Raw genomic sequence first — 57,671 nt, 5'->3', positions numbered from 1 at the left:
TGATCCCACCGCTGGTCGTCACCGCGGTCATTACCTCTGTGGCAAACCTGCGGAAAGTGACTAACGCGGCGCGGCTCGCGATCAGCACGCTCGTGTGGTTCGCCATCACCGCGTTCTTCTCCGTCCTCGCGGGAATCATTGTCGCGCTGGTTATGAAACCTGGTGAAGGTACCAGCGTCGACGCCTCCACGGCTGCGGACCCATCGCATACCGGCAGCTGGCTGGCCTTCATCGAGGGAATCGTCCCATCGAATATCTTGGGGCTGGGTGCATCAACCGCATCAAGTGGCGATGGCATTGACCTGTCCTTCAATGTGCTCCAGCTGCTGGTTATTTCGCTGGCCATCGGCATTGCAGCCGTGAAAACTGGGCACGCGGCGGAACCGTTCCTGCGGTTTAACGAATCCGTCCTCAAGATCGTGCAAACCGTGCTGTGGTGGATTATTCGCCTAGCACCGATTGGCACGGCCGCGCTGATCGGGCATGCCGTGTCGAACTACGGGTGGGACGCGCTCGGTTCGCTCGGCAAATTTGTGCTTGCTATTTACGTTGGCTTGGCCATTGTGCTGGGCATTATCTATCCCACGGTGCTCGCCACCAATGGTCTTTCCGTGTCGGGTTTCTACCGCCGCGTCTGGCCTGTGACCAGCTTGGGCTTCGTCACGCGCTCGTCGATGGGAGTTATGCCTGTCACCCAGCGCGTCACCGAGCAGCGCATGGGTGTGCCATCGGAGTATGCGTCCTTCGCTATCCCGCTGGGTGCGACCACCAAAATGGACGGGTGCGCATCGGTCTACCCCGCGGTCGCCGCGATTTTCGTCGCCCAGTTCTATGGCACTCCCCTAAACTTCACTGATTACCTACTCATTATCTTCGTTTCGGTTATTGGTTCCGCGGCGACGGCTGGCACGACCGGTGCAACGGTCATGTTGACATTGACATTATCGACGCTGGGCCTCCCGCTATCCGGTGTCGGCTTGCTGCTGGCTATCGAGCCAATTATCGACATGGGACGCACGGCTGTAAACGTGACTGGGCAGTCCCTGGCCACAACGGTGGTGGCGAAGCGCGCCGGGATTTTGGACATGCCCACGTGGGACGCTGGCGACCATGACTGGGAGGATGTCCAGAAATCCGAAACGGGCGAGGAAGCCCTCGCCGGTTCACACGCCGTATAATTCACCGTGACGTGAAGCAACATGGGGCTGCTTCGGGTTACTACGGCTTCGGGCGATTTTCGGGTGGAGGGAGGTGCCTGTGACTCAAGCGTTTGTTGTGGGCAGTGGCCCGAACGGACTCGCGGCGGCCGTCACTCTCGCGCTCGCTGGATGTGACGTCACTGTCATTGAGGCTCAAAGCACCATCGGCGGAGGTGCCCGTTCCACCGAACTGACCCTGCCCGGACTCATCCACGATCACTGCGCGGCGATTCACCCAATCGCGCTAGAGAATCCGCTCCTGCAGTCTTTAACCAGTGACGATAATGCGAGCCTGGAGTGGTTATGGCCGGCAGTGCAATGCGCGCATCCGCTCATCCAAACCGCACGGGGTGGAGCCGCGCCCGGCTCCGGCGGTGCTGCCGCTGCTTCCGCTGGCGCCGCGCTCTATCGCGATGTCCACGCCACGGCCCAACAGTTTCCCACTGCACACGATCGGTTCTGGTGGGAGCGACTATTCCGCCCTCTGTCCAGCAACTTTGCAAAACTCGCGCCAGATATTCTTCAGCCGCCCTTACGACTAGCCCGGCGTCGGGCACGGCATACAGATCAGACAGTCGGACGCCGATGGGGAAATCTTCTCCGCTTCAGCGTTCCCGCAGCACTCCCCGCTGTGGCTACTTCCCACTTATGGCAATCCCCAGAGGCCCGCGCGCTCTTCGCCGGCGTCGCTGCGCACGGGTTTCGGCCGTTGACAGGCCCCGGCTCGTCCGCCATCGGGATGATGCTCACCACCGCCGCCCATGCACGCGGCTGGCCCGTCGCCAAGGGTGGTTCGCAGGCCATCACCGATGCTTTTGTTCACGCTCTGCAGCGATCCGGCGGACACGTCACAACCGGCAGCGCTATCAGGTCTCTTGACGACCTTCCTGCCGGCGCTAACGACATCGTCATGCTGGACACGACACCGCAAGCCGCCCTAAACATCATCGCCGCTAGCCGACGTCCTCCGCAGGTGCCCGCTCATGTGCGCGCGGCTCTGTCGCGGTACAGGTACGGTCCGGGCGTTGCCGTCGTGAATTTCGCCATCGACGGAGATATTCCGTGGACGTACCAGCCGGCCCGGCGCGCGGGAACTGTGCATCTGGGTGGTTCAGTGCGCGATATTCACGCCGCTGAGCGGGAGATCAACCGTGGTCGCCTACCGGAGCGACCTTTCGTGTTGGTGACCCAACAGTACGTTGCCGATCCGTCGCGGAGCAGCGAAGGCCTCCACCCCATCGACGCCTACGCGCACGTTCCGGCGGGATACACAGGGAATTGCTCCGAGCAGTACGAGGCGTCCGCACTGTGCGCCTCCATCGAGAGACAAATTGAGCAGTACGCGCCGGGATTTCGCGAGAGAATCGTCGCTAAGAAAATCAGGACTCCCGCGGATGTTGAGCGCGACAATGCCAATTCTGTGGGTGGCAACATTACAACCGGGGCGAACACACTCGGCGGGTTACTGGGCAGGCCGCGATTATCGACGAACCCGTACACGATCGCCGCTCATGGCGATGGACCGCGTGTGTACTCGTGTTCGGCGGCGACTCCTCCGGGCGCGGGGGCGCACGGGTTGTGCGGCCTTTACGCTGCTCAGGCTGCACTGTCACGCTAGCGACTGGACTGTCACGCTAGCCGACAAGCACAGCGCGGTGTGAACCGCGGGCTCCTACTACGCTATTTCGATCCGACGTCCGCGAAGTCCACGCTCGACCACGCCTCACGCATGTCGTGGCGCGGATCGTTCACGGTCGTTTCGCCGTCGTCGCCAAAGATGTGCGTTGATCGGTCGTCGGAGTAGGGGGGTGAAACCGGGGTGTCCGTCGTGAATGAAGTCCCGCCACCGGCGTTGCATCGCTGCCGTCGTTGCTTTGATGCGGTCCAGGCCGCCGAAAGTAAACGCTTTCGAAGCAATCCCTGAGTCATACCGGCCGAAAAGGAGCGGGAGATCCCAAGTATGCGTCGCCCCCAGTCCTAATGCTTTAAAGAAAGGTGTGGAGGCGTCGAGGCGGTACATCCACACGTTGCTGGGCGACCACCGTTCTGCCAGTGCGATCGACGGAGCCCAGAACAGGCAATCACCAAAGAGGTCAGCGCACTCTGTGCGTGATTGGCCATTGCGGTACATCTGTCGGAACACGTCAGCGGCGTCTGGTCCAATGGATTCGGCAAAACGCTGGGCCCGGTGACGTTGCGTTGCCGTCGTGACTCTCCTGAGCCGCATGAAGTAGTATTCGTGGCTCACTGTTCCGATCAGCAGCGGAACTTTGCCGCCAACCCCGGGGGCAGTTGGCGTGATCTCCAGCGGGTGACGCGGAAGGAGGTCACCGTCGATGACGGGGGCAAAAGGTCCACCGAACTCCACGTTTTTCACGTTTTCCTGAAGCAGCGCTCCACTTAGCGCCCCTATTGTCCGCGAATCCACCGTCAACGGATTGTCGCATCTGTCAAACAGGCGGTTGGCCCACAGTGCGGCTAGGTCCGGGTGGTGCACCATCGCCAGTGGCGGCGAGAGCATGATGACACCGGCTATTACCTTTTCCAGCTGGGGCACGGCGGTTAGGGATGCAACCAGCCCACCTCCCGACGATTGCCCCATCGCGATAATCCGATGTGGATCCCCACCAAATACTTCCGCGTTGTCACGGATCCACGTCACGGCCATCACGGCGTCGGAGAGCTGCGTGTTGGTATCGAAACGGTCAGCGGGGAGGTCGGGCTGCGGTGTTCCATAGCTCAGCGACAGTCCTCCTGCCACCCCGATACGGTAATTCACAGCGACGACGACGGCGTCGAGTGCCGTCGCCAAGTACTGGGCGGAATATAGCCTTTTGGCGGCGGATCCGAATGCGTTTGATCCACCGTGGAAAAAGACCACGACAGGCCGACGGGCTGTCGGATCGACAGCTGATCGTGATGACGGGTCACGAGGAACGACGACGTCGAGCCACAAGCAGTTTTCTGAGCCGATGACACCGTGGTCAGCGTTGCGGATTTGTATGCAGGGGCTTCCGGACTGGGTTGCTAAAAGGGGTGTTGCCCAGTGCTCTTTGGGGCGGGCACGACGAAAGCGTAGATCACCGGTGGGTGGTTCGGCATAGGGGATGCCCCGAAACGCGGCCACGCCCGTTTCTGCGTGGCCAACGACCGGGCCGGTGGTGGTTTTTACGGTCCAGTTATCGCGAAATGCCCACTTATGTGGTGAAGCTCGATGAGAAGAATCATTAACAGGAATTGACACATTTATAATTGTAGTAAATACAGCGAAATAAATATTCCTTATTTGACGAAATTAATTCGTCAGATCGACGTCTGACCAGGCCCGACGCAGGTCACCAGACGGATCTTCTGCTGTACGCTCGCCCGCATTAAAAATCTGGGTCGCAAAGCCGTCACTGAGTGGCGGGAACCCTGGATTGCCAGAATGAATAAAATTCTTCCACCGAAGTTGCATCACGGCACTGGTAGCCCGCATCTGATCGTGGCCACCCAAATACAGCGCGTCGGGGCCTTTTCCGGAATCATAGCGTTCAAATAAGAGCGGCAAATCTAGAGCGTGCGTCGCGCCCAACCCGGACAGCCGAAGCGAGGGTGTCACCATATCGAGTCGATACATCCAGGCTTTCCCTTGTGGCCACCGGGACGCTAATTGCAGTGATGACGCTAAGAACAAGGCATCGCCGGCAAATCTCCCACACTCCGCACGGGAGCGACCCCCGCGATAAAACTCTGCCAAGATTTCCGGGGCACTCCCACCAATGGATTGAGCCAACCGACGAACGCGCGCGCGTTGGGCGCGAGTCGACATGCGTTCCCACCGCATAACCAGGTATTCATCGGCGTTCGTCCCAATCAGAAGCGGGATGTCCATGCCCGGGGTGCCGTCGTCAACAGGTACTTCTTGGCGTTCATCCCGTGATTTTTTGTGCGGTTCGTCATGCGGAGACGATGAGCGAATAGCCAGGGGATGCCGAGTCATAAGGTCCCCGTCGACAGTCGGTGCGAAAGGGCCGGAAAACTCGAGGTAGTCGTCGTTAATGACGTTCAAGCGTTCGGTGAGGTGCGCGAGTTGCATGGCAGAGATGCCGTTGAGGTCTGGATTTTCGGCTCGCGCACGGTCTGCCCACCGGCCTGCGGCTGCGGGTGAATGAACCATCGCGACGGGTGGGGATTGCGCGATAGCTCCAGCGATGATTCCGCGGAGCTCCGGTACGGCGGTGAGGGCAGTCACCATTGCGCCACCCGAGGATTCACCCATGATCGTGATGCGGGCGGGGTCTCCGCCGAATGCCTCAGCATTATCATGAACCCACCGCACGGCCGTGACGAGATCCGATAGACCCGGGTTGGAGTCTGCCCTGGTGACGGACTCTGTGACGACGTCCTTTGAGCGGTTGGCCTTCAGTGCGTGGGGTGATTCATGCGCTGAGTAATTTAACGACAGCTGCCCCAGGATTCCCACACGATAGTTGACCGCCACGACCACCGCATCCATGGCTTGAGCGAAGTACTGCCCGGTGAGCAGCGGTTCGTTGGCGGAGCCATGGACGTTCGACCCACCATGAAAGTACACGACGATGGGACGGCGAGCATCCCGATCAATCATATGGCGCTGGCGTGCGGTCGAGCCCCCGTTGTCCGGGCGTCGTCCACCCGAGCGAGTGGCCGTTAAGGGAACGACTACATTGAGCCACAAACAGTCTTCCGACCCCACCCACCCCACGGACTTATTGCGATACTGGGCGCAATAGTCGCCGGGATGGTCCGCGATCAGCGGTTCTGTCCATGGTTCCACTGGTTGGGCACGCCGGAATCGCAAGTCGCCTCGGGGCGGTCGCGCGTACGGTATGCCACGAAAAGCGACGACACCTGTTTCGGCATGCCCTTTGATAGGGCCAGTGGTGGTGTCAACAATCCAGGCGCCGCGGAAGCTGTGATTGCGTCGCGACGATGTACGGGCGTGTGTGTCAGCGTTCATGGCTCCGGTCATGGTGTGGGCCAGTGTAGAGGAATTGTGGTCAGTGATGTCGAGGGCACGTGCCGACGTCGGGGGTCCGACGATTACTTGCCGACGTCGCTACCCACGCGGGATACCAAGAGCGCTTGCCGCTGCCGCATCAGTTTCCTGCAACATCAGCGGGTCAGTACCTGGCATTGGCGAAATGGTGGTATCCGCCCGCATCTCTTGGAGCGGAATTCCCAACATGTGGATGCGCGGATCGGTTGCGCCGTCGGAATGGATAATCCGACATGTCTTCATGTCGACTTCGGGTGCTCGGGTTGGGATGAGGTGCCGTTTGGAACTCTCACCGTCACGTGTTGCGCTGTCCTCATGTGGTGTATGCAGTGCAAATGGCCTCATTCTTCCCGACGCCACCAGCGCTCGTGTTAGCGGATCCGCACTCCTTGTAACGTTCGGTTTGTGTTGCCACGCATCGATCAGCGTCGTGGAATACACGGGGTGCGCGCCCGTGGTGGGCGAGGTCAGCACGAACTGTGGTTCGTCGTCGTGGTCGATGGTCACGCCGACGATCGGATCGGCGCCTGCAAAAACGACCAGTCCAGCGTCGATAAGAGCGATCAGCTCCGCGGTGCGGAACGCGGGCGGCCCGGAGCCGACGTTGGCACCGATCCGGACGAATTCGGCATAGTCGCGCCTGCGTGACTCGGGCGTGAATTGTCCTGGTTCATCAGCAATGGCGACGGTTTTGCGCGCGGCTCCGATGACCTGCAATCCCGCCTTGACCGCTGATTCCCGGCCTCGGCGCGCTTCGGCCAAGTCTTTCTTCAACGCTTCTTTGACCGCCTTGGTGAGGGCGCGGATGGCGGATTCGGTGTCTGGCACATCGGAATCTGTCGCCTCCGGTAGCTCGGCCGCGATCCTGGACATCGGATCGGCGTAATAGGGCAGGTCAAAGCGGTCCGGGGGAACAACCAGACCATCGAGCCGTGGATCATTGTGAAGCGACCAGGGGTCTGTGGTTGGGTCGTCGATAATGCGGAGAATCTGGCTGAGTGCCTCGTCGGAGCCGCGAAGGAGCACGCGATAGTAGGCAGCTTGTGCGTCGCGCAGGATCGCCGGCCACAGGGTGGTGGAGAAATCGATACTGCCTGCAGGTGAATCACTGGGTAGCGCCTGGATCGCGGACTTCAGCCGCGGCATCGGTGCCGCCGGCGGGAGCGAGCCAAACACGGGTTTCGGCTGGTAAGGGTACCCGTGGTGGGATGTCACGATGAGCCGCGGTTCCCGGCCGGAAGGCTTATAGCTCAGGTCAAACGGGGAGGACGATGTGCGTTGGTACTCTCCGCCACGATCGATTGTCAGCCTTGCCATGAGGTCAAAGAAACCCATGCCCAGGCCCCGCACGATGACGTCGGGCCGGTGTGCTTGTGAATCGTTTGGTGCCGCATTCTTACTAGTGCCGTGCCCGTCGGCAACGGAGTCAAGATCCTGATCAGCCGGGTGGCCGGGGTGGATCCAGGTCAGGTTCGGGTGCGCGGCGACACTCGCGCCCAGTACCGATTCAGCGGTGTTCGCGGTGGTGTCGGTCCAGCCGAGCGCCAATATGGTGGCGTCTGCGTCGACGGATGTTCCGTCGGACAGCGTGACGGTGTCCCGAGAACTCGTCTGTGCAGCGCGTGTTTTTTGCTTGCCGACGGGACCATCATCGCCTCCATGTACACCCGTGCCCACGTCGCCATCAGCCCCTTCATCGCTTAGGCGGATATTGACGGCCCTGGCCTTATGAATCTGCACAGTCACGCCAGGAATTATCCGAAGTCGGTCCACAGCGATGCCGAATACCCACCGCAGGTAATGCCCATACAATGCGCGCGAAGGGTGCGATTCAGGACGTGCTTGGCGGATCTCTGCCTCGTAATCCACTGGCATGGTGGGAGGGAATTCACGAAACAGGTCCGTTTTCATGCGTGCGCGAGAGGAATCAGTGTCAGTTGGCCGAGGATGCACAGCATCGCCGCGGAGCAATTGAAACCACTCGTACAGGGTTGGGCCTTCCAGGACGGGGCCGCGCACGGTCGATCCCGGCTCAGTGAAGAGCGTCACTGCGTCTGCCAGAGTGTTCATGCACAGTGTGGGTGATTGGTCAGTCCTCCACACGCGGCCCGCGCCGGGTTCGACGTCGTCAATAAGGTGAATAGTAACCCCGACAGAGAACGACATAGCGTTGCCGTCGGCCGCAGCCTGATCTGACGAGTCCTGCAGTAAACTTCCGAGCCGCTCCAAGACTGAGATCCCGCGTGGTCCGCCACCAACAATCGCTATCGTTCGCATAATGCCACGGTAGCGCCCGCCCCTCGGCAAGAAAAGACAGGGCTGTCTATTCCTCGTTACGAGGGAATAAAGCGCGGGCACATGACGACCTAACGATTTCCCTCCGCTGCTTTACGCCCGTCTCTACAACTTAGCTCATGGTCCACGTCACTGCGATGGCAATTGAGCCCACATTTTGAAACGCTTATTCAACGCCAGCTCGCTTCCACAGCCTTCGCACCACCGGAATAAATGTTGGCAGCACGGATAGCTCCATAAACTGGTAACGTGGCCACACGTGAACACAGGAAAACACTGCTAAGGGAGCATTCAGAAACGGAATAGATCACTTCTTCGGTAAATAAAAGCCTAAGCGGTCCCGCAAACATCAACCTACAGACGAAACTATGGACACGTACACTTTTGAAACTAACACGCTGACTCTTCCTGAAATCAAGAGTAAATTAGCTTCTCTCGAAGGTTTTTCGATTGTTTCCGAATCAGATCACTCCTTCAAAGCCAAGCTTGGAAATAGTCTTAAGTATCGCCTGCTAGGTAGTCTTATCTGGAGGAATTATCTAGCTCCAATGAAGGTATTCGTAACTCAAGAAGAGGGGCATTCACGAGTGAACTTAGCCCAACCCGGCGGTTACCTTTTTCATCTCGGAGGGGACAACGAAAAGTTTTACCAAGACTCTTTCTCAAAGGTGAAACAACAGCTCGAGGGATGAACGAGACCGGGAGGTGAAGGGCACAACTTAGAAACCCCGTCACCTCCCGTTTTACGTGGTAATCAAACCACATAGACAAACCCGAAGCTGTCTAGTCCCCCTCCATATAGTCAGTGACAATATGGGCAGCGTCATCAAAGTCATTAACCAACACACCGTGGCTGTAACCCGAGTACGTGTGGAGTTCCCCGCCCATCGCATCACGCATCTCGGGTGCTCCCGTTCCGGTGACCGCGGTGTCATTGTCGTAACTGAGGTGCAGCGGCTTAACTTTCAGCTTGTCCCCGGACACCTTCTTGAACGGTTTGTTCGTAGGCCAACCATCGCAATATGCGCCACTGGCCAGCATGTCCTCGTTCAAATCTATGGCATCCCCCGGGACAATAACGGACGCGTAATAGGGGATTAGCTTGGACCGGTCCGGAGGCGTCGCATTCTCATTACACGTAACGACGTTGCTCTGAATGGCCATCGCCTGCGCAAGTTTTTGCTGGATTTCCTGCTGTTGCTGTTCCTCCGGCGTCGGCTCGACGCCGTTATCATCCTCATCCGACGACTTCCCTGAGTTGGTGCTTGGATCCTCCGGGTGAGTCTTCATCGTACTCAAGTGTTCCGCCAGTTTAGGCCACGACTTTTGGCTATACAGCGCCCCCATCACCATTGAGTTCGGCGTCGTGTATTGAACCGGCGAAATCGCGTCGGTATAGAGCTTGACCGCATCGACCACCCTGCCAGTGCGCCACGCAACAAGGTCGGCCGCGTTCACGAGGGCTACTGCTGCCTCGGCGTAATCGTCGGGAATTGCCGCGACATCGCGACGGTCCGCCGATTGCGGGCGGACAGGAGCTGACACCCCATATTCGTCATGAATCACTGCGGCGAAGGATTGATACACCTCACGCGGGGTCGTCCCTAAGTGGTACTCGCTATCGCGCTCAGCCACCCAGGAGAAGAATTCATGTATAGCTTCATGGCGGATAGCTTGTCGTTTTTCTGCGAGACGGAAAACAAGATCATTGGGTGAAGCGCTTGAATCAAAAATCGCTTTATTCGTATGCTCCGGAAATAAGGTTGCATATGTCCCCATAAGCGGCCCTCCATAGGAAAGCCCATAAAGATTGAGCTGCTTTTCGCCCAAGAGTTTTCGAGCTTCTTCTAAATCGCGGGCCGTATTTTCTGTATTGACTGTTTTTGTATACCCAGGATTATGCGATTCGCAGGCATCATAAAGCATTCCTGCCGTCATATGCGGCGTGGTGATCTCTGGTTGGCAATTCAGCGGCGTTCCCCACGTTAGCCCGCGGGGCTCCACCGCAATGAGGTCGTAATTCTTGCCGACGCTCTCAGGCAGATGAACCGGCTGCGCTCCTTCGCCTGTATCACTGGGGTCGCTAAACATGCCCAGCGCGTCGCCACCTGGACCGCCCGGATTACCCGCAATAACGCCTTTCTTCTCCCCGCTAGCAGGGATTTTGCTCATGGTGAGTTCGATAGTCCCCGCCGAAGGATCCTCATAGTCTTTCGGAACCATAAAAGTTGCGCAGGTCGCCCGGTCGGCTACTCCCGACCCTTCTGGGCACGGCCCCCATTTCAGTTGAGATGACGGTTGTTGCGCATCCCCGGCATGTGCTGGAACCGCGGCGGAAAAGATCAACAATGTACTGGCTAGAAAAGCTGCGCCGTGTTTTTTCATGATTCAACTCTCTTCGGTGGAATTGAGGGGCTTCGTCGGCTTCAGTGGTGCCGGGGGTCATGGGGGGCATCGGTCGATTAACGAAATCGATGAAAACCAAAGGGATGACACCGATTAAGGGGTACCGTCCATGTATATCAATAGATAGAGCGCACGCATATCAATAACACGCGTGGACAGGACATCATAGAGGACGCTCGACAGGCTTTTTCGCTGCTCATCTACCCATTTCACCTTCTATAGAAAATGTGTTTTACTTTCATTGAATGTTTTTCTGGAGGTTCACCGAACCGCTCCCTGCTATCGATCACCCCTGTATAGATTTCGCCAAGGAATCACGTGAATAACGGTTGTAAATCGTCACCACCCCGCATGCCGTCGCGGCGACGGACCAGCGGGGTTTCCTTTGGGCGTCGCTCCCGCCGGGACCAGTCCGGATCCAAGTTCCGCCGGGCTCCGTCCGAGCGAACGTCTCATCGGGCTCCGCTCTGGGTATTCATGCTTATCGGAATGTCTGCACTGGTCATCAGCCTTATTGCGTCGACGACGTTTGGTTCAGCTCAGTACGGCGTCAGCCAAGTGTGGTCTGTCATCCGTGCGCATCTCGAAGGCACGGCCGCACCGGACGCATCGTTGGATTCCGTGGTGTGGGATTTACGCGCTCCCCGGGGGGTATTAGCCGCCATCGTCGGCGCCGGCCTGGCGCTGGCGGGGGTCGCTATCCAAACGCTGGTCCGCAACCCGCTGGCTGACCCGTATTTGTTGGGTATTTCGTCGGGTGCCAGTGTGGGGGCAACGTCGGTCATCACCTTGGGGTGGTTTTCGTCGTTCGGACTTTTCGCGCTCACCGGCGGGGCTTTGGCCGGGGCGATAGCCGCTACCCTCACGGTGTACTTCGTAGCTATGGGGCAAGGTGGGCTAACGCCATTGCGCCTTGTTCTCTCCGGAGTGGTGATCAGCGCCGCGTTCAGCGCGATCGCCAACTTCATGATTTTTAAGTCGCCCTATGGGCAGGCGGCGCAGGGCGTCATGTTTTGGATGCTGGGTTCCGTTGCGGGCGCTACGTGGTCCAAGCTGTGGATCCCGTCGGCTATTGTGGCTGTGACTTTTGTGCTCCTCATGGCGGTATCGTCGCAGTTAGACGCGTTATCTGCTGGCCCAGATACTGCTGCCGCGCTGGGAATTAATGTTGCTGTTCTCCGTCAGTGCTTGTTCTTTCTCCAAGCAATTCTGGTGGGCGCGTTGGTGGCGGTGTCGGGCGGAATTGGTTTTGTGGGTCTGGTGATTCCTCACATTGCTCGGCTCCTTGTTGGCCCTCGGCATCGCCGGCTGGTTCCGGCAGCCATGCTCTGCGGCGCTATTTTCCTGGTGTGGGTGGATGTTCTGGCACGTGTAGCTGCCATCCCGCAGGAGATCCCGCTGGGTGTGGTGACCGGCATCATCGGCGCCCCCGTGTTCCTGATCCTCATGGGGCGCTCGCATTACAGGTTCGGGGGTCAAGAGTGATGTTTGGGGGCAGCCGATGACCACACTGGAGGCACGCAACGTCTCATGCTCAATTGCCCATTCGGGCAGGGTTATCCTCCAGGACGTGTCGTTTACCGTTCCGTCTGGCAGCATGACGGCCATCGTCGGCATTAATGGCGTTGGTAAATCAACTCTCCTTCGTGTTCTCGCTGGTATTCACCGGCCGCATTCTGGTTCTGTTCTTATCGACGACGGTACCGACCTCCACTCTCTTCGCCCGCGTGACCGGGCCCAGCGCATTGCGTTCATCGGCCAAGAGGAAGCGCCACCGGATGATCTCCTGCTCGGCGAAATGGTGGCCTTGGGGCGGATTCCGCATCTGAAGCCGTGGCAAACCGGTGGGAAGAAGGAACGCGACGTTGTGACGGCATCGCTGGAGGTCGTTGGCCTCGCGGACAAAATCGATCACCGTTGCGACCAGCTCTCCGGCGGGGAGCGTCGTCGAGCCATGTTGGCCCGCGGATTGGCCCAGGATACGGACCTTGTTCTGTTGGACGAACCCACCAACCACCTGGATGTTCGGTATCAGCTTCTGCTTCTCGACGTGATGCGAGCGTCGGGGCGCACGATCTGCGCCACCATTCACGATCTGGATTTAGCGTTTACGCACTTCGACCACGTCATAGTGCTTGGCGATGGTGGTGTTCTTGCGGCCGGTCCGCCTGAAGAAACGTTGACGGAGAGCACCGTTGCGCACGGCTTTTCCGTGAATTCCACCCATATTTCTACCGCGAACAGTTCTCTCCATCTCGTGGTGGAAAGCTTACGAAAGGATACTGCACCGTGAAGCAGAACACTGTGGACGGCACTACCGTGCACCACATTCAGGGGTTAAAACTCAACGGCTGGGGCCGGCGTCGTCATTCTGCGGGGACCATGGCGACCTCTGCGCTCATGGCCAGCCTGATTATGATTCCGCTGGCAGCGTGCTCCAGCTCGGACAATTCCACCAGCGCTACAGGAGGAAATGGGGGCGGCAACTCGGGGTCGGTCACAGTCAAGAATTGCGGCAAGGACGCCACCTACCCGTCGACGGCAAAACACATGTACGTCAACGACGGGAACATGATTGCCACCACGCTGGCTGTGGGCGCAGCGGACAATATCGCGAATGTCAGCAGCCTGCAGGATGACAAGGCAATCCTTGAGGCCAAATATGGCAAGGATGTCGTCGACAAGCTGAAGGTGGATGCGCCGGAATCTCCGTCGCTAGAGCGAATTATCGCGACCAAGCCGGACCTTGTGTTCGCGGGGTGGAACTACGGGTTTTCTGAATCCAAGAACTTGACGCCGGATGCCCTGAAGGATCACGGGATTGAGTCCTATATTCTTTCCGAGTCCTGCCGGCAGGGCGGGTCCGACAAGCGCGGGACGATGGATCCGTGGGATGCTGCTAAAGCGGACCTCACCAATATTGGGAAGCTGACAGGCCACGAGGATAAGGCGAAGGACGTGGTCAACGATGTGGATAAACGCCTGGACGCGTTGAAGCAGGCTCCCGCGGCTAAGGGTGCGGATAACGCTGAGGGTTCCGGTAAGCCACCGGTGACGTTCGTCTTCGACTCCGCGAAGGACACAATTTTTACGTCCGGCAAGTTCGGTGGACCCCAGGCGATTATCGAGGCAGCCGGCGGGAAGAACGCCACCGATGACGTCGATGACACGTGGACGACGGTGGGGTGGGAGAAAATCGCCTCTGCCCAGCCGGATGTGATCGCTTTCGTGGATTACCCGTCACAAACTTTCGAGGAGAAAGTGAAAATCCTGGAATCCAACCCGGCGACGAAGAACTTAGAGGCGGTGAAACAGAAGCGTTTTGTTAACCTTCCGTACGCCATGTGGACGTCCGGTCCCCTGAATATCGACGCGGCCGAGTACATGCGGAAAGCGTATGAGAAGTTTGGGTTGGTGGCGAAGAGCGATGTCCAGACCGACGTTCAACTTCCGGATTCTCTGGCCGGACGGGAATACTTCGTGGAGAAGTAACCGAATAACCGGACGCAGGCGGGCACCGGTTACCGCGGTTTGCGTGACGTGGTTTAGGACGTGTGCCGGTGCGCCAGGTTCATCTGACGCATGCGTTCCATGAGTTCGGGATCCATGCGCACCATTTGCACGAGCTGGCAGTCGGCCGGCCCGCTGGTTCCGGGTTGGCACGCAGTGCAGGGTTCGCCGAACCGTATTGGGCAGCGCGCATCGGGGTGGCTCTTTTTTCGCCGACGCGGGTTGCGTTTAAGTCGCGGGCGTTTCCGCTGTTCATCACGTGCAGATCCCCTGCCCAGCGTCGCTGAGCGGAGTCCCGCGTGGGAGCGGGGGATTCCCTGGGCGCGGGGGTGTCTCTGTGGAGGGGCATCTTCCTGAGTGTCCTGCCGGGACGCGGCAGGCCCGCCTCAGAGGTTGATCATGTGGCCCAGTGTGCCCTCTGCTGCTTCCTTAATGGCCTCAGACAGTGTCGGGTGGGTGTGAACGTTGCGCCCGATTTCCTCAGCGGTCAGGTCGTAACGGGCCGCGAGGGTCAATTCCGGCAGCATCTCGGAGACGTTGGAGCCAACCATGTGGGCGCCGAGAATCTCCCCATATTCGCCGTCGGTCACGATCTTGACGAAGCCAGCGGGTTCGCCGAGGCCTTGTGCTTTACCGTTCGCGGTGAAGGGGAAGCTGGCCACCTTAATGTCGCGGTCGGAGAACTTCTCTTTCGCGGCGGCTTCCGTGTAGCCCATCGACGCAACTTGTGGGTTACAGAACGTCGCACGGGGCATCATCATGTAGTCGCCCAGGGTTTCGGTCTCTGCGCCGGCGATGGTTTCGGCGGCCACGACGCCTTGTGCTTCGGCCACGTGCGCGAGCTGCAGCTTCGCGGTGACGTCGCCAATGGCGTAGATCCCGTCGACGTTGGTGCGCATGAAGTCATCGATAGCAATAGCGCCACGGTCGGTGAGCTCGACGCCGGTCTTGTCCAGGCCGTAGCCCTCGACGCGAGGGGCGAACCCGACCGAGACGAGAACGCGGTCCACGGTCAGCGTCTGCTGCTTCGACCCGTCCTTCTTCTCAATGTCAACCTCCACAGAGTCGCCCTTGTCGCGCACTGCCGTGGTCTTGTGCCCGGTCAGGACGGTCACGCCCAGCTTCTTGTACTGCTTGGCGATCTCCTTGGAGACGTCCTTATCCTCATTGGGCAGGACGGAGTCCATGAACTCGACGATGGTGACGTCCACACCGTAGTTGGCCAGGACGTAGGCGAACTCCATGCCGATCGCGCCCGCGCCGACGATAACCATGGACTCGGGGAGTTCGTCGTTAAGGATTTGTTCCTCATAAGAGACGACGTTGCTGCTGAGCTCGATACCCGGGAGCGTCTTCACGACGGAACCCGTCGCAATGATGCAGTTATCGAATGTGAGGGTTTTTCCGGCGTCGTCCCCGTCGGACACCTCGATGGTGTGGGCGTCGGTGAAGGTGCCCTGACCGTGGACTTCGGTGATTTTGTTCTTCTTCATCAGGAAGTGGACGCCCTTCACGATGTTGGAGGACACCTTCCTGGAGCGCTTGTGAGCAGCACCGAAGTCGAACGACACGTCGCCTGAGATGCCGAATGTCTTCGCGTCGTGCGTGAATGTGTGCGCTAATTCAGCGTTACGAAGGAGCGCTTTGGATGGGATGCAGCCCACATTCAGGCACACACCGCCCCAATACTTCTTCTCTACAATCGCAACTTTTTTGCCCAACTGAGCGGCGCGAATAGCCGCCACATATCCGCCGGGACCTGCACCAAGGATAACTACGTCATAATGTTCAGCCACGGTTTTTAGGATACGACGCTGCCTCCGAGATTTCAGGTAATGGGGGCAATAGCCGTGGGGGGAATCGCTCAGACGGCTTTTAGCCCGCGTGTGGTTCCCTCCCCCACCTTCTTGTTCAGGCACAGAAGCGGATTGGTGCGGGGATGCTGAAAGCGCAGATTGCTCAACGTTTGAGTATTAGTCACACCACGCTCTGTTCATGAAGGCATGATTCGCACAAATGGGGATGTGCTCTCGACTGAATGAGTGACCCTGCTTAGATCAGCGACGATTATCGCATCGTCTTTTGTAACGTGAAGTGGACTTCTTCTTAAGAGAAGCCCACAAATTATCACAAGGGGTCGCTAGCGGATTTAAGCCAATTCTGATAACTCGGAACAGCTATGAATGCGCCAAGCATACATGCTGGGAAAAGAAGCGTCGCTAAAGGTAGTCCGCTGACCAAGACCGCTATTACGTAAATAGCTGTGAAACTCAATATGGATACGCGATTGAACTTCACAGGGGAGCGTTTACGTTGAAACATAGCTACCAAAATTATGGAAACGACGGCGACTGAGACCAATAGGAGGCTATTGATAATAACCTTCGCAGTGTTCTCATTAATATTCTCAACAAGCTGAGAGCCTGCAGTCATTGCGGTGCATATTGCATAAAAAACTGCCAATAAAAAGGTGAAAGCGTATTTCTTATTCATAAGCATCCATCAGTGTGTTCAGCTGACGAAGTGGCGGTAGATCCTGCGGTAACGCCTATGTAGGAATACAGCGTGCGCTGTAGGAGAGAGAACCGTTCCCGCGCTTATTGACAGATCGAGAGATCTCCGACTTCTATGAAAAATTGAACTTCTTCCTATAGAGAGGTGAGTTAGGCAAACCTCAGTTTAGCAAACCAGGACCTTCTAAGGATTTTCAGCTGTTTTATACCGGATTCGATACGCCCGAAAGTGGGTATCAAGACATCCTCAAGAAGCCTATAGGGGTCACTCAGTGAGCTTCTGGATCGCGCGCGGTTTCTTCCCCCGCCTTATGTTTCGTTCATTTCGGCTATTTCCTTTATTTCGCTTATTCGATAAGTTGTCTCCATTGCGATCAACAACGCGCAGCAAAAACACGACGCCACTGCCGAGCAATCGGAGGTACTGTCTCACGCGACGCACTTCGCAAGCTCAACCACGTGCTAGATAACTCTCCTCAACAATTTATCGACGTCGCTCTTGAACCATCGGGAGAAAGCATCACTTTGCCCCGCCCTGTCGCTCTAGCCCTGCGCGAGGTGCTCGAGAATGCGGCCACTGGCCAATCGATCTCCATTGTTCCTGAGCATACGGAAATAACGACGCAACAAGTCGCCGATATCCTCAATGTTTCCCGCCCGTATGTCGTAAAACTTATCGACGAAGGGGCGCTTCCCGGGCACAAAGTGGGCGCTCACCGACGCGTCTAAGCGAGCGACGTGGAAGAATACACGCGCGCACGAGAAATCACTACGCGGAAGGCTGCCGACGAGTTAACAGCACTCACGGAAGAAATGGGCTTGTACTCCTCCGAACAATCGACGACGTCTTAGACGCTCTTTGTGGTTGTGGAGCGCCGGCTGCGCTAGAACTACTCCATCGGTAAATGCGTCCGGTAAATACGTCGGTAATTGAGCAGCGGGTAGCGTATCAGCGTGTGACATTCACTATGTTCGCCTACATCGGGGCCGTGTGCGCCGCGATTGCTTACGGCGGGGCCACGATTGTGCAGGCTATCGCGGTGGGACGGCTCGCCGCACTTCCGGCCGGCTCTTCGTGGAGTCACCGTATTCGCGCCGGATGGTTGTACGGTCTCGGCTTGGTGTGCGACTTCCTCGGCTTCCTCATGTCGGCACTGGCGCTGCACTCGTTGCCTCTGTTTCTTGTCGAGTCGACGGTGGCGTCATCGGTCGCGGTGACCGCTGTGCTGGCGGTGGTAGTGCTGCATCAGCGCCTCACCGTGCATGAGGTCATAGCCGTTGGCGTGCTGGTGGCGGGCCTGATTGTGCTGGGGGTAACGGCCGAGGAAGGCCCGGCGCGGACTGTTGCATGGTGGGTTGGTTGGGGGTTGTGTGCTCTAGCGATTCCCCTCGCTGCTATGGCGGCGGCGTGCGTCGTCGCGTCTCAGCCCCGGTGGACAATGGCAACCGGGATCGTTCTGTCGGTCATCTCAGGCCTGGGCTTCGGTTTCGTCGGCGTCGCTGCCCGCTTGGTGATGGTGCATTCGTCGATACTCGGCTGGCTCAGCGACGCGTTCGTCTGGGCGATGGTGCTGATGGGCGGTCTTGCAGTGGTTGCTTATGGCTATGCGTTAGATAGATTGCCGACGACGACGGTGGCGGCACTGTCTTTTGCGTGCGAGACCATTGTCCCGTCGGCGATCGGGTTGGTCTGGCTGGGTGATGAAGTTCGGCCAGGGTTGATGTGGTTGGCGGGGGCCGGCTTCGTGGCGGTGCTGGGGGCATGCGTGCAGCTCTCCAGTAAGGCGGAAGTGGAGGCGTAAAGGCCGTATCTGCCTCGGTCCGGGCCGATGGCGTGCTGCCGTCAGGCTGTTTATTTCCCCGCAGCGACCGCATTTGTCTCACCTTATTTGTGGTGGCGGCTCAGGAAGTTCCACACCACGTCGGTGGTCTGGAGCGTGTGGTTATACGGGCCTTCCCCACTCTCCTTCAGATACGGCGATCCAGGCCAATTGTGCCCACCATCAGCCACGGCAAGATGCTCGACATCGACTCCCGGGTGGCACCCTCCCCATGTCATGCGGGTGACGTTGGCCGCCGACGTCGGCGATGTGGTGAATTCCGATGTGCATCCCTCTAGCTGCGCGAATGTGCCTGCCAATTCGGGTGCTGCCACGTAGTGTTCGCCGTGGCTTGAGCCTCCGTCGTAATGCATGGTTCCGTCCTTGACGCCGTGTATTTCCATGACGGACACGTTGCTGTTCGGCCTCGACCCGGTGGCGCATGATGTGTGCGTCGCGGGATAGTAGGCACCGGCGACGGGCGCCACGGCGGCGAAAGTCTCCGGCATCGTGCAGGCGAGTTTGGCGGCGAACCCCCCGCCGTTGGATTTGCCCGTCGCGTAAATCCGGGTGTGGTCGATACGGTATTTCCGGTCGAGTTGGGCGAGGATATCGCGAACGAGTTGTGAGTCTTTGTCCCCGTCGTTAGTGGTGGCATAGGGGGCGGATTCCCATGCCCGCTGGGTGCCGCTTGTGTCTTTTTCTCCTTGAGGGTAGACGACGAGCGCTGGGAGCCGGTCGAGATCGGTGTATTTCTCCATGAGCGCGGCATTTTGGCTGTGCCCATGGAAAGCGAAGATCACCGGGAGCGCCGTGGCGGTGGCATCGGTACTAGGTACGGATAAGCGATATGAACGGGTGAGTCCACCCGACTTGATAGTGATGGCCGAGGACGATGGTCCGTTGAGTTCTTCCTCTTCGCTGGGCGACGATGATCGTCTCCGGGTCACAATGACGGTGAAGAGGGCTGCGACAATAAGGCTGATAAGAACCGCGGTAGCGATGGCTCGGCGGCGTGGTGAGTGAATCACCACGCCAACAGTATGCTTCCCTAAATGTCACGGTCAAGGGCTAAAGGACAAGGGTTAGAGAACAAGGGACGGCACACACGAGCCGGCAGCCACCTACCCCTCAGCCGTCACGTCGTCCAGGTTTTTGCGCGACACCATAAACAAGAGAATCAGGGTCAGCGTTGCCTCGATGGCGCCGAAAGCGAGCATATCGACGTAATCAAAGTTCCCGGAGAGCTTGGTCAAAATCATGGGGAAAAAGAACCCGACGTACGTCAGCACATAGAACGCCGAGGTCAAACCGGCGAGGTCATCCGGTCCAGCGAGCCGCTGAACCTCCGTCAGGCCAGAGATCAACACAAGCCCATACCCGAGGCCCAGCAAAGCAGCCACAGAAATAGATCCGACAATGGAGAGTCGTGTCGATACGAAAGCTGCTAATGCCATCCCGAAGGCGACAAATACGATGCCCAGTATGGGCCCGCGCGCGCTGTAGTCAGTGTTGATACGGTCTCCGACTTGTTGGATGCCGAAACCGAATGCCAAGCACACCACCGTGAGAAGTGCAGAGTAGGCGACGGGGGCTTTGACGTGGGAGGACATGAGTGCGGGTGTCACCGCGTAGGCAACCCCGGCTGCCCCGAAGACCCACGGTGCGATCGGCACGGCAACCGTCAAGAATCGTGGATGCTTAGCGGTGGGAACGGCCAGGTCGGACCAAAAGCTGCCATGAACTTTTAAGTGTGCGGACTGCCGAGTTTCCGGTATTTTCACCAGGAAGATCAGGGTGGGAATAGACAGGATGATCTGCAAAATGTAAGACAACTGTCCTGGTATTGGCCCCCATTGCGCAAGAAGACCAGCAACGCCGGCACCTATCCCGAAGCCACCCGTGAGAGCCATGGCTGCTCGGCCCGCGCCAGCCGACTTTTTCGCATGAGGGTCAAAAGGTGCCTGTGAGAGCTCTTTCACCCACGATCCGCCTACAGTCATGGCAATTCCAACGGCAAGGCCGGCTAGCAATCGGCCGATGAACATCGGGATCTCAGACTTTTCTCCTATGGCAATTAAGGTCGAGCCAACGATGGCAGCGAGAGGCCCCCATAGCATCACTGGCTTGCGTCCGTAGCGGTCTGAGAGGGGTCCTAAGAAAACCAGGCCTACCATAATCCCGATGGCATAGGCACCCAACAAGGAATCCACGAAGACCGGCGAGAAGACACTTTCACCCCGGTAAAAAATGAGGAGCGGTGTGAATTCGTTGCCACCCCAGGCGATCACGAACATCGCCATGACGACGAAAACCCATGCATAGCGATCCGAGGCATTCGCGGTGCTCGGCGTGGCGGCCCGGAGCTCATGGGGTGTGACGTCGGCAAACTGATCCTGTTGCGTGCTACTTCGCGCACTCGTCGTCGTGGAAGCGACGCTGCTATCGGCAGTATGTGTGCTGCTGGCAGCTGTATGTGGGGGAACGGGGTCAACGTGTGCGTCTGAGCTGTCGCTCTCAGACGATTTCGGGGAGGACATGGCCTTATCGTAGGAGTGCCCAGTTTTCCAATGAAATGAAATCGCGATTTTAGGCCGAAATTGCGCAACTCTCACATAAACGACCAATATGTGGTATACGTCATGTTTTCGACGCATCGCCCAGATCGTCTATATCGCCTGAATCACCGGAAGGGTAGGACAACGATGGCTCGCACGAATCCCGAGACAGCTCATGACAAGAAGGTTGCTTTGGTGACCGGGGCGACGTCGGGTATCGGAAAATCGACCGCGCTCAAGCTGCTCAAGAAGGGTTTTGTGGTTTACGGAGCAGCCCGGCGCGAAGACCGTTTGCGCGAGCTGGCGCGCGACGGGGTGCGCACTCTGCGGATGGATGTGACTGATGAAGACTCCATGCGAGAGGGGATCAACACCATTATCGACGACGCTGGCCGCATTGATGTTCTGATCAATTGTGCTGGATATGGCGTTGTGGGCGCTATTGAGGACGTTGACCCCGGTAATGCCCGCCGGCAATTTGAGGTGAACGTGTTCGGCCCGATGGCGTTGGTGCGTTTGGTTGCTCCGCATATGCGCGAGCAGGGTGAGGGCCGGATTGTGAATGTGTCGTCGATCGCGGGGAAGGTTCCTGCCCTGCTCGGCGGTTGGTACCACGGGTCGAAATTTGCCCTGGAGGGACTGAGCGATTGTCTGCGCCTAGAGCTGGAGCCGTGGGGTATCGATGTGTCCGTGGTGGAGCCGGGCCCGGTGAAGACGGAGTGGCCGCATATTGCTCAGGAATCGATGGAGGAAACCAGTGATGGTGGGGCGTATGCGGAGATGGCGCACGCGGTGGCGGAGTCTATTGAGTTTAAGCACCGCCCAGGGATGGTGTCTCGGCCGGGGACTGTGGCGCGTGTTGTGGTGAAGGCCGCGACGACTGAGCGGCCCCGCACGCGGTACGCGGTGGGGCCGTTAGCGAAACTCACGGTGCTGTTACGCCGCCTACTCCCCGATCGAGCCATGGATTTCTTAATCCGTAAGAGCTACAAGCTCGGATAGGCGGGATGTGGAGCCGCCTGTCAGAATTGAACTGGCGACCCACTCAGGACGAGTGATTGCCGAAAAGCGTGCCCATTGACGCTTCTTTCGCCGGCCAGAATTGCTTTTCTCATTCTTCAAGAAGTCGAATTGCGTCCGGGGTACTTCGCGAAGTACTGCTCCGGATCCTTCTCGAGGAGCTTGATACGCTCCGACAACGTTGCATCGAATGTGGTGTTTTTGGTTGGGCTACTTGAGTGTAGTCCCCTCGAAGGCGAACGCCGCCGCAAAAGTGTCCGCACCGACTTTTGTCGTATAACCCCAGGAAGAACCCAATTCCTGCGGCGCGAAGAAGCACCGATGCGCGGAAGAAGGAGCCGGTACACAGAAAGCTGCGGGGACGCGACACCTGGAGCCCAAAAGTGCGCCGGGATATGCGCCCCAAAATAAAAGTGCGGGGGAATATGGTCAATTTTCGGCCATTTTTCGCCCATATTCCCCCGCAGGTTTCACAACCGACCCCGATACACCCCCGCAGTTTTCCGGCACGCGGACACATTTCTGTCGTATAACCCGCAAAACCACGCACGATGCCTCGCGTCCCTCGATCCGCGGAAATGCGTAAAGCCCCAGGCAGAACCGAAATTGTGCCTGGGGCTACGTGGAGCCGCCTGTCAGAATCGAACTGACGACCTTCTCATTACGAGTGAGATGCTCTACCGACTGAGCTAAGGCGGCATGAAGTACCTCGACGCATATTACCTGAACCAGTCGCGGGACCAAAACGTAGCTATGACCTCGCCATTCATGCGGTAACTTCCCGAGCGGAACCTACAGCCCCACACCCCTACTCAACAGGTTCCCTAGCCAACAGGCCCGGTCACGCATATTTGCCGCAACCGTCCCACCATCGCGTCGAGCGCCCCTTCTTGCCGGACCCCTGAAGCGAGTAATTCACGACCCATCCGAACGGCATCGACGCACTGAAGTAGCTGTTCAGGCGTGTTCCGTCGGGCCAGTTCGGCTGCTGTGTTCGCGTGGTCGGGGTGGATAGCGGGCACACCTCCGCCGCCAGCGTTGACGCTCACCATGAGCGCATCACGGTACAGCCCCGCAATATCCATGAGCGAGAGATCCAGCAGGTCAATAACCATGCGTGTCCGGCGGTTTTTCTGTTTCGTTTCAAGTTCTTTTATTGCACCGGCACTCCCCCGCTGCGCCTTCGCCGCACCACGCCCTTTCGCACCGACACCCAGGGCCTCCCGCAGCTTCGCCAGCTCAGCCTCATCACGTTCAGCGGTGGCCGCTTCGGCTTCTTTTTTCGCCGACGCCACCAGCTCCCCGGTGTATAGGTAGGCGTCCCCGTCCTGGTACACCTTTTCCGGGACACGTAGCGCCCGTTGCCGCTGAGTCCGCGCCTGTTCGTCCGACGCCAGCCGCTTGGCCCGTCCAACATGCCCGCCCGACACAGACGCCGCCCAATCAATCTGCCGTTCGGTGAGCCCCAAGGCTGTGTCGTCGGCAAGAATATGTTTGACCTCGTCTATCGACGGCGTAGGGATGTAGAGGTGCCGGCATCGGGAACGAATCGTGACGTGAACGTCATCCGGGTCCGTGGACGGTGCGCACAGGATAAACACCGTCCGCGGCGGGGGCTCCTCGATGGATTTCAGAAGGGCATTGGCACCGGCATCGTTGAGCCGGTCGGCGTCTTCGACGATAACGACGCGCCACTGCGCGGTAGTGGGCATGCGCGAGGCGGCTTCGATCATGTCGCGCACCTGCTTCACCGGGATAACGACGCCCTCGGGCACGATGGTGACGATGTCCGTGTGCGTTCCGGCCAGTGCGGTGCGGCAGGCTTCGCATTGCCCGCAACCAGGTGTTTCTTCTTTGCACATTAACGACGCGGCGAATGCTTTGGCGGCGACGGACCGGCCCGCGCCAGGCGGTCCGGTGAAGAGCCAGGCGTGGGTCATGTGGGCGGATTGGTGTGCCGACGCAGGCTGGCGGGCGGGCGTGGCGTCATCTATTTCAGGTGTAGTGGTTCCGCTATCCACGCCAGCCCCACTACCCAACTCACTCCCGCGAGCAGCGATCTCGCGGGCGGCGTACACAGCGTTGGTGAGTGTTTCGCGCACAGTGGGGGATCCCACCATCTGCCGCAGCAGTGGTGGTTCGGGACGGTCGGTGGCGCGGGAATTCATGGGAATAGTGTACGTTGCGCCCCTGACATGCCATGCCGGCGATATACGTGGCCACAACACCGCCCGTCGTCCCGATTGACCAGTTATCCTATTGATTATGACTATTCAGGAGTATCTGCGGTGGCTTCGAGGCACCTCGTGGCCTTTATATGCGGCATCGGTGCTTCTGGCTAATGTGGTCGGCGCTCTAGCGGTGGGCGCTTTTCTCCGGTTTTTGTTGCCGCTGGGTGAGCGCGACGATCTCACGGATTTTTCCAGTTCAGTGGGCGTGCTTTACGCGGTGTACTTCGTGGCAGCCGTGGTGGCAGGTATCGGCTGTACCGTTTTTCTGTTTCAGTCGGTATTGAGGTGGCAGCGCCATCCTGATCGCTTCGATCCGATCATGATCCGTCACTTAGTCCTGCGTATCCCCGCTTTCCAGGCATTCCTGGGTGCGGCTCTGTGGCTGATTGGTGTGGTTATTTTTACGGCGGTGGCCGCTACCCGTTCGGCGAGCCTCGCTGTGTCGGTGTGCGTGACTGCTCTTCTGGGTGGTGCGATGGTCACGATGCTCACGTATTTTATTGCGGAGCGTCGCGTTCGCCCGATCGCGATCACTGCCCTGACGGTGAACGCGGACCGTACTTTTCTGGAGCCGTCAATTAGCGGGCGGATCCGCCAAGTATGGGTAACGACGACGGCCATCCCCGTGGTGGGTATCGTGCTGTTGGCGGTGGGGGCTCGCCAGGGGTTTTTCTCTAGCGACGCGGCGAGTTTGATGCCCGCTGTAGTGGCGTTGGCGGGGACGTCGTTGGTGACGGGCTGGGCCGGTGCTGCGCTGCTCTCGATGAGCATCGCTGACCCCATTGATGAGCTTCAGGACGCGATCCTCCGCGTGCGTCGCGGTGAGACGGACACTGACGTCCCGATTTATGACGGCTCGGAAATTGGTGTTCTGCAGGCCGGTTTTAACGAGATGATGCGTGGTTTGCGGGATCGCCAGCGTGTGCGCGATGTGTTCGGTCAGTACGTGGGCATCGAGGTTGCGCGCCAGGCGATGGAGGAGAACCCGGTGTTGGGGGGTGAAGACCGCCTGGTTGCGGTGCTGTTCGTCGACGTGATTGGTTCAACGACGTTCGCGGTGAATCATTCGCCGGAAGATGTTGTGGAGACGCTGAATCAGTACTTTGATCGCGTCGTGGAGATCGTGCACAAGCACCGCGGGATTATCAACAAGTTTGAGGGCGACGCTGCGCTGGCTGTTTTCGGGGCTCCGCTCCCGCTTGACGACATCGCTGGCCACGCGTTGGCGGCGGCGCGTGAGCTTCGGGCAGAGCTGCGCGGACTGCGCCTACAGTCGGGTATTGGTGTGGCTGCCGGGCACGTTGTGGCTGGTCACATTGGTGCCCATGACCGTTTTGAGTACACGGTGATCGGAGACGCGGTGAACCAGGCCGCTCGGTTGACGGATTTGGCTAAGGACACTCCTGGCCGTGTTTTAACCTCTGCTGCGACGCTGCGTCGCGCAAATGAGGCGGAGCAGGCGCGGTGGACTGTGCTGAAGTCCGTGGAGCTGCGCGGGCGCAAGGAGATGACTCAGCTGGCACGTCCTATTCGCCCGACGCTGGCTGACCGCTCGGAGAGGTAAAGCCCGGCACCTACTCGGTGGTCCCCGATGCTCGTTGCTGCTAGCTTTACTCGACGGTGGAGTGCCCGGGGAGTTTCTTGCGGATGACTTTGCCCATGGGGTTGCGGGGGAATTCGTCAACGAAGAAGACGTCCCGGGGGCGGTGCCCCTCGGAGAGTTCATTGACAACGTGCTCGCGGACTTCGTCTGCGGTGATCGGGTCGGTGCCTTGTTCTCTGATGATGTAGGCGCGAATGGCCTGACCATACTGGTCGTCCGCGACGCCGTGGACATAGGAGTCGTGGATCCGCGAGTGCGAAACAAGGGCGTTTTCAATCTCGATGGGGAAGATTTTTTCGGCGTATTGGGTAATGATGAGGTCATCCCCACGGCCGAGCACGTGGAGCATGTTGCCATCGGTGATGTACCCGCGGTCGTGCATGCAGATCGCACCGTTGATGGTGGGGATGTCGATGTCTTGGTCGGTGTACCCAGCGAAGAGGTCGTACACAGCAACCCAGATAAGGCCAATTTCGCCTTCAGGTACCGGGTTGCCGTCCTCGTCGCGGATGTCGACGATTTCGCCGGGGTAGATGCGGCCACTGAGTGCGGTGTCCGCGGCGAGTTCTTCGGGCCGTGCGACGGCGATCGGGCCGGATTCTGAGCTTCCGTAGAGGTTGCACAGGACGGGTTGGGCTTCTGGGCCACCTTCTAGGCCGCCGAATTTTTCGTTGGTTTTTTCGATTTCATGCGCAGCCAAGGGGCTACCTGCTGAGACGATGAAACGAAGTCCGTCAACGTGGTCAATTCCTTCGTTATCCATATAGGAGACGATGGAACGGAGCCACGATGCAGCCGAGCACATCGCCGTGGCGTTGTAGTGCTGGATGTCGCGCAGTGTTTCTTCCGGAGAGAAGCCCCGTCGAGCAATGATGGTGGATTGCGTAAATAAGGATAAGACGAGGTTGGCCCATCCATAGTCGTGGAAGAGAACACTGGTGAGGATGACAGTGAGGCCCCGCTTCCAGGGAATCCCTGAGACTAATGGTGCCGCCCCTTGCGGCGACTTGAAGGCCCCACGGATCACGCCCTTCGGCATTCCGGTGGTTCCCGACGTCATAACAACGTGGAAGCCACGTTTCGGTCTTAAGGGTAGCGAGTCTGTTACTCGGGCCTGCCTGATGATGTCATCCATGGTCTCATAACGTTCAGCGTTGTCGGAGTTATCGACGTGGCCGAGGATGATGTCATATTTATCTGTGGCATCATCTGCGAGCATGGGGAGGAATTCATCGTCCAGGATGAAGACGTCAATGTGGTTGAATGCCAGGACGTGCTCGAGCTGTTTTGCCGACGTGTTCGCGTTGATCATAAAGATGTTGAAGCCCAGCATGTGGCGGCACGTAAGGGGGAGTATGGCTGCCCTACCATTGCGGGCTAAAACAGCGACGTTGGTGCCGGCCTTGACTCCGCGAGCCTGCAGGCCAAGGGCGAGGCGGTTGGTGCACTCCCAAAATTCGGCGTAAGTGAGCTCGCCGTCATCGTCGACGAGCCCTAATCGGTCCGGATTCATCCGGGCAGCCATGGATAGCATGGTCGTTTCCAGTGCTCCCCAGCGGTAGAAGCTTTTCGCTGCGGCGGCGATGTCGCCAGGCCCCACGGGCTCGAGGACCTCGAGGTCCTTGAGAATACGCAAAAAGTAGCCAAACTGCTGAAGTTTGACCTTAGCAGGTGCTCCGTGGTTGATCCGTGGAGTAAGCGTAAAATTTGACAAATCTACATTCCTTTAAGCGTTATCTGACAGCAAAATTAGGGAAACAGCTGCAGTGTTCAAATCGGAATGAGCGTATCAAGCGTTACTTTTTACCGCAAAATTACTATAACCTGATCAAACGACTCTCAAATACTTCACATTTTCTACAACCGGAATTAACCTACCTAATGCAGACACGGGTAGTTAGTTACTTTAACTGTTCTACTTAATCGCTATATTCTTCCCCGTAGTGTGGTAGCTCGCGTTTAATAACTTTTCCAGCTGGTCCACGGGTGAAGTTTTTCACGAAGACGACATCTCGAGGAACATGCGCCTTGGAGAGGTGTTCTTCCACCCATTTTCTCACTTCGTCAGCATATGGCCGTTCTGATCCAGTATCGCGGATGACGTAGGCGCGAAGCGCTTGGCCGGTTGTTTTGTCGTCAGCGGCTAGTACGGTGACATCCTGCACTCCTGGCATTTGCATAATGCTTTCTTCAAGCTCGATGGGGTATATCTTCTCCCCATACTGAGTAATCACAAGGTCATCCGCGCGACCGTGCACATACAGCTTTCCATCGCGAACGACCCCGCGATCCCCCATTGGCCAATAACCTTTAATTGAGGGAATAGAGATATTGGGGTCTGTGTAACCAGCGAAAAGGTCGAAGCAGGAAATGGCGACGAGGCCTTCTTCCCCTTCTGGAAGCTCATTTCCTTCATCATCGAAGATTTTGACGATGCATCCGGGGTAAATTTTTCCTGTCAGCTCCGGGTCTTTCACCAATTCATTTGCTGGCGCGACGGCAACGGCAGATGTTTCACTGCTGCCATACATCGAGTACAGGACGGGGCCGAATTTTTCATTGGCCCGCTTGATTTCATAAGGAATGAGGGGACTGCCGGAGCTCGTAATGATTTTGAGGCCGTCATACCGGTCTATGTCCTGTTCATCCATGTAACCAATGACTTCGCGGATGCGCGTTGCCGCCGTCACCCACATCGTGACGTCATACTTTTTGAAGTCGTGAATAACCTGGCTTCCGGAAAAATGTCTGCGGGCTATGACAGTGGACTGGGTGAAAAAGGCAAACCCCATGTATGCCCAGCCATAGGCGTGGAATAGGACCGCCGTTAAGAGAACGGTCATACCACGTTCTAATGGCATAGCATCTGCGACCGATGCGAAACCCTGGGGTGAATTCAATGGCCGACGCACCACGCCCTTGGGCGTGCCGGTGGTTCCCGACGTCATCACCACATGCATCCCTTTATAAGGCTTTTCAGGCAGCTCGTAATCGGCGGGAGCGGTGTGGATAAGCTGGTTAATCGATACGTAGGTGTCGCTCGCACCACTCTTGCTCGACGACGTTTTATCACGATGGGCTATAAAGACAGTGCGGTCCCGGGACTTATCTGTCAGCAGCGGAATGAATTCTTCGTCCACGATGAGGGCGTCTACCTGGTGGAAGTCGAGGTACTGCTCGATTTGAGGTGCCGACGCGTTCGCGTTGATCATGAAAATATTGTAGCCAGCCATCTGACGTGCGCAGAGTGGAAGAATCGAACCACGACCATTAAGGGCCATAACCGCAACGTTGGCGCCGTCACCCAAGCCACGAGAGTGCAGAGCCTGAGCTAACTTATACGCAGCATCGTATAGCTCTTTATATGTCAGTGTGCCATCGTCATCGATCAGAGCCGGACGGCTAGGAACTTGCCGAGCTCCTCGGGAAATTATAAAGCCCTCTAACCCGCCCCAACGCTTAAGATTCTTTAGATCCTTTCGGAGGTCAGCCCAACCATTGAACTTAACAAACTCTTTTTGGCAAGACCGCTTGAGGAGCAGGGCAAGCTGCTTGAAGATTTCCTTCTTGGAAAGTACCCGAGGAACCCGCGTTTCGAAGGTATAGGATTTAGTATTCATTGGCTGAAGACCTCTTCACCTTTAAATAGGGTTACACGGAAGAATTGCACTGGGGACTTATATTCTTCTTTACTATTTAAAATCGAAAAGGAACCGCCTGTCATTACAACAGAAACGGTTCCTTTTCCAATTATTTTGACGCTTCACACCAGGAGCTATAATGGGCTATGCACGAATACCAAAGATCCGTATGGAAATTTAGCTCATCAAAGTCCACTGGTGATATACGCCCGGCACCGCAATCACCAGCATAAGTCGAAATCAGGTTTGACTTTAAGATTCTGGAGCCGTCGAGTGATCAGGCAGCTCGTGTCGGATAACTTTACCCATGGGATTTCTCGGAAAACTATCAACGAAAAACACGTCCCTCGGAACATGAGCCTCGGAGAGATGAGCCTTCGTGGTAGCGCGAATATCGTCTGCAGTTAAATCGCTTGGCGCTACGCCCTCACTTCGAATCACGTAAGCCACGAGAGCCTGCCCATACTTCGGATCCTTGACCCCGTGTACGTGTACGTCACCAATCCGATCATCTCGAACGAGGAGATCTTCAATTTCAGATGGGAAAATCTTCTCGCCATACTGAGTAATTACCAAATCATCGGCGCGGCCAAGCACATAGAGCTTACCGTCCTTAAAGTAACCCTTGTCCCCCATTCGCAACATGCCGTCAACTGTTCTCATCTTAATTTTCGGGTCTGTATATCCTGCGAACATGTCATACGTTGAAGCACAAACCTCACCAGTTTCCCCCTCCGGGACCGAATTACCATCTTCATCACGAATCTCAACACGAACCCCGGGGTAAACGGTCCCTGTCAACGTGGGATCGTTTCCTAGCTCTTCAGCGCTCGATCCCGCCAGAATAGAGGTTTCAGTGCTTCCGTAGCCGTTAACGAGGATACGTCCGAACTTAGAATTAACCTCTTCGACCTCATACGGCATTAAGGGGCTACCGGAGGAAATTATGAAGTCGAGACCGTTGACTCGCTCAATTCCAGCGTTGTCAAGGTAAGCACACGTTTCCCTCAGCCTTGAGGCTGCACTAGCCCAGCTGTCAATGTCGTACTTATCGATTTCCTTGATAACTCTTTCCGGATCAAATTTCCGCTGGGTAATGATCGTGGACGTCGTTAGCAAGCAAAGCACGAGCATTCCCCAGCCGTAAAAGTGGAACAATACGGAGGTAAGAAGGAGACGCATGTTGCGGTGTAGGGGATATGCAGCCAATGCAGGAGCAACCCCTTGGGGTGACCTGAGCATCCGTCGCACCACGCCCTTGGGCATACCGGTAGTTCCCGACGTCATCACCACGTGAACTGACCTCGGAGGATTCTTGGGAAGATTGTCTTCCCCAAAGCGATAAGCTGTTTCTGGGACCGAAGCGCCGTCGATGATATCTTGTAACGTTTTCAGACCCTCATCGGCAGCGCTAAAGCCGTCTTCTTCATATCCAATAATCACTTGGACCGTGGCTTTAGTTTTCTCTGTGAGGCGTCCGTAGAAATTACTATCAACAATAATTGTCGTGATCTCGTGAAACTCAAGAACTTTTTCGATTTGCTGCCCCGAGCTATTCGCGTTGATCATGAAAATATGATATCCGACCATTTGCCGTGCAAATAGGGGGAGAAGGACATCCCGTCCATTTAAAGCCAGTACTGCTACATTCTGTCCCGCAACGACGCCATTATCCTGGAAACCATGTGCCAACCTTAGAGTTTCGTCGTAAAGCTCCTTGTACGTGAACTGACCTTTATCGTCGATGAGTGCCGTTCGGTCGGGATCCTTGCGGGCGCTTATCGCAAGATTTCCTGCTTCTAGGGCACCCCAGCGCTTTAGGAACTTCGCGTTTTCGCGTATTCCTCTTATGCCACCTAATTCGAAAACGTCAGTACGCTTCACCTGTTTTAGGAAAAACAAAAACTGCTGAACTAACTGCTTTTTTGACACATGCAGATCAGTCTCGGGATGCAGGGTGTAGTCGGCCATAGAATTTTCTCCTTTAATGGTCCATAAATCGATTAGCTGAAAACGTCACAAACGTATGTGAAGTCTTCACGTTCCATCGATTCAACCTTTTCCTGGGCAGTGGTGACATCTAAACCGTCTTTATCTGCAATAATCTTCGTTACTGTCGCTCTTACGGCCGGGGCGAGGTGTTCGGCATCACCACACACATAGATTCGTGCCCCTTGCTCAAGTAGTTCAATTACATCATCACGGTCTACCCACAACCTGTCCTGAACATGCTTAACCTCGATATTCTCGGTTCCCATTGACTCCGGGTGACGCGAAAAGGCTTCGCGTACATCGACGGCACCACTTTCTTCCCACTTCATGAGTTCGTCTTTATACAGGTAGTCCGAGGATGCGCCGTGGCAGCCATAGAAAAACAGGCTCCGACTCAATTGGTCATCACTGTTCTTCGCGCGGACGACATTTTCTTCAAGAAAAGCACGCATGGGAGCAATCCCGGTACCGGCTGCAACCATTATCATTGGTCGCTCGATCAACTTTTCAGGACGGAAGTGCGTATTACCCGGCGTTACAGATACCGAGATCCGGGAACCTACCGGTTTATTGGCCAGCCACGTGGTAGCAACCCCTCTATACCTTCCAAAACCTGACCATGCTGGTGCATCAATTTGGGAAATAGTAAGTTCTGCCAACTGCGGGTCCCTGAGGGCCGAAGACGAGATGGAATACTTCCGTGGTTTCATGGGCTGCAACATACCGAGAAAAGCCTCGAATGTTGTGTCGATCGATTTAAACTCGGTTAGCAAGTCTAAAACCGATCGGCGTTTGTCTTGAATCTCCCGTTGATAGTTCTTGTCGTCAGCTAGTTCTTCTAACTTCGCTTTTTCAGGAGGGCATACGCATTCGCTAGCCAATTCGCGAACTTGACGAACAGAGGCTGGCGTGTTGAGTTCGACATAGCCCCCAATTAGCTCACTCACCGTGACGGGGACATCGAGCGGAAGAAAACTTGACCTTCCGGCTAAGCGAACTTGTTGGTCGGCGGACAGATCGAATTTGGATAGCACTCGCTCTACCTGTTCGGCCGGATTTCTTGGCACGAACTCGAGGTAGTCACCGGTCTTGTACTCCGTCCCCTCAGGCAGGCGAATTGCTATCTTCCGCTTGTGGTTAATTGGGCCATCAGCTTCAGTGCTTAAAACCTGGTTTTCTTCTATAACAGCGTTAACAAAACCATTTTCAGGTTCATCACGAAGCACGGTATTCCTGTCTCCAGAAATCATAGAGACAGAAACCTGGTCACCAATCTCACCTGCATCCAGGTCGACTCCGGTCAAAGTGGAGATCCGATCCCATAGCTCTTGGGACCAGTCTTCGAAGGCACCAGCATAATCCGACCGGACGTCAGCCACACCGCGGTCCAGAATTCTTTCTGCACCCAAGGCTTCTAGCTGTTCATCGATCAAGGTTGGGATCCGTTGGAATGTATTTGCCCATTCACTGTTGCCAACACCAAGAACTGCGTATTTGACGCCGGAAAGATCCGCATCAACCGTGGAAGTGAGCCAATTTACGAACTTTCGGGCGTTATCGGTGGGAAGCCCCTCATATGAAGCTGTACAGATTAAAACTGGCTGATCAGTAGGAAGCTTTTGCCCCACTACTTCATTTAGCTCCTTAAAAGCTACGTCGAAACCTTGTGCCTGGCCGAAGGTGGCTAGCTGTCGCGCAAAGTTTTTACTCGTCCCAGCATTAGACCCATACAAAATGGTTAGACCGTAGCCATTTGGCTCTTTCTGCTGAAGGCTCTGCCCAAGATTGCTGTTTTCCGCCGTCTCATCCTGGTGCTTCTTCGAAGTACCGGCCATACCGAGATAAGGCCGTCCCTTCCTCGGCTTGATATGTACAAAGAAGTCTTTGGGCTTACGGGTCAGACCATCAAGGAAATGAAGTTGATAATTTGGGTCTTCAAACTCGAATTCGAAATGCTGGAGTGCCAGGGCCAACGCTAAAGTAGCTTCCTGGAGGGCGAAGAAGCGGCCGATACATGAACGCTGTCCGTTCCCAAATGGTTTCCAGGCATTATGCGGGATTTCCGTTGCACGTTCGCTGCTGAAACGGTCTGGATCGAATTTTTCAGGGTCTGGCCAGACACTTGGGTCACGGTGCAACAGGCTGAGTTCTATAAATAGAACATCACCGGGTTCAACTCGAACGCCCTCCGGTAACACTTTGGACCCTTTTCCTAGGACGGTGGGTTCAAGAGGCGTTACGGCATACCCAGGCGCTGGTGGATACTTCCGTAGCGTTTCGCGCAATATTTGGTCAAGGTAGCCCAGATCTTTAATATCGTCATACTCAGGGAACCGGCCATCTAGGACGTTATCAACGACTTCACGAGCTCTTGCCATAACATCAGGATTTTTCAAAAGCTCATAAAGGGTGAAGCTTAGAAGTCCTGACGTAGTCTCATGGCCAGCGATCAAAAAGGTAATTAACTGGTAACGGAGATTCCGATCACTAAGCCCCTTTCCTGACGAAGGATCTTTTGCCGACAGCATAAGATCCAACACGTCCTCTTCACCTTCCGGAGAGGGGTTTTGTTTGCGCTCGGCGATAAGGAAGTCAACGAGGTCCTCCATCACCGTGACATCGTTATGAAAGCGACGATCAGCGAGGACATTCATCTTCTTCGCAAAGTCCGGCAGGTGCGCGCGCTTCCCCGACTCATCAAGACCATCCGCCATGGCGCCAATGAAAGGATGAAGCTTTTCAGAATAGAACGAATTGAAGCGGTAACTAAACGATGTTAGCGCGATTGTATCCAACGTCAGGCGCGTAAAGTCGCTAGGTAGATCAACCCTGGCATCACCACGGGTCCGCGACCACTTATACATTAACTGGTCAGCTATATCCGCCATTCCCTCATACATGCCCTTTAAAGCAACGGGGGTAAAAGCCGGCATCAGAATCCTGTGAGCACGTTCCCACTCAGGATCGTCCTGATCGGCGGTAAAGAGACCATTTCCAGCGAAAGCCCGAATCTCAGCCAAGGCGTCATGAATATCTTTTTGAAATCTAGATTCATCAGCCAACTCATTAGCCAGCTCGAAGGAAGTAATCACATATAGCGGTGGTTTATTCGGCAGGTGGTGAACATAAATGCCACCATATTCGTGAGCCAACTTCTGCGCGGATTCAACCACTTTGGCTGGATTTATCGCGTACAAGGTCCCAATGCCGGGTAACGGTCGCGGTCCGGGAACCTGGGTATTCATTGAAATCCAATCCTAATATAGAAGTTCGAGACACCGACTCCATTCGAAGTTCGGCGGTGCAGGGCGAAACGAGGTGTAGAGCCGTTTGCTGTCACATTGTCCGGCGCTTGAAGACCCCTATGTTTGATAGGGTAACAAAACTATATTTCCAAAAGCGATGACAGTGAGTATCAAGTAAACGATCGAATGGTTTTTAGGCTTCTAATGCCCGGCTGGAACTACAAGCTCTGTTGAGCGTGCGCCGAAATCTAGCCAATGCCCGGACCTAACTCAAAAGCCGATTTGATGTGCTGAATTAGCTTCTTAACGACTTGGACTCAAGCGATTAATTGAGCGACCCGGGCGACCTGGCAACTAAGGCTATTTGAAGAAGTACATGATATCGGGAGCCGCATTCATTAATCGCGTTGCCCAATCGTCAAAATTCCAAGTGCCCGTGGTGAAAAATAGCGGGCCTTTCGGGGCGTATGTTTCCCAAAAACTTTGAAAATCCATTTCAACCTTTCAAACGAACAGGAGAATTTCGAATTTACTGTTTACGGCAGCTTCACCGAAGTTGCTTACACAGAGTTAGGCCATGTAGCTACGAACTTTGTCCGCATAGAACTGGTTACCATCTGCCGTCAGGTGTCCCCATAGGTTGTGCTCCTGATCATCCACTAGGGAAGCCGACAAGCGGTGGGGATTATCGGTGCAACCATTGTTATTATTCGCCGCATTGATTTCGGCCATCATGTCAAGGTATGGGACGCCGGCCTTTTCTGCAGCTGACCGCTGCCAGTCACGGACGAAGTCCTGCACGGGTGCCCAACCCCCGCCATAGACATGGCCTGCAACCCCAAAGAGATTAGTAGGACAGATGTTGTTATTTCCGTCGGTCAGATCAGGGTATCCGCCAACCACGATTCTGGCGTTGGGAGCCGCTTGACGAACCCGATTAATCTGATCAGCCATGGTATTCACGAACAACGCTTTGTGCTCTTCGAAAGGCAAGTTGGCGTTCTGATACACATCATTGAACCCAAAGAAAACGCTGACTAACCGCGTTTTATTATTCAATTTACCTTCATGAAGAGCTGCGTCTACCTGCGCCCGGAAGTTATGCGGATGCTCGGCCGCAGCTGGAGAAGCGGCACATGCATAATTGTTTGTCTCAATACCAGTGTCGTGGCCGATGCGATTCGGGAAGTTATCTTTACCCAGGGCACAGTGGCCGGGTGCAACCTCAGGAATATTCAGTTGGGATCTAAGCTGGTCGTTAGCTTGTGCGGAAAGCTGAATCTGTGTTGGGTTTGATGGGATTGAATCACCAAAGCTGACGTAATTTCCATCATCAGCTTTTGCCTCAAAGTTGCCCGAAGTTGCGACGGCTCCGACTGCTGCAGCGGCGGACACTATCGCAGTGGCAGCGATCACTTTAACGCGGGTTTTGAGTCTAGTCACAATTCTTACCTCTTCGGAGCGGATGGTTTTGGTTGGCGCGCACTACGCCTCCCTTACGGGATGAATCGACAAGCGAATCACATCTGTTACACCGCGGTAAAAGTAGACGTAGATAGGACGCAGGCCGCCGGGGGCCTAGATGACTTTGACAATACGCTAGGCTTACTACGCTTACAACACGATCGGCAGCGCGTAAGGCTTTTTGGACCGCTTTTGCAGCAGACTACGGAATTTTCTTCGAATGTGGGTCGCCCAGTGGGCGTGCGATTCGTTGCGTGTTGTCGAACCTTGAATATTTATCCACTAGGACAGCGAACTTAACTTAGCGCTTGCGATGGTACCCACGGGAACACTTCGACCTCCGACCCGCCGAACGCTTTAGCAGCGTTATCGACACTGCCCGTCTTCCGCTGTATCGATGTAGTAAAAGCCGACCTCTGCAGCAGCGTACCAACTCCTACTACGGTTACGACAGTTCCGATCAAAATAAATTACCAGCTACGATCTCACTCTGGCGAATTTGTCACCAGTCCATTCCACATACTGATACCACCAAGCCCTCCCTTGAGGGAGACACCGACAGGTGAACTTCCGGTCATCAGCAGCTGTTTCAATGAGGAATAAGTAGCAGGAGGCGGTGCGGATACTTTTGGGACAGGTCTTCACGAACTTCCTAAGGGGCTTTCCCTGGTAGCTTCCCATCGTTCATCGCTGAAGCTGAATGGAGCAGAGCCCGGATATCGTATTGCACTGGGTAGATCGGCGGGATATCGCGCTTGAGGTTTTAGCATTCCATAGACTGTCATTTGGCCTGTGCGTGCCGAGCCTTCGGTGGTGAACACACAGTCATCCGGAGTCTCAACAAACTAACCAGTAAAGCCCAGGTTGGTGGATCGAGCAGGCACTGGATCATGCCGGTCCCCTGCGTCACGAGGAACAAATTTGAACGTGATGTACGGCATCACCGCAAGGCGAACTTTGGTGTGTTTGATAGTTTTCTCTACTTCGTCAACCTCGAAGTGATAGTAGAACTCGCGAAGAACTTCCTCACCAATACATTCCTACATGGGCCTTCCTGTTACAGTGCCCTTCTTCCACCAGTGAAGACCATATGCCTACACCACGCACAGTCCGTCCTGCTGACCCGGGAACTGCGGTTGCCGGTGAACAGTAAGAGAGCACAACCAGGAAGAATCGTCGGCAGTGATGATTCCTGCATTCACTACTCGTCCGTTGAACACGTCCCGATCGGTGAGTTCCCGTATTTTCGCAGTGAACGGGTTGTCGTAGCCGTCGTAGAAGTTGAAGCTGATTGATTCCCACACCGTGGATTCTGGGTCCGAGCAGAACCGCTCTGGGCGGCCGCAATTCGGAGCCTTGGCGACAATATTCTTCCATAGACTCCACGCTGGTCCAGGGGTTTTCTTAAACTCCGGTACCGCGTCTTAAACTCCGGCACCGTGTCCATGTCCCCGTAGCCCGTGGACTCTGTCAGTGAACCATTGGTGACGATAACGAGGTCTTGAGGCCGTGTCGCGATTGTCTCCTTATTCCGAGGGACACAAAACTCCTCTCTCCTCCCAATAGTGGAGAGTCCGGACCGATACCCCCAGGCGTTCCGCAAGCTCCCCCACCGTGAACACGTGGGCACTGTCTCCATCATTATCAGCCGTCATATATCAAGTATTTCCCCTCACGCGACGTGAGGTTCCAACCAAACGTTGTGAAGGCCTCGGTGCGTATAAGGCTGCGGGTCCCGGACTTCGAGGCCTCAAAACCTATTCACCCTTAATATCCACCACAACCTTGCCGCGGACACCGTTACTCGACAGGTTTTCCAGCTCATGCGGGATATCGACATAATTAATTGTGCGGCCCACCAGAGGCTTCAGCACGTCGTCCTCGCAGAGCTTCGCGAGATGCGCCAACTGGTCACCGGACGGGTGCATCAGCAAAAACTCATACCTCACACCAGCTTTCTCCGCTGCGCGTCGCGTCGATAAGCTAGCAGCCCCGAAAAGCAGGCGGAGCACAGGATTCAATTCCTGCTCCCTTGCCAGCTGCGGAGTCGGATCCGTTGAAATCCCCACAACGATGCCACCCGGCTTCAGCACCGAGATCGACCGCTCTAACTGGGCCCCACCAATCGGATCAAACACCACATCGAGGCCGCTCACATGCTCCTCGAAACGCTGCGTACGGTAATCAATCACCTCATCCGCACCCAAGGACCGAACGAAGTCCGCGTTCTTGCCCGACGCCGTCGCAACAACATAGGCACCCAAATGATGGGCCATCTGGACAGCCAAGCTGCCCACCCCGCCCGAGCCAGCGTGAATTAAAACGCGATCGCCCGGCTTAACATCCGCTTTCTCTGTCAGCGCCTGCCAGGCCGTCAACCCGACCAAGGGCAAACTCGCGGCATCGGTAAACGACATCCCCTGCGGTGCCAACGCCACCGTATCCTCATGGGTAGCGAAGAACGGAGCAAACGCACCCAACCGGTCCGACTGGGAACGGAAAAACACGCGATCCCCCGGTTTAAAGAGGGTCACCTCGGAGCCGACCTGACACACCACACCGGCACCATCGCTACCCGGGATCAACGGAAAATCAAAGGACAACAAGGCCCGCATCTTCCCATCCAAGATCTTCTGATCAACCGGGTTGAGCGATGCTGCCCGAACGCTAATCACCACGTCATGCGGATCCGGCTGCGGAACAGGCATATCTTTCAGTGTCAGCTGCTTGTTATAACCAGTGGCAACCCAGACGTCGTGCATGACGTCGGATTCGGGGATGTCAGAGGCAGGGATATCGGCGTCAGAAATATGCGAATTATTAACAGAATCGTTCATCCCTCCACCATAGGCACAGAAGCGGCGAGCGCAGTGTGGTAGCAGCACCGCCACGTGACTATTCCCACAGCACAGACACACAACGCGTACCCCCAAAAGTGAGCCAAAAACAGATAATCTGAAACCATGTTCTCTGGTTTTTACGGCTCCCCCGTTTCACGCAGGCGATTCCTCACCACAACAGCTGCCGCCGTCCTCGCGGCCGGGACGCTCGCCGGCACCACACTCGTCACCGGAACAGGCACTGCAGCCGCCGGAGACGCACCACACCCGAAGACATTCCTCCGCACCGGGCAACCCGGTGAACAAGGTCTCTTCCACTGGGGCGTCGCCACCTCTGGTTTCCAGGTTGAAGGCGATAACCGCGACAGCAACTGGAGCCGCTACGCCACCGATCCGAAAGATCCCGACGTAGACCCCGTCGGCAATGCAGCAGACTTCCGCCACCGCTACAAGGAAGACATTGCCAACGCCGCGTCGCTCGGCGTCAACACGTTCCGGTTCGGCGTCGAATGGGCCCGCATCGAACCCCAACCCGGGCACTTCGACCAGAAAGAAATCGCGTACTACGACGACGTCGTCAAGGAGATACGCGCTCACGGCATGGTGCCCATGATCACCATGATGCACTACGTCTACCCCGGGTGGGTCGAGGACAACGGCGGCATCACCAGCGACTACGCCGCGGAGCACTTCCAGAAATATGCCGATCTCATCACCGACCGGTGGGGAGGCAACAACACCATCTGGGTTACCCTCAACGAACCCTTCGTATTCTTCGGGCATGACGTCGAAATCGGGCTCGCCAAACCCACCGACCTTCCCAAATACATGGACACCATCGTCCGGCTCAACAAAATTGGCCACGACGCGGCGCACAAAGCCGACCCCAACGCCCAGACCGGCACCAACTACGCATTCCTGCCCACCATCGCCCCTGTGCAGCGCGAAATCCTGCAGAAACGCGTTGAGCCCGACGTCGACTTCGTCGGCATCGACTTCTACTACAGTGTCTCCGCCTCCAACCTCAGCGCGATTAACGCCGCGTTCGGAGACTTCGCCAAGGTCACCCCGGAGCCCGAAGGCATTTACTACGCGCTCCGCCAATACCACGAACTGTTCCCGACGAAACCGCTGTACATCGTGGAAAACGGTATGCCCACCGACAACGGCGCACCGCGGCCCGACGGGTACGAACGCGGGGACTACCTGCACGACACCGTGTACTGGCTCCAGCGCGCCAAGGCCGACGGCATCCCGCTGATCGGGTATAACCACTGGTCACTCGTCGACAATTACGAGTGGGGCGATTACAGCTCGCGGTTCGGGCTGTGGACCGTCAACATCAAGGACGATCCCACGCTGAAGCGCACGCCAACCCCCGCCGTCGACACCTACCGCGACATCACCGCCAACGACGGCGTCCGGCCCGATGCGAAACTCAACCACGCCCCCGCCGTGTGCTCCTTCGACGCGCTCCCCTCGTCATGCACCAAGCCCGCCGACCCAAATGGGCCGCGGGAACCGCTACTAGCTAAATAACCGCCGGCCAGGTGTTGGCCCTGGCCAGCTCACCCTGGCGGTGTCGGCTTGTGCCGCGCTGACCTGACCATCTCGAACTGGGCCGCACCGGCCAAACCTCCCGTCCTCCCATCCTCCCATCCTCCTGAAAGCGACAAACCCCATGTCACTCACGCATGCCCTTGCGACCAGCGTCGCAGGCGCCCTCGCCGCAGCGTTAGTTTCTATATCCCCGGCACCTGCACTCGCCGGTGACGCGCAGACCGCAACGCCAAAACCGTCCCACTACCTGGGCAGCGCGCCCACCGTCGAAAAGTTCGACTGGGGGAACGACCCCACCTGTGTGTCCGCGCCAGAGCACCCCAACCCCGTCGTCCTTGTCCCCGGAACGTGGGCCGGAGCACACGACATGGCACCACTAGGAACCTACCTGCACGACCGCGGTTACTGCGTCTACTCCCTCACCTACGGCATAGATAACAGCTCGATCAGCGGGAAAGCCATGAAAATTAAGGGTGCGGTCACCACGCACCCCGCGGGTGGCCTGGGAGACATGTACGCCTCCACTGACCAGCTCCACGACTTCGTGCACAATGTCGCCACCAATACCGACGCCGGGGCGGCTTCCGGGACAGTCGATATTGTCGCCCACTCGCAAGGCGGGGCGATAACCCGCATGATGCTCAATGAATACGGCGCCGAGCAGGTCTCGCACGTCGTCACCCTATCCGGCACCAACCACGGAACGACGGAACTCGGTGTCTCCGCTCTCCAGCCGAACCGCGACCCACTGCTGAGCACCGCGGGCAACAACATTCTGGGTACCGCCCCCATGCAGCAAGTCACCGACTCTGACGTCGTTGCGCACCTCAACAGCATCCCGGACACCGAGCCCGGGGTCGATTACACAGTTATTGCCACCGAAACCGACATTGCGTCAACGCCACCGCGGGCCGGCTACCTCACCGCCGGGCCCGGGGCGACCGTGCAGAACGTCATGATCCAAGACGTGTGCCGCGTCGGCCTCTACTACAGCCACGACGACATGCGGGATAAAGCGCCAAGCCACAAGCTTGTCGACCATGCGCTCTCCGGGCGTGCCGTGCAGTGCACGTCATAGAGATTTCACCATGTCGTTAGCGTTGGTTAGCGTCAGCCGCGGGTAACGCTCCCGCAGAGCTTTCACCGCGGCGACATGGTCTTTCTTCTCCCGCACCTTGGTGATATACGCAATATCGTCGGCGGTGAGATCAGGTTTGAAGTCTGGGTCGGTGCCCCACCGGGAGCCCCAGAACCCCAGTACGAGGTAGGCTACGAAAAACGCGAAGCTAACATACACCAACCATGCTGTGCCGGACGTCCAGCTATCGGTGTCCGCCAACGTCACGCACGCGAGGACGAGATAAAATATCACGAAGATGAGCTTCTTCATGCGGTGCGTCATGGAGTTCCCTTCCCTGGCCGACGACACGGGGTGTTCACCTTAGCGGTTGCGGATCTACGACTTCACCGTTTTCTTGGTCGTTGATTTCTTCGCGGTCGACTTCTTCGACGTTTTCTTGGACGCCTTAGAGGTGGACTTCCGGCCCGACTTCTTCGTCGACTTCCTCGTGCCTTTCTTCGAAGACTTCTTCTTCGCGCCACCATTAGCGGCTTCCTTGGCACGTCGCTCCGACAACAACTCGCACGCCCGGGCATCCGTCATGGCCTCGGGCGTATCACCACGACGCAAGCTCGCGTTAGTCTCGCCATCCGTCACATACGGGCCAAAACGGCCCTCCTTGACGGTCATCGGCTTGCCCGAGACGTCATTATCGCCCAGCTGCTTCAGCGGAGGTTTCGCCGCAGCACGCCCACGGCGCTTCGGCTCGGCATAGATACGGCGCGCCTCGTCGAGAGTAACAGTGAAAATCTGCTCCTCATCAGCCAAGGAACGCGAATCTGTCCCCTTCTTCAAGTACGGACCGTACCGCCCATTCTGAGCAGTAATAACCTCACCGTCCGACGGATCCACACCGACTTCGCGGGGCAAACTCATCAGCTTCAACGCCTCATCCAGCGTCACCGTCGACGGCTCCATGCTGCTAAACAACGACGCCGTCTTCGGCTTCAACATCTCCGTGACCAGCTCGTTAACACGCTTCTCGCGCTTCTTCGCCGCCGTCTTCGTCTCACGGTTCAGCGGCTTCTTGCCCTCTGCCTTGCGGGCCTCATCATCGGCATCCCACTCGGCGTCCACGGTCTCCAAGGCTTTCGCCTCGGCCTTCTCCCGCTCATCATCACGAACAAGTTCCGTGACGTACGGACCATACCGGCCCTCTTTCGCCACAACCATCCGGCCATTATCGGGGTTCTCCCCGAGCTCACGCCCCGTCGGTGGCGTCGCTAAAAGCTTTTCTGCCAACGCAAGGTCCAGCTCATCCGGGGTCACTGTGTCAGGCAGATTAGCCCGCTGGGGCTCATCACTACCCGCGCGCGTGCGCTCCAAGTACGGCCCATAACGGCCTACGCGCACAACAATGGGATTGCCATCCTCGTCATCAAACATATGAAGCGAGTTCACCGCGCGGGCATCAATGGTCTCCAGGTTGCCGCCGACAAGGTGCTTCAAACCACCCAGGCGGGCAATCGTCTCCGCCTTCGCGCTCGACGCACCGTCGTCGCCATAATAGAAGCCCTCTAACCAGTGCGAACGATCCTCAGAACCATTCGCGATAGAGTCCAGCACATCCTCCATTGACGACGTGAAATCGTAATCAATCAGCGAACCGAAGTTCTGCTCAAGGAGCCCAACAACGGCAAACGCCACCCACGACGGCACCAGCGCGTTCCCACGCGAATACACGTAGCCGCGATCCTGGATCGTCTTAATAATCGACGCATACGTCGACGGGCGGCCGATCCCCAGGTCCTCCATCTTCTTCACCAAGCTCGCCTCAGTGTAACGAGCCGGCGGAGTAGTCGAGTGGCCATCAGCCTCGACGTCGGTAGCGGTCAACCCCTGCCCCTCAGACAAGACAGGCAACCGCTTCTCCGCGTCGTCGGCAACATTGCGGCCGTCGGCAGTGCGAGATACCTCCACATAAGCCTTCAAGAAACCGGGGAAAGTGATGGTGCGGCCCGTCGCCGTGAAGACGCAATCGCGGCCGTCCGTGGACTCGCCCGCGACGAACACCTTCATCGACGTGCCCTTCGCGTCGGCCATTTGCGACGCGACCGTCCGCTGCCAAATCAGCTCGTAGAGCTTGAATTCCTCCGCGTCCAGCTGGCCACCCAACTGGCCCGGAGTAGCGAAAGACTCACCAGCAGGGCGAATAGCCTCGTGAGCCTCCTGCGAGTTCTTCACTTTGCGGGAATACTGACGCGGGGCACTCGCGACGTACTTCGCCCCGTACAGCTCTCTGGCCTGCGCGCGAGCAGCATTAATGCCCGACTCCGACAATGTCGTCGAGTCCGTACGCATATACGTAATGTGGCCGTTCTCATACAAGCGCTGCGCGATGCGCATCGTCCGCTCAGAAGTGTAATGCAGCTTGCGGCCGGCCTCCTGCTGGAGCGTCGAGGTCATAAACGGAGGATACGGGCGCCTTGTGTACGGCTTCTCCTCGACGGACCGCACCGACATCGCCGCGCCCGACAACTGGCCGGCCAGATCCTTGGCGGCTTTTTCGTCGAGAGCGACGGCCTTCGACGTCAGCTGGCCGTCGTCGTTAAAGTCCCGGCCCTGGGCGACGCGCTGACCATCGATTTCCGCCAGCCGAGCGGGGAAGGAGCGAGGTTCGCCCGAGGCAGTGGAAGAGCCCGCGGTGGAGGAACCCGGCGTACCAGCGTCGGCACCCGAACGAAGAGCAAACGTCCCCGTCAAATCCCAATAATCGGCGGAGGTAAAAGCGATACGATCCCGCTCACGCTCCACAATGACGCGCGTAGCCACCGACTGCACCCGACCGGCGGACAGCCGCGGCATCACCTTCTTCCACAGCACCGGGGAAATCTCGTACCCGTACAACCGGTCCAGCACACGACGGGTCTCCTGGGCATTAACCAGGTTCTGATCAAGCTCACGGGTATGTTTGGCCGCTTCCAGGATCGCCGGCTTCGTGATCTCGTGGAACACCATGCGGCGCACCGGCACCTTGGGCTTCAGCACCTGCAGAAGGTGCCAGGCAATGGCTTCGCCCTCGCGGTCGGGGTCTGTGGCCAGATAGAGCTCATCAACCTGCTTCAGCTTGGCTTTGAGGTCCGCAACTTTCTTCTTTTTGTCCTGGTTAACCACATAAAGGGGAGCGAAGTCGTTCTCAACGTCGACGCCCAAACGGGCCCACGATTTCTTCTTATACTTCGCAGGCACATCGGCTGCACCCCTCGGCAGGTCGCGGATATGGCCCACGGAGGCCTCAACAATGTAATCCGAGCCGAGGTACGGCTGTATCTTTCGAGCCTTCGTCGCCGACTCCACAATGACCAGCCGTTTCACACCGTCTCCTTCGGCGCTACCAGATGCTGCCACGTTGGGTTCTCGCCTTCCCTTCACACAAGCCCATCACATTGTTCACATTGTTCCGAACCAAAGCTAGGCCACACACCTCACCATGAACTGACCACGACAGACCGATCCAACCACCGAATCGCGCATGAACCCACATGGCACAGACTGGGCACCACCGCTCCAGATAAGCAACACGATATCTACTTAAACATCACACTTGGGTGTTTCCGTGTCACCTTAGACCATGCACCATAGACAAACGCAAAATTACATATGCAAATCACGTAAAGGGGGTAAAAAGCCCTTCCACCGATGACAACCAGTGGAAGGGCTGATTTTTATAGTCGACATCGCACGCCATCAGTAATGGCAGTGATCCGATGAGGACTTACTAGTGAGTTCTTAGAGAGCGCGAACCTGCTGAGCCTGAGGGCCCTTAGCACCTTCACCAATCTCGAACTCGACCTTCTGATTCTCCTCCAAGGTGCGGAAGCCGCTTCCCTGGATCTCCGTGTAGTGGACGAAGACGTCCTGCGAGCCGTCTTCCGGAGCGATGAAGCCGAAGCCCTTCTCCGCGTTGAACCACTTCACAGTTCCCTGTGCCATACCTTGTACCCAATTTCTATCGTGCAGCAAAACGACAACCAAACTCAACGATTATCGTCGAAGATCAAGCGTACTCGATCTATTTCAAAGCAGCCACGTCTGGCTACAGATAGTCATCACTCCCGACGAAAGGGGCAGGTCATGGCGGGGAGGGGCGGTTTATTGACGACGCAACTGCTGACAAACCCTCCCCATTGATCATTATTTTTACTATGCTCGAGGGAGCTTAATGCAGCCATGCTGAGTAAATGGCTCTGGCGCTCTCCCCGTCCGCTCCTCTCCCCCTTATCCGAAAGCTCCCCTATGACAACGCACCGCAGCCCGTACGCACGCTTTAACCAGCGACGGTCCACGCACCGGAAACCTGGTTTTCCTGGTTTTCCCGGCACCGTCCCATCCAAAACAATCGCCGCCACCGTGATGGCTGCGACGCTCACTCTTTCCGCGCCCGGCCTCGCGCACGCTGGCCCGTACCCGCATCCCACACCGCAGGATTCCGCAACCGAGCCGGCTATGCCGTCGGATGGAGCGTCGTCGGATGCGCCGTCGTCGGATGGAACGTCGGATACGGCGAAGCCCGAGGACAATCACGAAGCTCAAAAGCTGAAGTGGGGGCCGTGCCCGCCCGGCAGCATGACAGTCGAGCGAGCACAATGCGCCACCATCACCGTCCCCAAGGACTACGCCTACCCCGACGTCGGAAAGATCGAGCTCACGATGAGCAAGATCCCGGCCAAAGGGACCAAGAAGGGCACTATCGCAGGGAATATTGGTGGACCGGGGCTCGACGCGCTCGCGATGTTCACTGACAAGGCGCCGCAAAACAAGAGTACCGGGCATATTCAGATGCCTACCGACGTGCTTGAGCACTATGACCTGGTTGCCGTCGAACCACGAGGGCTGACCTTTGGCACCCCACTCGAATGTGACGAAGGCTTACTGGAATCGCTCGTTCCCGGCGGGGGCAACCTGTACCGGGCGTGCCAGCGTACGCAGCCCGGGTATGCCGATACCATCAACACCGAAAACACGGCGCGTGACCTGGAGGAAGCGCGGAAAGCCCTGGGCGAAGACAAGCTCAATCTTTACGGGGTGTCATACGGGGGCCTTCTCATGGCGACCTACGCCACATTGTTCCCCGAGCACACCAACAAAATGGTGCTCGATTCCAGCATGTCGCCTAATGACGCATGGTTCGGGCTCGGTGGGAGCCGCATCACAATCCGAAAAGAAGCGATGAATGCTTTCTTCGATTGGACTGCTCAGAATGACGATAAATATCACTTAGGAAAGACGCCTCGCGAGGTGTACAAATCTTTCACTCGGGTGATTAAAGCGACATACAACGTGACTCCTCCGCTGACGCCGCCGCCAGCCCACCGCGACGACGTGAGCGCCGTGCCCGACGACTACGCCGACAGTGCCGTCAAGCTGTTGAGTGCCGTCGACTATGTCTACTGGAGATCGCACACATTCACCGAGTCGTTTGACCTTTTGAAGCGATTCGGCGCTCAGCAAGCACTTTCTCCGCTGGATGAAGCTCTGTATTCGCAGCAATCGTGGCCAGATACCGCGGCTGCAATTGCAGAAAGCGCTTCCTCAGACCCCATCAAGCCGCTCGATGAAATCTTGGTGGAGAAGGAAAAGGAGCGAACACCTGAGCTGGCCAAGTTAGAGGAAATGGCCAAGAAGAAGGCAGAGGAAGCGGATGACTCTGATTCGGAAGAAAGCGATGCCGAGGATGAGATGCTAAAGAACATCTTTATGCAGCAAATCCAAATGGGGCTGGTGAACCAAGCCATCATGTGCAATGAAAATGCCAACCCTCCGGCTCGGAGTGAATATATTCCTTCGCTGATTAACCAGTACATCGGTGGGGATCAATTCGTCGCCGTGGACCAAATGATCGCCAGCGGGCAGGAATGCGACGGGTGGCCCCATAACAAACCGATCATGAAGGTCAATGGGGATAAATTGGCCGTCAAACCGCTCAACCTGGGCTACGACAAGGACACGGCGGTGACACCTCACGGCGCTCCCGAGATGCGTGACGCCATGGGCGGCACTTTGCACACCTTCAAGGGTTACAGCCACGGTGTTCTTGCCGGTAACGCGGCCGATGCGGCGAACATCGTATCCGAGTATTTCAAGGACTAGCGGTCGAAAGGCTTGAGGCCGCACGGTTTCCCTAGCGGGGCTGCTACGCCACGGCCCCATGAAACAAAGTGGTCGCTTCGTAGCACTAAGATGTAGCTCGAACATCGGTGCAGCGTGCGTCGATGTCATGCGCGCATCGGTGTAGTCCACACTATCTTTGTCGCAGTTCAACGACGATTGTCGTGCTAGTGAAAGGCATTCCCTTGCTCCCCTCGCTAAGGCGACTTGCAGCCTCGGCCACATCAGTAGCCATTACGGGTCTTGCAGTCATTTCCGCATCCTCAGCCACCGCAGCTGCTCAGCCCACCCTCCCGACCTCGCTGTCGAATTCATGTCCCGCGAACGCAACTATCTACATGGCGCCCATGGGTTCAAACTCCAGCCTGTATCCGGCAGAGCTTCCTCATTACACGGATATTCCGCAGTATTTCGGGCTATCACATGCGAATAACAAGGTGTATACGCTGCCCTACGATTCCGTCTTAACCACCAATCTGGAGACTTACCGGGAAACGCGAGATAGCGGAATATCGCAGGCGAAGAAGCTTATTAAAAAAATTGACTCCCAATGCCCGCACACGCGCTTCCATTTCTACGGATATTCTGAGGGGGCCGATGTTGCTGCTCACCTCGTCAATTCCATTGCGCAGGGGAATGGCCCCATTAGCAAAGAACAGCTTGGGTCCTCAGTCATGCAAGGTAACCCCGTTCGACAAACTCATGGGGTTACTAACATTGGAACCGCTCCGCTAGACGACAAACCTCTTTTCAAGCCACTAGATTATGGCGACCAATCAAGCAAAGTCATGGAAATCTGTGATGCCAAGGACTTCGCGTGCGATACGTCAGCATCAGCACCTGAATTACTCCACCACGTTCTCGGCGACCAAGCAGCCGACGTCGCCCTGCTCAGAGGACAGATAGATATTCCAGCGATCGTTTCTAAACTTGATCCTCCGACGATTTCCAACGTTATCGCCCAGGAATCCAGCCGCAGGGAAGGCGGATCGGTCCATGCCTACAACTACTATTTCCCGCACAACCTAATTCCTGCCATTGGCTTCATCAAACAGCACGAGGCATAGCGCACAAAAGTGGTAGCACACCCCAATAATTTCGGCGAGGAGCTCCTGGAGAGTATCCGCACAACGTTTCCTCGCTCCGAAATCCTTCACACCGAGACTCTTCCGGCACGTAAGGGCCGGCATGGGGATTGGCCGTCGTGGCTACCCCGGGATTTCCGCGACCACCTCGTTGACCAGGGCATTGCGCGGCCGTGGGCCCACCAGGTGCGCGTCGCCAATGCTCTGTGGGAGGGGCATGACACGGTAGTGGCGACGGGAACCTCGTCGGGAAAGTCTCTGGGTTACCAGATGCCGATTCTGACCACTCTTGCTGAGAAGAAGAACGCGACCGCCCTATATTTGACCCCGACGAAGGCACTGGCGAATGACCAATTGGCTCATGTGGCGGAGATGACGCGTGAAGTTGGTTCGCTGCGGGGTGTCAGTATCGGTGGCTACGACGGTGACACACCGCCGGAGGCCCGGCGCGCTATTCGGGATAGTGTGCAGTGGGTTTTCACCAACCCGGATATGGTGCAGCTGTCGGTGCTGGGTGCACATGCGCGGTGGGGGCGATTGTTGCGCAACCTACGGTACATCGTTGTGGATGAGTGTCATGCGTACCGCGGTATGTTTGGCGCCCATGTTTCTCTTGTTTTGCGACGTCTTGACCGTCTGGCCAGGGCGTATGGCGCTTCTCCGGTGTTTGTGATGGCGAGTGCGACGGCGTCGCGTCCTGCGGTTCATGCGTCTCGGCTGTGTGGTCATGGTGCTGATGATTTCGTGGAGGTCACTGACGACGCTTCTCCCGCCGGAGAGCGGACGGTGGTGTTGTGGGAGCCGAGTTTCCTTCCCGACATAGAGGGTGAGCATGGGGCGCCTGTGCGCAAACCCGCAACGCAAGAGGCTGCCGACGTGATGGCGAATCTTGTTGCGCAGGGTGCGCGAACCTTGACATTTGTGCGGTCGCGTCGATCGGCTGAGACGGTCGCTGCCCGGGCGGCGGAGGCACTGGGGCGGTTGGGACGCCCCGAGGATGGTGCGAGGATAGCTGCTTATCGTGCTGGCTACCTCGCGGAGGACCGCAGGAAGCTGGAACACGATTTGGACAATGGAAAGCTGCTGGGGGTGGCGACCACCAATGCCTTGGAGCTCGGGGTGGACATTGGTGGCTTGGATTCCGTTGTGGCTTGCGGTTATCCGGGGACGATTGCGTCGTTTTGGCAGCAGGCGGGGCGTGCTGGGCGGCGCGGGCAGGGGTCGCTGGTCACGCTGATCGCCCGCGATGAGCCGATGGATACGTATCTTGTTCATCACCCTGAGGTGTTGTTGGGGTCGCCGGTGGAGCAAACGGTGTTTAACCCGCACAATCCGTATGTGATGGTGCCTCATTTGTATTGCGCGGCGGTGGAACGTCCGCTGACCGATGAGGAGATTGATCAGTGGGGTGCCTGGTCGAGCGCCGAGTATTTGTGCGACGCTGGCCTGTTGCGCCGGCGGCGGCGTGGCTGGTTTGCGGTGGAGAGGCCGATTGAGGCGTTGAGCGCGCCGGATGAGTTTGACGCCCGAGAGGTTGGGGCAGTGGGTTTGGGTGCTCTCCTTCCTCCCGATATTTCGCCGGTGAACGCGCATGCAGTGGTGAGTATCCGCGGCGACGATGGGGGTGACGTCGCCATTGTGGAGGGCGATACCGGGCGGCTGGTGGGCGTGATCGATCAGGGCCGGGCCATGAGCCAGACGCACACCGGCGCTGTGTATTTGCACCAGGGCGACAGTTATGTCGTCGATGACCTGAGCGTGGACGATGGGCTGGCCCTGGTTCACCGCGAGGCTCCCGCGTGGACAACCTGGGCTCGAGAGAACACTGACATTCGCGTTCTTTCTACTCTTTCTTCCCACGAGTTGGGTGATGGAGTGTGGTTGGCTCATGTGAACGTTGAGGTCACGCATCAGGTTGTCGACTACAGGCGACGGATGCCCAGTGGCGAGGTCCTCGATGTCGTATCTCTTGATCTGCCTGAACAAACCTTGACGACGACGGCTGTTGCGTACACGGTGGAGCCATCCACACTTCGGCGGTGGGGCGTGGAGGAACGGGACTGGCCGGGGTCATTGCATGCCGCCGAACACGCTGCCATCGGAATGTTGCCTTTGATCGCGACGTGCGACCGGTGGGACATCGGTGGCGTGTCCACTGCGCTACATCAAGACACCGGTTTGCCGACAGTGTTCGTGTATGACGGGTACCCGGGCGGGGCTGGTTTCGCCGAGTGCGGGTACCGACGGTTCCATGAGTGGATTACAGCAACGGCGGAGGCTGTCGCCCATTGCGAGTGTGAAAACGGGTGTCCTTCCTGCGTCCAGTCGCCCAAATGCGGGAATGGAAACGAGCCTCTGGATAAAGCCGGCGCTGTGCGGGTGCTCCGAGGATTGGAATCGCTGGGGTGAGTGAGGGTGCTAGCGAGAGCCCGTCGCCATGGGCGTGCGAACGCCAGCCGGTGAGTATGCGCCTTACCACGCCCCTGCTTCTGCGGGCATCCTGCTTATGCTGGCCCGGCGCGGGCACTCGCGGTGGCCGTGAATGGTGAGTGGACTGACGAGACATCGACGGACACGATGACGTCTTCTCCCTCAAGTGTGCATGAACGCAGCGAGGCGTCATTTTCTGCGGCGACCTGCTTGGCCAATGCACAGGCCCCAGAGGACTCTGGCAATGGGGCCACCGCGGACGGCGTTGACGTTGTACTCGCTGTTGAGAATTCGGGTGCCACGTTTTCCGGGCCGGGATTCGATGCCACGTCTTCCGGATCGGGGTTTATCGGTGCTGCGGTGGCGATGACGTGGTCACCGTCGGCAATAGTTTCTTGTAATACATAAGCCGCCGCGAGTGCGGATAAATCCGCTGCCCTATCAGCTTTTCTGGAATCGACTACTTTGGCCCCAACAGCAACCAGTGCTCCGAAGACACCGATGACTAGTGTGCACACTACCGCCCCCACAACGGTCATCGACCCCCGGCACCAGAATTCACTTGTGCCCACGTTACGTTCTCCCCTCCATGTTGTGCCTGTCGTTGAGGCTCTAGTTATTCGCACTCACGCATCTAGTGCATTAACTGATCGTGATCAGTCGGACTTAACCGGATTAGCCGGCGTCACTTGAGCTTCCGATGTTCTCTTCGTTCACAGCTACCGAGGTGGACTCAGCATCTTTCAGCGGGTTCTTCACTGTCACCGTTACTTTCACGAAGCCGGGCTGGCCTCCCGCACCGGGTGTTGTTGTCACCGTCATGGTCGAGTTTTTCACTGCGCTAGCTAGGTGTTGTTCGACTTCAGAGCGGTTTTCTCCTCGTGCGATGGCACGTGCCGCATTTGCCGACGCTTCCGTAGCCGCCACCTGATTCGTCACGGCCATGACCCCCACGATGACCATTCCCACGACGACGAGCACCATGGAGATCGCGAACGCGGCTTCGATAGTGACGCTTCCCCTCGCCCACCACGACGCCGTGGCGTTGGGTGGAGGAGCGTCAGAATCAGCGTCGTTGTTCTCCACGATGCATGGGCCGGAGGAGACCGACATAGTGTCGTCGGCAAGCCGTGAACTTAACGATGCCCGGTTCACTTCTTTTTGCTGTTCAGAGCATCTTCGATGATTCCTTTGAGGGCATTTTCTACCTCGCCGCCTGAGACGATGACGTAGAGTAGCCCGGCAAATGCGGCCGCAGCCACGCACACCAAGGCGTATTCCAAGGTGGCCATGCCACGCTCGTTAAACAGCGCCGCGCGGGCCCGGTCCCACCACCTCATGGGCGAGGAGTCGGACGTGTTCTCGCTATCCGAGATAGAAATGTCATCCGAAGGAGAAGTATCGACGGATCGTGGAGAGAGCTGAACGTCAGTGGCCTCTGTTGGGTGCGCTTCAGTGGCTACAAATGCGTGTGCCTCGGCATTAAATGGCGATTCTGTGTCTGCCGGTAGTTCGGCAATCTGGTTAGCAGGTACTGCGTTGGTAGTTACTGCGCAAGTCATGATGAGTCCTTTCGACAAGATGGCGGATTACAGGCCGCACTTCAACAGTGAGGCCTAAAACACCAGGTCAATGAATATGAAGAAATAGAAACTGCTCGAGGAATAAAACCGGGAAATCAGCACACGAAATACTGCGGTGGACTACGGCCACCTATCGCCACCTGAATCATGAAGCTCCCCGTCGTCATGACAACCCCGATAACAGTCCGATAGCAATAGGAACGAGCCCCACCGCTATAAAGGCCGGAAGGAAACAGAAGCTCAACGGCAGTGCCACATACACGCTGGCTTTCTCGGCCTCCGCCACTGCCTGATCCGTTGCCCGATGCCGCATATGCATCGACAACGCATCTATATCGGCCGCTAACCGAGTACCCGAGCGGGCACTTCGACGTGCACGCCGAGCAAAGTCACGCAAAACCTCATTCTCGGCGCACAATGCCCACGCGATGTCGGAATCCACCCCCATCGCCAACCGGTCCGCCGTACCCTTCCAGACGTCAACAAATAGGGACCCGCCACTATCCGCAACTGCTCCCACCGCTGCGCCTACCGGAAGACCACACGACAAACACGCTTTCACCAGGTCCAAATCGGCGGCCGCATTTAACATGCCCCCCGCAGGGCCCGCACTCCCGACGTTCTTCTTCGCCGTAGTCACACCGCCACCGCCTTCGCCATCAGCGCGCGGGACCACTCCAGCCCCACGACCTCCAGAACAACTCCCACCAGGAGCAACAGCCCGCCGAGCTGCGTCGTCAATAAAAACTGAATGGAGCCCGCACCCATGGACTGGCCCATCGCCACTCCGACGAGGGGCAGAAACATCAGCACGCGGGTCGACGCTCGAGGCCCCGCCAGCGAGGCCTCGGTCCGCTCCTGGTGATGGAGCTTCGCCTGGAGATCTGCCGCCGTAGCCTGCATGACCTCCGCCAAGGGCACACCAGTGCGGTGAGACACCAGCCACGCTCGAGCGATCGCCTGGCGCCCCACCTGATCCGGCTCGCAGGACCACGTGCTCAACGGAGCACACGGAGCGCCCAACCAGGCACAATGACTGACCATGGTACGAAGCTCCCGCGCGACCTGGCCTCCCATGTCATCCGCGCCGTCCATCTCTTCGGCAACGTGGCGAACCGCTACCAAGGGGCTTGCACCGGCCAGTAGTTCGCTCGCGATCATGCTGCTGGCCTGCGCCCACTGAGCTATTACTTGGCGTTGATTGGTACGAACCCGTTTATCGCTGCGGGCCCGCCGGCCCTCCACCACCGCGATCACACACGACAGCGGCACACCGACCGGGATCATCGCGCACCACCCCGCACAACGCGCTCCCACAATGGCCATGCATCGGTGCGGCCACCATCCGCCGTCCACACCATCACCACTCCGGACGATGAAATACCTGGATACAGCGGTTTTTCGTCGTTTCCCTCCCCGTCGGTTAAGGACGAATTCATCCCGACCGGCGGCACTACTCCCACGCTCGCGAGACGACGCGACGGGGCCCGCTCAACTTGGACAACAACCCGAATCGCGGCACGGAATTGTGTTCTTACCGACTCCGGAGACATCCCCGCCATCGCCCCCAGGGCCTCGCAGCGCGCCGGAATCTCCTCCGGCCCGTTCGCATGAATCGTTCCGCAACTCCCGTCGTGGCCAGTGTTTAAAGCCGCGAAAAGTTCCTGAATCTCGGCGCCGCGGATCTCACCCACCACGATCCGATCCGGCCTCATCCGCAACGTCTGCTTGACCACGTCGCGCAACGTGATCTCCCCCTGCCCTTCCACATTGGGCGATGTCGTCGTCAACGCGACAACATGCGGATGCAGGGGATGCAGCTCACGGGTGTCCTCCACGCACACGATCCGCTCGTCCAGCGAGACTTCCGCGAGCAGGGCGGACAGCAGCGTCGTCTTGCCCGCGCCCGTCCCACCAGAGACCACAAACGCCTGACGGCTCCGCACCAACGAGCGCAACTCGTCGGCCATATCGGGCGGCACGCTGCCACTGCGAACAAGGTCATCCAGGCTGGTTGAGGCCGTCCCTAACACGCGCAGAGACAAACACGGGTGCTCAACGACAGGCGGAAGCACAGCGTGAACACGAACGCTCCCGCCGGCAGCGTCGCGTCGATAAAAACCGTCCGCATAGGGCGATGCATCGTCCAAGCGGCGCCCACACGCGGCAGCTAAACGGACTGCTGTCGCCCGCACGTGGTCGTCGTCGCGGAAGGGAGAATCCACACGACACAAACCGGCCGGGCCATCAACCCACACCTCCGAGGCCCCATTGACCAGCACGTCGGTCACATCCGGCAGGTCCAGCAGCGGTTCCACCGGGCCGGCACCATGAATCTCTCCGCGAATCCGGCGAACCTCCTGCACGACGCCCGACATCCCGATGCCCGGATATTCCGCCCGTACCGCCGAGGCAATTGCCGACGTGGACGTATCGCCATTGCCCTGCGCAAGCCTCATGCGGATTCGGTCACTCACTGCTCCTGCCTGCGCCGAGGCTCCTGTCTGTGCCGACGCCCCTGCGTGTGCCAGGACGTCGTCGGTGTGAGCAGCCGAATTATCCGCGCCCGAATGACATGACTGCACAAAACTTCGAACCCTGCTCATGCTGCCAACTTCCCCATATTCGCGGCACGGCTGTGAGCACTACTTATGGCGCACTGATCGACTGGCAACGATGGCATGCCGTTCTTTATGTAGCCATCCGCGATCTCACGTAGCCCAGACACCATGCGCGCGAAACTCGACCGCCCACACAGCCGAAGCCCCGTCTCCTCGATTTCCTTCGCGATCTTTTTCTCGGACGCGAACTCAGCCACCACCGGCATCGACGTCACAGATTCAACGTCTTTGACCCCCACCGACGAGACCACCTCATGCTTCACCACAGCCACCGGGTCCGCACCGCCCTGGCGCGCCACCCTCGACCAGCGCACTGCCCCGCCTAAACCACGCAATGTCGCAGGGACGACCACAAAAACACAATCGCAGCCAGTGAAGTCTGCAGCGTCCCACCACGTCGCGCCCGACACATCCACCACCACTGATAGGCCCTCACGAACGAGCGAACCGGCCACACGCTGCACCAATGCCCCTCGCTGATTCCACTCCACGGCCGCCGGAGCACCGCGCCCCACCGACAACACACCCACACCCTCTGGGGTCGCGGGGATATTCGCCGCCACCGCACGCCCATCGACCCCACCGTTTTCCCACCCTCGCACGCTCACATCACCCCACCTCATGCCCGGCTCACTTTCCACGCCGAGGAGGACGTCGTCCGCACCGGACACACAATTAGCGTCCACCAGCACGGAACCACGCCCTGATCGAGCCCACGACAACGCCAGACCGGCCGCAACAGTGCTTCCACCTGCGCCACCGACGGCCGAGACCACCGCTGTACAACCGCCCGACACGGCACCTCGGGAGCATCGCGTCGACAATGCCTCCACCAAGTCGCCCGACCGCGCAGGCAACACCATGACGTCCTCGGCACCCACCTGCACGCCACGCTCCCAAGGCGGAGTGCCCGCGCACACCACAAACACGCCACGCCGGGGAGGGAGCGCTAATGACGAGACCTCGTCCAGACCCTCGCAATCCGCCACCACTGCGTCGGCACTGCGCCATCGGGACGGCAACGACGCGTCCATCAGGCCGTCGATAAGCGAAACTCCCAGAACAGCCGCACATTGTTCGACTTCTGATAACAAGTGGGGGTCCGCCACCAGGGACACAAGTTCTTTCGAGGACATGGCGCCATCGTGGCAAAAACCGGCAACAGATCGTGCCGAGAAAGGGGCTACACACCGGCGTCGTTGTGGATAAGAAAAGTTATCCACAGATTTAGCGCGCACGTCCAGCTCCGCGAGAACACAAGCGGGTAATACGACAGAAGGAGCCGGGACACGGGAAACTGCGGGAGAGGCTACACCTGGAACCCGAAACTGCGGGGGGATATGCGGACACATTATTTGCCGTATAACCCGCACATCACACGAAAAACGCCGGCGCGAGATCACGCAGCGGCCTACAGATATAGAGCGACGGCCCGCATCAGGGGGGGATCGATGCGGGCCGTCTTACCCGGCTCGGGGGGGTGGCCGGGGCGGGCCACGCTCCTCACCCTTCAAGGGAGGGGGGCCCTGCGCCAACAATTTTGGCACATGAAAGGCGCAGAATGCAACACCTTTTCTAAATACCCCCGCTCCGATACGGAAAATCGCGCTCACCACTGATAATGCCCCCGTTTACCCTCCACCCGGGCATGAAGAAAACAATCGGCACCCCTGTCTGGAAATTCGCATCCACGGCCGTCACATCGCACAATGCCCGTTTCTTGCGTCAGTCACGTCGTGATCCACCCCCGTTAGAGCTATTAAATCCCTTAATAAGCCCAACAATGTACAAACTTTTCTGTTCAGAA

41 protein-coding genes, 1 tRNA gene and 1 pseudogene (1 of these 43 running past the window's edge) are annotated in these 57,671 nt (G+C 57.5%); 15 read left to right on the top strand and 28 right to left on the bottom strand.

All coding sequences use genetic code 11. The annotated features are described in order from the left end of the window. Both I6J23_RS04320 and I6J23_RS04315 read left to right on the top strand, forming a co-directional pair. Positions 1-1,178 carry the 3' portion of a dicarboxylate/amino acid:cation symporter gene (locus tag I6J23_RS04320; protein ID WP_412523819.1) on the top strand. The gene continues 163 nt to the left of window position 1, outside the view, so only the last 1,178 of its 1,341 coding nucleotides appear in the window; the start codon falls outside the window, past its left edge; it ends in the stop codon at positions 1,176-1,178. A 79-nt stretch (positions 1,179-1,257) separates the two neighbouring features. Next, positions 1,258-2,817, top strand: a complete 1,560-nt coding sequence (locus I6J23_RS04315) for a phytoene desaturase family protein (RefSeq protein WP_204582666.1) — start codon at positions 1,258-1,260, stop codon at positions 2,815-2,817. 105 nt (positions 2,818-2,922) lie between these two features. Here I6J23_RS04315 and I6J23_RS04310 read toward each other — a convergent pair whose 3' ends face one another. From I6J23_RS04310 to I6J23_RS04300, 3 genes are all read right to left on the bottom strand, one after another. Then, complete coding sequence (locus tag I6J23_RS04310) at positions 2,923-4,443, bottom strand: carboxylesterase family protein (RefSeq protein WP_239454990.1); 1,521 nt, start codon at positions 4,441-4,443, stop codon at positions 2,923-2,925. Between the two features lie 51 nt (positions 4,444-4,494). Then, positions 4,495-6,180 (bottom strand): carboxylesterase/lipase family protein, encoded by a 1,686-nt coding sequence (locus I6J23_RS04305; protein WP_204582665.1) that lies wholly within the window; start codon positions 6,178-6,180, stop codon positions 4,495-4,497. Positions 6,181-6,279: 99 nt separating this feature from the next. Next, positions 6,280-8,496, bottom strand: coding sequence for an FAD/NAD(P)-binding protein (locus tag I6J23_RS04300; RefSeq protein ID WP_204582664.1), 2,217 nt, complete (start codon positions 8,494-8,496; stop codon positions 6,280-6,282). A 386-nt stretch (positions 8,497-8,882) separates the two neighbouring features. Here I6J23_RS04300 and I6J23_RS04295 point away from each other — a divergent pair, with 386 nt between their 5' ends. After that, positions 8,883-9,206: a hypothetical protein gene (locus I6J23_RS04295; RefSeq protein WP_204582663.1), complete on the top strand. Its 324-nt coding sequence runs from the start codon at positions 8,883-8,885 to the stop codon at positions 9,204-9,206. 91 nt (positions 9,207-9,297) lie between these two features. Here the strand turns inward: I6J23_RS04295 and I6J23_RS04290 are convergent, their stop codons facing one another. Then, positions 9,298-10,899: an alpha/beta fold hydrolase gene (locus I6J23_RS04290; RefSeq protein WP_204582662.1), complete on the bottom strand. Its 1,602-nt coding sequence runs from the start codon at positions 10,897-10,899 to the stop codon at positions 9,298-9,300. 498 nt (positions 10,900-11,397) lie between these two features. Between I6J23_RS04290 and I6J23_RS04285 the strand changes: the two genes are divergently transcribed. The 3 genes from I6J23_RS04285 (at position 11,398) to I6J23_RS04275 (ending at position 14,412) form a co-directional block, all read left to right on the top strand. Further along, a complete protein-coding gene (locus I6J23_RS04285) occupies positions 11,398-12,405 on the top strand; it encodes a FecCD family ABC transporter permease (protein WP_204582912.1) in 1,008 nt (335 codons plus the stop codon). A gap of 16 nt (positions 12,406-12,421) precedes the next feature. Continuing rightward, complete coding sequence (locus I6J23_RS04280) at positions 12,422-13,213, top strand: ABC transporter ATP-binding protein (protein ID WP_204582661.1); 792 nt, start codon at positions 12,422-12,424, stop codon at positions 13,211-13,213. Between the two features lie 89 nt (positions 13,214-13,302). Beyond that, positions 13,303-14,412: an ABC transporter substrate-binding protein gene (locus I6J23_RS04275; RefSeq protein WP_204582911.1), complete on the top strand. Its 1,110-nt coding sequence runs from the start codon at positions 13,303-13,305 to the stop codon at positions 14,410-14,412. A 53-nt stretch (positions 14,413-14,465) separates the two neighbouring features. On the opposite strand, the gene I6J23_RS10905 is transcribed toward I6J23_RS04275, so the two are convergent. Together I6J23_RS10905 and lpdA are read right to left on the bottom strand one after the other, a co-directional pair. Then, positions 14,466-14,708: a DUF6767 domain-containing protein gene (locus I6J23_RS10905; RefSeq protein ID WP_412523818.1), complete on the bottom strand. Its 243-nt coding sequence runs from the start codon at positions 14,706-14,708 to the stop codon at positions 14,466-14,468. A 108-nt stretch (positions 14,709-14,816) separates the two neighbouring features. Further along, positions 14,817-16,226, bottom strand: a complete 1,410-nt coding sequence (gene lpdA, locus I6J23_RS04270; protein ID WP_012732565.1) for a dihydrolipoyl dehydrogenase — start codon at positions 16,224-16,226, stop codon at positions 14,817-14,819. Positions 16,227-17,402: 1,176 nt separating this feature from the next. On the opposite strand from lpdA, the gene I6J23_RS04265 reads away from it, so the two are divergent. After that, on the top strand, positions 17,403-17,672 hold the full coding sequence (locus tag I6J23_RS04265; protein WP_204582660.1) for an excisionase family DNA-binding protein: 270 nt from the start codon (positions 17,403-17,405) through the stop codon (positions 17,670-17,672). A 176-nt stretch (positions 17,673-17,848) separates the two neighbouring features. Then, positions 17,849-18,745, top strand: coding sequence for a hypothetical protein (locus I6J23_RS04260; RefSeq protein ID WP_239454989.1), 897 nt, complete (start codon positions 17,849-17,851; stop codon positions 18,743-18,745). A gap of 83 nt (positions 18,746-18,828) precedes the next feature. Here the strand turns inward: I6J23_RS04260 and I6J23_RS04255 are convergent, their stop codons facing one another. Both I6J23_RS04255 and I6J23_RS04250 read right to left on the bottom strand, forming a co-directional pair. Continuing rightward, on the bottom strand, positions 18,829-19,794 hold the full coding sequence (locus I6J23_RS04255) for an alpha/beta hydrolase family esterase (protein WP_204582659.1): 966 nt from the start codon (positions 19,792-19,794) through the stop codon (positions 18,829-18,831). Positions 19,795-19,887: 93 nt separating this feature from the next. Then, positions 19,888-21,303: an MFS transporter gene (locus tag I6J23_RS04250; RefSeq protein ID WP_204582658.1), complete on the bottom strand. Its 1,416-nt coding sequence runs from the start codon at positions 21,301-21,303 to the stop codon at positions 19,888-19,890. Between the two features lie 165 nt (positions 21,304-21,468). On the opposite strand from I6J23_RS04250, the gene I6J23_RS04245 reads away from it, so the two are divergent. Further along, on the top strand, positions 21,469-22,323 hold the full coding sequence (locus I6J23_RS04245) for an oxidoreductase (RefSeq protein ID WP_204582657.1): 855 nt from the start codon (positions 21,469-21,471) through the stop codon (positions 22,321-22,323). A gap of 641 nt (positions 22,324-22,964) precedes the next feature. Here I6J23_RS04245 and I6J23_RS04240 read toward each other — a convergent pair. Both I6J23_RS04240 and I6J23_RS04235 read right to left on the bottom strand, forming a co-directional pair. Beyond that, positions 22,965-23,040, bottom strand: a tRNA-Thr gene (locus tag I6J23_RS04240). A 125-nt stretch (positions 23,041-23,165) separates the two neighbouring features. Continuing rightward, positions 23,166-24,509 carry a DNA polymerase III subunit delta' gene (locus I6J23_RS04235; RefSeq protein WP_204582656.1) on the bottom strand — a complete coding sequence of 448 codons (1,344 nt, stop codon included), beginning with the start codon at positions 24,507-24,509 and terminating at the stop codon, positions 23,166-23,168. A gap of 94 nt (positions 24,510-24,603) precedes the next feature. On the opposite strand from I6J23_RS04235, the gene I6J23_RS04230 reads away from it, so the two are divergent. Next, a complete protein-coding gene (locus tag I6J23_RS04230; protein WP_390886207.1) occupies positions 24,604-26,136 on the top strand; it encodes an adenylate/guanylate cyclase domain-containing protein in 1,533 nt (510 codons plus the stop codon). Between the two features lie 46 nt (positions 26,137-26,182). Here the strand turns inward: I6J23_RS04230 and I6J23_RS04225 are convergent, their stop codons facing one another. From I6J23_RS04225 to I6J23_RS04185, 8 genes and pseudogenes are all read right to left on the bottom strand, one after another. After that, on the bottom strand, positions 26,183-27,889 hold the full coding sequence (locus I6J23_RS04225) for an AMP-binding protein (protein WP_204582654.1): 1,707 nt from the start codon (positions 27,887-27,889) through the stop codon (positions 26,183-26,185). A gap of 205 nt (positions 27,890-28,094) precedes the next feature. Further along, positions 28,095-29,795, bottom strand: a complete 1,701-nt coding sequence (locus I6J23_RS04220; protein ID WP_204582653.1) for an AMP-binding protein — start codon at positions 29,793-29,795, stop codon at positions 28,095-28,097. 273 nt (positions 29,796-30,068) lie between these two features. Further along, entirely contained in the window at positions 30,069-31,787 is a 1,719-nt protein-coding gene (locus I6J23_RS04215; protein ID WP_204582652.1) for an AMP-binding protein, read from the bottom strand. A gap of 32 nt (positions 31,788-31,819) precedes the next feature. Beyond that, positions 31,820-35,053, bottom strand: coding sequence for a bifunctional cytochrome P450/NADPH--P450 reductase (locus I6J23_RS04210; RefSeq protein WP_204582651.1), 3,234 nt, complete (start codon positions 35,051-35,053; stop codon positions 31,820-31,822). A gap of 570 nt (positions 35,054-35,623) precedes the next feature. Further along, positions 35,624-36,496 (bottom strand): SGNH/GDSL hydrolase family protein, encoded by an 873-nt coding sequence (locus I6J23_RS04205; RefSeq protein ID WP_204582650.1) that lies wholly within the window; start codon positions 36,494-36,496, stop codon positions 35,624-35,626. Positions 36,497-37,362: 866 nt separating this feature from the next. Further along, a pseudogene (locus I6J23_RS10680) lies at positions 37,363-37,884 on the bottom strand (oleate hydratase). A 159-nt stretch (positions 37,885-38,043) separates the two neighbouring features. Next, entirely contained in the window at positions 38,044-38,172 is a 129-nt protein-coding gene (locus I6J23_RS04190; protein WP_204582649.1) for a MerR family DNA-binding transcriptional regulator, read from the bottom strand. A 102-nt stretch (positions 38,173-38,274) separates the two neighbouring features. Continuing rightward, on the bottom strand, positions 38,275-39,354 hold the full coding sequence (locus I6J23_RS04185; protein ID WP_204582648.1) for an NADP-dependent oxidoreductase: 1,080 nt from the start codon (positions 39,352-39,354) through the stop codon (positions 38,275-38,277). A 126-nt stretch (positions 39,355-39,480) separates the two neighbouring features. On the opposite strand from I6J23_RS04185, the gene I6J23_RS04180 reads away from it, so the two are divergent. Both I6J23_RS04180 and I6J23_RS04175 read left to right on the top strand, forming a co-directional pair. Further along, positions 39,481-40,896: a family 1 glycosylhydrolase gene (locus I6J23_RS04180; protein ID WP_204582647.1), complete on the top strand. Its 1,416-nt coding sequence runs from the start codon at positions 39,481-39,483 to the stop codon at positions 40,894-40,896. Positions 40,897-41,038: 142 nt separating this feature from the next. Beyond that, entirely contained in the window at positions 41,039-41,995 is a 957-nt protein-coding gene (locus I6J23_RS04175) for an esterase/lipase family protein (RefSeq protein ID WP_204582646.1), read from the top strand. On the opposite strand, the gene I6J23_RS04170 is transcribed toward I6J23_RS04175, so the two are convergent. The 3 genes from I6J23_RS04170 to I6J23_RS04160 form a co-directional block, all read right to left on the bottom strand. Next, positions 41,990-42,346 carry a hypothetical protein gene (locus I6J23_RS04170; RefSeq protein ID WP_204582645.1) on the bottom strand — a complete coding sequence of 119 codons (357 nt, stop codon included), beginning with the start codon at positions 42,344-42,346 and terminating at the stop codon, positions 41,990-41,992. The two genes, I6J23_RS04175 and I6J23_RS04170, sit on opposite strands and share 6 nt — an antisense overlap. Positions 42,347-42,373: 27 nt before the next feature. Then, positions 42,374-45,385 carry a type I DNA topoisomerase gene (gene topA, locus I6J23_RS04165; RefSeq protein ID WP_204582644.1) on the bottom strand — a complete coding sequence of 1,004 codons (3,012 nt, stop codon included), beginning with the start codon at positions 45,383-45,385 and terminating at the stop codon, positions 42,374-42,376. A gap of 381 nt (positions 45,386-45,766) precedes the next feature. After that, positions 45,767-45,970 (bottom strand): cold-shock protein, encoded by a 204-nt coding sequence (locus tag I6J23_RS04160; RefSeq protein WP_046203272.1) that lies wholly within the window; start codon positions 45,968-45,970, stop codon positions 45,767-45,769. Between the two features lie 237 nt (positions 45,971-46,207). Between I6J23_RS04160 and I6J23_RS04155 the strand changes: the two genes are divergently transcribed. The 3 genes from I6J23_RS04155 (at position 46,208) to I6J23_RS04145 (ending at position 51,639) form a co-directional block, all read left to right on the top strand. Next, positions 46,208-48,127 (top strand): alpha/beta fold hydrolase, encoded by a 1,920-nt coding sequence (locus I6J23_RS04155; RefSeq protein WP_204582643.1) that lies wholly within the window; start codon positions 46,208-46,210, stop codon positions 48,125-48,127. Between the two features lie 188 nt (positions 48,128-48,315). Then, on the top strand, positions 48,316-49,212 hold the full coding sequence (locus I6J23_RS04150) for a cutinase family protein (RefSeq protein WP_204582642.1): 897 nt from the start codon (positions 48,316-48,318) through the stop codon (positions 49,210-49,212). 9 nt (positions 49,213-49,221) lie between these two features. Then, entirely contained in the window at positions 49,222-51,639 is a 2,418-nt protein-coding gene (locus I6J23_RS04145; protein WP_204582641.1) for a DEAD/DEAH box helicase, read from the top strand. 95 nt (positions 51,640-51,734) lie between these two features. Here the strand turns inward: I6J23_RS04145 and I6J23_RS04140 are convergent, their stop codons facing one another. From I6J23_RS04140 to ssd, 7 genes are all read right to left on the bottom strand, one after another. Then, positions 51,735-52,232 (bottom strand): pilus assembly protein TadG-related protein, encoded by a 498-nt coding sequence (locus I6J23_RS04140; RefSeq protein ID WP_204582640.1) that lies wholly within the window; start codon positions 52,230-52,232, stop codon positions 51,735-51,737. 103 nt (positions 52,233-52,335) lie between these two features. After that, positions 52,336-52,815, bottom strand: coding sequence for a TadE family type IV pilus minor pilin (locus tag I6J23_RS04135; protein WP_204582639.1), 480 nt, complete (start codon positions 52,813-52,815; stop codon positions 52,336-52,338). Further along, the gene (locus I6J23_RS10675; RefSeq protein ID WP_239454988.1) at positions 52,812-53,222 is read right to left on the bottom strand and encodes a DUF4244 domain-containing protein; all 411 of its coding nucleotides are present in this window, start codon (positions 53,220-53,222) and stop codon (positions 52,812-52,814) included. The genes I6J23_RS04135 and I6J23_RS10675 overlap by 4 nt, the downstream gene beginning before the upstream one ends. 184 nt (positions 53,223-53,406) lie before the next feature. Beyond that, positions 53,407-53,883 (bottom strand): type II secretion system F family protein, encoded by a 477-nt coding sequence (locus I6J23_RS04125; protein ID WP_204582638.1) that lies wholly within the window; start codon positions 53,881-53,883, stop codon positions 53,407-53,409. Next, the gene (locus I6J23_RS04120) at positions 53,880-54,569 is read right to left on the bottom strand and encodes a type II secretion system F family protein (RefSeq protein ID WP_204582637.1); all 690 of its coding nucleotides are present in this window, start codon (positions 54,567-54,569) and stop codon (positions 53,880-53,882) included. The genes I6J23_RS04125 and I6J23_RS04120 overlap by 4 nt, the downstream gene beginning before the upstream one ends. Continuing rightward, complete coding sequence (locus I6J23_RS04115; RefSeq protein ID WP_412523817.1) at positions 54,527-55,702, bottom strand: TadA family conjugal transfer-associated ATPase; 1,176 nt, start codon at positions 55,700-55,702, stop codon at positions 54,527-54,529. The genes I6J23_RS04120 and I6J23_RS04115 overlap by 43 nt, the downstream gene beginning before the upstream one ends. A 143-nt stretch (positions 55,703-55,845) precedes the next feature. Further along, positions 55,846-57,000 carry a septum site-determining protein Ssd gene (gene ssd, locus I6J23_RS04110; RefSeq protein WP_204582635.1) on the bottom strand — a complete coding sequence of 385 codons (1,155 nt, stop codon included), beginning with the start codon at positions 56,998-57,000 and terminating at the stop codon, positions 55,846-55,848. Positions 57,001-57,671: the final 671 nt, after the last annotated feature.

Source organism: Corynebacterium kroppenstedtii (genome assembly GCF_016894245.1).
Taxonomy (GTDB): domain Bacteria; phylum Actinomycetota; class Actinomycetes; order Mycobacteriales; family Mycobacteriaceae; genus Corynebacterium.
Note: the sequence above shows the minus strand (reverse complement) of the source record. Positions and strands in the feature narration are given on the sequence as shown.

What these genes read in the sequence shown, in the direction of transcription:
- I6J23_RS04300 (WP_204582664.1), bottom strand. Translation starts at nt 8,496, where the DNA reads ATGCGAACGATAGCGATTGTTGGTGGCGGACCACGCGGGATCTCAGTC.
- I6J23_RS04175 (WP_204582646.1), top strand. Translation starts at nt 41,039, where the DNA reads ATGTCACTCACGCATGCCCTTGCGACCAGCGTCGCAGGCGCCCTCGCC.
- I6J23_RS04190 (WP_204582649.1), bottom strand. Translation starts at nt 38,172, where the DNA reads ATGACGGCTGATAATGATGGAGACAGTGCCCACGTGTTCACGGTGGGG.
- I6J23_RS04160 (WP_046203272.1), bottom strand. Translation starts at nt 45,970, where the DNA reads ATGGCACAGGGAACTGTGAAGTGGTTCAACGCGGAGAAGGGCTTCGGC.
- I6J23_RS04180 (WP_204582647.1), top strand. Translation starts at nt 39,481, where the DNA reads ATGTTCTCTGGTTTTTACGGCTCCCCCGTTTCACGCAGGCGATTCCTC.
- I6J23_RS04295 (WP_204582663.1), top strand. Translation starts at nt 8,883, where the DNA reads ATGGACACGTACACTTTTGAAACTAACACGCTGACTCTTCCTGAAATC.
- I6J23_RS10675 (WP_239454988.1), bottom strand. Translation starts at nt 53,222, where the DNA reads ATGACTTGCGCAGTAACTACCAACGCAGTACCTGCTAACCAGATTGCC.
- I6J23_RS04305 (WP_204582665.1), bottom strand. Translation starts at nt 6,180, where the DNA reads ATGAACGCTGACACACACGCCCGTACATCGTCGCGACGCAATCACAGC.
- I6J23_RS04220 (WP_204582653.1), bottom strand. Translation starts at nt 29,795, where the DNA reads ATGAATACTAAATCCTATACCTTCGAAACGCGGGTTCCTCGGGTACTT.
- I6J23_RS04235 (WP_204582656.1), bottom strand. Translation starts at nt 24,509, where the DNA reads ATGAATTCCCGCGCCACCGACCGTCCCGAACCACCACTGCTGCGGCAG.
- I6J23_RS04245 (WP_204582657.1), top strand. Translation starts at nt 21,469, where the DNA reads ATGGCTCGCACGAATCCCGAGACAGCTCATGACAAGAAGGTTGCTTTG.
- I6J23_RS04285 (WP_204582912.1), top strand. Translation starts at nt 11,398, where the DNA reads ATGCTTATCGGAATGTCTGCACTGGTCATCAGCCTTATTGCGTCGACG.
- I6J23_RS04260 (WP_239454989.1), top strand. Translation starts at nt 17,849, where the DNA reads ATGCGTCCGGTAAATACGTCGGTAATTGAGCAGCGGGTAGCGTATCAG.
- I6J23_RS04280 (WP_204582661.1), top strand. Translation starts at nt 12,422, where the DNA reads ATGACCACACTGGAGGCACGCAACGTCTCATGCTCAATTGCCCATTCG.
- ssd (WP_204582635.1), bottom strand. Translation starts at nt 57,000, where the DNA reads ATGTCCTCGAAAGAACTTGTGTCCCTGGTGGCGGACCCCCACTTGTTA.
- I6J23_RS04155 (WP_204582643.1), top strand. Translation starts at nt 46,208, where the DNA reads ATGCTGAGTAAATGGCTCTGGCGCTCTCCCCGTCCGCTCCTCTCCCCC.
- I6J23_RS04290 (WP_204582662.1), bottom strand. Translation starts at nt 10,899, where the DNA reads ATGAAAAAACACGGCGCAGCTTTTCTAGCCAGTACATTGTTGATCTTT.
- I6J23_RS04185 (WP_204582648.1), bottom strand. Translation starts at nt 39,354, where the DNA reads ATGAACGATTCTGTTAATAATTCGCATATTTCTGACGCCGATATCCCT.
- I6J23_RS04115 (WP_412523817.1), bottom strand. Translation starts at nt 55,702, where the DNA reads ATGAGGCTTGCGCAGGGCAATGGCGATACGTCCACGTCGGCAATTGCC.
- I6J23_RS04210 (WP_204582651.1), bottom strand. Translation starts at nt 35,053, where the DNA reads ATGAATACCCAGGTTCCCGGACCGCGACCGTTACCCGGCATTGGGACC.
- I6J23_RS04250 (WP_204582658.1), bottom strand. Translation starts at nt 21,303, where the DNA reads ATGTCCTCCCCGAAATCGTCTGAGAGCGACAGCTCAGACGCACACGTT.
- I6J23_RS04120 (WP_204582637.1), bottom strand. Translation starts at nt 54,569, where the DNA reads ATGGCCATTGTGGGAGCGCGTTGTGCGGGGTGGTGCGCGATGATCCCG.
- I6J23_RS04275 (WP_204582911.1), top strand. Translation starts at nt 13,303, where the DNA reads ATGGCGACCTCTGCGCTCATGGCCAGCCTGATTATGATTCCGCTGGCA.
- I6J23_RS04215 (WP_204582652.1), bottom strand. Translation starts at nt 31,787, where the DNA reads ATGGCCGACTACACCCTGCATCCCGAGACTGATCTGCATGTGTCAAAA.